Source organism: Formosa algae, assembly GCF_001439665.1.
In the GTDB taxonomy this organism is placed as follows: domain Bacteria; phylum Bacteroidota; class Bacteroidia; order Flavobacteriales; family Flavobacteriaceae; genus Formosa; species Formosa algae.
This window is the reverse complement of record NZ_LMAK01000067.1, coordinates 173,015-230,685: the sequence shown is the minus strand read 5'-3', so window position 1 is coordinate 230,685 and position 57,671 is coordinate 173,015. Positions and strand designations below refer to the sequence as shown.

Sequence of the window (57,671 nt, the reverse complement as noted above, 5' to 3'; positions counted from 1 at the left end):
TCAGTCTATCTTGGCTAAAGATAATGTTAGCGATTGGAAAGCATATTTACGTTGGTCTATACTTAATAGGTCTGCAGGTATGTTAAGCCAAGATTTAGAATATGCAAGTTGGGAGTTTTATAGCAAAACATTACGTGGTGCAAAAAAACAACGTCCTAGCGACGAGAGAGCATTACAAACTATTAACAGAACGGTAGGTGAAGCTTTAGGGAAATTATATGTAGATAAAAAATTCCCGCCAGAAGCGAAAGCGAAAGCAGAAGAAATGATCGAAAATGTAATTAAAGCATTTGAAAATAGAATCTCTGCATTGTCTTGGATGAGTGAAGACACTAAAGTAAAAGCGATTGAAAAACTTAAAGCAACTACTATAAAAATTGCTTATCCAGACAAATGGAAAGATTATTCTGCTTTAGAAATTGCTGGTCCAGAAGCAGGAGGAAGTTATATTGAAAACATGCAAAATGCAAGAGCATGGAATTTTCAAGACGATATTGATAAATTAGGAAAGCCTGTAGATAAGTCTGAGTGGGGAATGTCTCCACAAACAGTTAACGCATATTTCAACCCATCGTATAACGAGATTGTATTCCCTGCGGCTATTCTTCAACCGCCTTTTTACAACTACCAAGCAGATGATGCTGTAAACTATGGTGGAATTGGTGCTGTAATCGGACATGAAATTTCTCATAGTTTTGATGATTCAGGATCTCGATACGATAAAGATGGAAACTTAAACAATTGGTGGACAGATAAAGATTTAGAAGAGTTTACAAAACTAGGAAAAGCTTTAGCAGATCAGTACAGCAGTTTAGAAGTGTTGCCAGAAACGTTTATTAATGGTGAATTTACTTTAGGTGAAAACATCGGAGATTTAGGTGGTGTTAACGCTGCTTACGATGCTTTACAAATGAGCTTTAAAGAAAACGGTAAACCAGAGCCAATAGATGGGTATACTGCAGAACAACGTTTCTTTATGTCTTGGGCAACCGTTTGGAGAAGTTTATATAGAGATGATGCTTTAAAGAATCAAATTAAAACAGATCCGCATTCTCCAGGAATGAATCGTGCCGTACAACCGCTTTTAAATGTAGATGCATTTTACGATGCCTTTGGTATTAAAGCAGGAGATAATATGTTTATCGAACCCGAAAACAGAGTTAAAATCTGGTAACTGAAAGCATTAGAGTTAAAAATTTTTAAACCCCCGACAATCTGTTCGGGGGTTTCCTTTTACCTTTGGTTTTATAGCAGAAGTCTATCTGCAATTATCAAAACAAACGAATATGAAAACAAAGGGAATTTTATTATTTATAATAGGTGTAATGCTTTGGTCTTGCGGATCAAGTAAACAGGTTAATAAAGACGACTTAGTTAACCGTTTAGATAGTTATATGTCTAAAATAGATCAAGATAAATCTTTAGAAGAGACTTTTCAAGACGGTGCATTAACAGATGCTAATGGAGAAGAAGATTTAGGAATATTTAAATATTATGTAAATTTTGATGCGAAAACCAAAGATTTGTATCGCATTAAAAATATTGAAGAGACCGGGAATTTTAGAACTGAAAGTTATTATTTTAAAGACAATGCGTTAGTTGCTGCAACGGTAAAATCATCTGCAGCCGATGAAAAGAAAATATATCTTTACAAGGGCAAAATTATATCCAGTTCTAATATAGATTCCAAAGAGCAGGACTTGCTTTTAACAAAGGCAAAACGCTTTCAAAACGAATATAAAAACAAGTAAAAAAGTAAATTTTAAAACCGATTATTTTCAATCGGTTTTTTTGTGGTTTAACACCGCTGTTTTCTTAAAATTCATTAATTTCGCGTTCTTATAAGAAAATAGAACGCATGAGCATGAGATTTCCTGAGTACAAAGGTCTTAACTTACCAAACGTCGCAGAAGAAATTCTTGATTTTTGGGAATCGGAAAATATATTTGAAAAGAGCATTACCACAAGAGAAGGACACGAACCCTTTGTGTTTTTTGAAGGTCCTCCGTCTGCAAACGGTTTACCAGGTGTGCATCACGTTTTAGCGCGTTCTATTAAAGATATTTTTCCGCGTTATAAAACCATGAAAGGTTTTCAGGTTAAACGTAAAGCAGGTTGGGATACTCACGGTTTACCAATTGAACTTGGAGTAGAAAAAGAACTTGGGATTACCAAAGAAGATATCGGGAAAACTATTTCTGTAGAAGATTACAATGCGGCTTGCCGTACAGCTGTAATGCGTTATACAGGTATTTGGAACGATTTAACCAAAAAAATGGGATATTGGGTAAATATGGACGATCCATATATTACTTACGAACCAAAATACATGGAAAGTGTTTGGTGGTTACTAAAGCAGGTTTACGACAAAAAGTTAATCTACAAAGGGTATACAATACAGCCATATTCTCCAAAAGCTGGTACAGGTTTAAGTTCTCACGAATTAAATCAGCCAGGAACGTATCAAGATGTTACCGATACGACTATCGTTGCACAGTTTAAAGCGAATGCAGATTCGTTGCCAGACTTTTTACAAGACGAAGGTGATATCTTTTTCTTAGCTTGGACAACCACGCCTTGGACGTTACCAAGTAACACCGCCTTAACTGTTGGAAATAAAATTGACTACATTTTAGTAGAAACCTATAACCAATACACTTTCGAACCTATGAATGTGGTATTGGCAAAACCATTGCTTGCAAAACAATTTGCAGGTAAGTTTTTTCAAGTCGACGCTAAGCCTGCATTGTTAGATTACAAACATGGCGATAAGAAGATTCCGTTTTACGTTGTAAAAGAATTTAAAGGAAAAGATTTAGTAGGTATTTCGTACGAGCAATTAATGCCTTACGCTTTACCAAACGATAATCCAGAAGATGCCTTTAGAATTATTGCTGGAGATTTCGTAACGACAGAAGACGGAACAGGAATTGTACATACAGCGCCTACGTTTGGTGCAGACGATGCCTTGGTTGCTAAACAAGCCGTACCAGAAATTCCACCGATGTTGGTAAAAGATGAAAACGGAAATTTAGTGCCGTTAGTCAATTTACAAGGGAAGTTTAGACCCGAAATGGCAGAATATGCAGGTAAATATGTAAAGAACGAATATTATAAGGATGGTGAAGCGCCAGAGCGTTCTGTAGATGTTGAGATTGCTATTCAATTAAAAGAAGAAAATAAAGCCTTTAAGGTTGAAAAATATAAGCACAGTTATCCAAATTGTTGGAGAACAGACAAACCTATTTTATACTACCCATTAGATTCTTGGTTTATTAAAGTAACGGACGTTAAAGGGCGTATGGTAGAACTTAATGATACCATTAACTGGAAACCAAAATCTACAGGAACAGGTCGTTTCGGAAACTGGTTAGCAAATGCTAACGACTGGAATTTATCGCGTTCTCGTTATTGGGGAATTCCATTACCAATTTGGAGAACTGAAGATGGTAAAGAAGAAATATGTATTGGTTCTGTGGCCGAATTAAAAGCAGAAATGGCTAAAGCTGTTACTGCTGGTGTTTTAGAAAAAGATATTTTCGAAGGTTTTGAAGTCGGAAATAATTCTGAAGAAAACTATGCACAATTAGACTTACATAAAAACATTGTCGATCAAATTACATTAGTGTCTGCTTCAGGACAACCAATGAAACGCGAAAGCGACTTGATAGATGTGTGGTTCGATTCAGGTTCTATGCCATATGCACAATGGCATTACCCGTTTGAAAATAAAGAAAAAATTGATGGAAAAGAATCGTATCCAGCAGACTTTATTGCAGAAGGTGTAGATCAAACACGTGGGTGGTTTTATACGCTTCACGCGATTGCAACTATGGTGTTCGATTCTGTAGCCTATAAGAACGTAGTGTCTAACGGATTAGTGTTAGATAAAAACGGACAAAAAATGTCGAAGCGTTTAGGGAATGCGGTCGATCCTTTTGACACGCTTTCAAATTACGGTCCAGATGCTACCCGTTGGTATATGATTGCAAACGCAAACCCATGGGACAACTTAAAATTTGATTTAGAAGGAATAGAAGAAGTAAAACGTAAATTCTTCGGAACATTATATAACACCTATTCATTCTTCAGTTTATATACTAATTTAGATAAATTCACGTATAGCGAACCAGATATTCCATTAGCAGAGCGCCCGGAATTAGATCGTTGGATTTTATCAGAATTACATACACTTATTCAGCGTGTAGACGAATATTATGCAGAATACGAGCCAACAAAAGCAGCACGCGCCATTTCTGAGTTTACACAAGACTATTTAAGTAACTGGTATGTGCGTTTAAGTAGAAGACGTTTCTGGAAAGGCGATTATCAGCAAGATAAGATTTCGGCTTATCAAACACTATACACATGTATGCTGACCATTGCAAAATTAGGTTCGCCAATTGCACCATTTTTCATGGATAAACTTTACCGAGACTTAACACAAGTGACACAAAAAGAAACATTTGAAAGTGTACATTTGGCTGAGTTTCCGGTATGCGATGAAGCGATTATAGATAAATCGTTAGAACGTAAAATGGGTCGAGCACAAGTTATCTCGTCATTGGTATTATCATTACGTGCTAAAGAAAAAATTAAAGTACGCCAGCCGTTACAGAAAATCATGATTCCTATAGATACTAAGGAACAGAAAGAAGAGATTTTAGCGGTTGCCGATTTAATTAAGCATGAAGTTAATATTAAGGATATTGAGCTGTTAGAAGACGCATCAGACATCTTAGTAAAACAAATAAAACCAGATTTTAAAGTTTTAGGACCGCGCTTTGGAAAAGATATGAAGTTGATAGCTAGTGAAATAGCGAAAATGACTTCAGAAGATATTAAAAAAATAGAGCAAACAGGTACTATAAACATTGATGTTAATGGAAAAAGTATTACTTTAGGTCGTGAAGATGTTGAAATTATATCGCAAGATATTGAAGGATGGTTAGTTGCTAACGAAGGTAATTTAACTGTAGCTTTAGATATTACGATTTCTCAGGAATTAAGAAAAGAGGGAATTGCGAGAGAATTAATTAACAGAATACAAAATTTACGTAAAGATTCTGGCTTCGAAGTAACAGACCGTATTTCGGTTAAACTTCAAAAACACGATGAGATTGTAAATGCTGTAGCAACAAATTTAGAATATATTAAGGCAGAGACCCTAACCGCCGAACTTGAAATTATGGATCTTATAAACGACGGTATCGAAATTGTTTTTGATGATATTGAAACCAAGTTGTTTATTGAAAAACACTAACAATATGAGCGTAGACATAAACGTAAGATACTCCGATAAGGATTTAGCAGAATTTAAGGAGTTAATTCAGGATAAAATTGTAAAAGCTAAACATGATTTAGACTTAATAAAAAGCGCATATCAAAACGATTTAAATAACGGAACAGACGATACGTCTCCTACATTTAAAGCCTTTGAAGAAGGAAGCGAAACAATGAGTAAAGAAGCGAATTCGCAGTTAGCAATTCGTCAGGAAAAATTTATTCGCGATTTAAAAAACGCTTTAATTAGAATAGAAAATAAAACGTATGGAGTTTGCCGTGTTACAGGTAAATTAATTAACAAAGAACGTTTAAAATTAGTACCACATGCCACACTTAGTATTGAAGCTAAAAATATGCAATAAGCATACTTAAAAACTATAAATAAAACGCCTTACATCTTGATGTAAAGGCGTTTTTTACTTTTTTATGAAATCTATATTATTAATTATTATTGGCTTAAGTTGTTCCTTATTGAGCGCTCAAAAACGGGTCGATAAAATAATTGATGCTCAAAATATCTCTACACTATATATAGACGGTGCAAATTGTTTTAATATTCAAATTGTGGCTTCAACATCTAGTCAGATTAAAATACAGACTAAAATGGAAGGCGAGCATAGTGAAGAGATGTTAGTTGTAACCAGAACACAACAGGATTCTCTTTATATTGTAACTAGATTTCAGCCTTTATTTGAAGCAGATAACGATAAGTTAAGCGCACATAAAGTGATGTCTATTGAACTTGATATTCAAATTCCTGAAAATCTAAATCTTGTTGTAATAAGTGACATTGCAAGTGTTGAGGTTGAAGGTGTTTTTACTTCTGCTTTTATCGAGCTAAATCAAGGTCAGTGTAAATTGTTATCATTTCTAGGTTCTGCAACAGTTAATACTATTAATGGCGCTATTTATGTCGAAACTAATTATGCAACGGTGCATGCTACGTCTAGACATGGAGCTGTAGCGCTTCAAAATTTAATTCCAGGAGAAAATCAATTGCATTTAAAGTCTATTCAAGGCAGTATTAGTGTAATTAAAACAGAATAATATTCTTATTTTTGCTGAAAACCCAAAGCATGTCCTTAAAAAAAGCGAGTCTACTTATTGTCGTTGTACTATTCATCGATCAAATAAGTAAAATTTATATTAAAACACATTTTGTTTTAGGGGAAGATATTACCGTTTTTAACTGGTTCAGAATTTATTTTATTGAAAATGAAGGCATGGCCTGGGGAACTAAAATAAGTGATTTTACCTCGTCCATCACAGATAGAACAGCCAAAACGTCTTTAACAGTCTTTCGGATTTTTGCCATTTTCGGGATAGGATATTGGTTATATGCTACCGTAAAAAGTAAGGGACACTATTTATTAACTTTAGCCATTGCTTTAATCTTTGCAGGTGCTTTAGGGAATATTATAGACTCTGTATTCTATGGCGTTCTTTTTAACGACAGTCACGGACAAATTGCATCATTTTTACCCGCGGATGGAGGTTACGAAACGCTATTGCATGGGAAAGTGGTAGATATGTTATACTTTCCGCTTTGGAAAGGATATTTGCCAGCATGGTTGCCCTTTTGGGGAGGACGTTACTTTACGTTTTTTGAGCCCGTCTTTAATGTGGCCGATGTCGCTATTAGTACCGGATTTGTAATGTTATTGGTATTCAATAAAAAAGCATTTCCGAAGAATTAATCCTTAAGCTTAAAAAGTATTACATCGTGCATTAATCAGTATGTGATATTTAAAATAGATGTAGTTTTAGAAAATCATTGAAAGCGCATCCATAAAACACTTAATATATTATTTAAATAAAGTTTAAAACCTATGAAACAATTATCAGTGTTTGCTTTATTCGCCGTTGTAATTTTAACAACTTCATGTCAGGAAGAGACTAAAAAAGTTGAAGAAGTAAAAGACGAGTTATCAGCAACAAATCCTTTTTTTGAACCGAGTAAACTTCTTTTTCAAGCTCCAGATTTCGATAAGATAAGAAATACAGATTTTCTTCCTGCTATGGATGCCGGTATGAGAGCTCAATTAAGTGAAATGAAAGAGATTTTAGATAATCCTGGAGCTCCAACTTTTGAGAATACCTTTATTCCTTTAGAAGAGAGTGGTCAGTTATTATCTCGAGTTAGAAACGTATTTAATTTATTGTCTGGAGCAAATACAAATCCAGAATTACAAGCGATTGAAGAAGTTTTGGCACCTAAATTTGCAGAGCATAAAGATGCGATCTATTTAAATTCAAAATTGTTTAAACGCGTTAAATCTATATATGATAATAGAGAATCGCTTAGATTAGATTCGGAATCTAAACACTTGGTAGAAAATTACTACCAACGTTTTGTGTTGTCGGGTGCAAATCTGGAAGAAGCAGATCAATTAAAATTAAGAGAACTCAATGGAGAAGTAGCGACTTTAAGTGCCAAATTTACCAATCAGTTAATGGCTGCAGCAAAAGAAGGTGCTTTAGTTGTAGAAAATAAAGACGCGTTGGCAGGTTTGTCTGAAGCAGAAATAGATGCAGCAGCAAACGAAGATAAAACGGAATGGACGTTACCGTTACAAAACACCACCCAACAACCAAGTTTACAAAGTTTAACGAATCGTGAAACTCGTGAAACCTTATTTAAAAATTCTTGGAACCGTGCAGAACAAGTTGACGAAAACGACACCAGAGCCATTATAGAACGTATAGCCCAAATCCGTGCAGAACAAGCTTCAATTTTAGGGTTTGAAAACTTTGCAGCATGGAAGCTTCAGGACCAAATGGCAAAAACACCGAAAGCTGTTCAAGACTTTTTAGATCAATTAGTGCCGGCAACCACAGCTAAAGCAAAAGTTGAAGCGGCCGATATACAAAGTTTGATCGATAAACAAAACGGCGGATTTGATTTAGAAGCTTGGGATTGGAATTTTTATGCAGAACAGGTTAGAAAAGAACGTTACGATTTAGACGATAGTCAAATTAAACCGTATTTCGAGCTATGGAATGTGTTAGAAAATGGTGTGTTTTATGCAGCGAATCAATTATATGGTTTAACTTTTAAAGAGCGTAAAGATTTACCAGTATATCAGGAAGATGTTCGTGTTTACGATGTTATTGATAAAGATGGTAGCCAGATTGGATTGTTTTATGGCGATTTCTTTAAACGTGATAATAAATCTGGTGGTGCTTGGATGAGTAATATTATAGATCAATCTAAATTGTTAGGGACTAAGCCCGTGATTTACAATGTTTGTAATTTCACAAAACCTGCTGCAGAACAACCTGCCTTAGTGAGTTTTGATGATGTTATTACTATGTTTCATGAATTCGGACATGCCTTACATGGTTTCTTTGCAGATCAGGAATACGTGAGTTTGTCAGGGACAAATACACCACGAGATTTTGTAGAGTTCCCTTCGCAGTTTAATGAGAATTGGGCATTGTATCCTAGTATTTTAAATAACTACGCCAAGCATTATAAAACAGGAGAGCCTATGCCTCAAGCTTTAATAGATAAGATTAAGAAAGCTTCTACGTTTAATCAAGGTTACGCTTTAACAGAGGTGGTTTCTGCGGCTAGTTTAGATATGCAATGGCATACAATTACTACAGACAACAAGATTGAAGATGCAGATGCTTTTGAACAAGAGGCTTTAAAACGTACACATTTAGATTTAAGTGCTGTGCCACCGCGTTACCGTTCTTCGTATTTCTTACATATTTGGGGTAACGGTTATGCCGCTGGATATTATGCCTATTTATGGACAGAGATGTTAGATCATGATGCATATGAATGGTTTGAAAATAACGGCGGACTAACACCTGAAAATGGTCAGCGTTTTCGTGATATGATTTTATCTCGAGGAAATACTGAAGATTTTGAAAAACTGTACCATGAGTTTAGAGGTCAAGATCCAGATATTAAACCGATGTTGAAAAATAGAGGATTAACAGAATAAGGTAAATTTAAGACCAATAGAGAAGCTCGCAGTATTATATATTGCGGGCTTTTTTTAGGTTTAAAACGTGTATACTTGATTTGGAGTAACGCAGTAGTTTAAAGGAATATCACTGTCGTAAACATCAGAGATTTCAGCTTCAGCCTCAAAAAAAGAAACTCCAATTTTTATAACATCTGGATTGCAAGCGTCTAAAAATCGATCGTAAAAGCCTTTGCCATATCCAATTCTATTTCCTGTACTGTCGAACGCTAAAAGCGGTATAAAAACAACCTCAATACTCGAATTGGGAATAGGAATACCATCAATAGGTTCAGGGATATTATACGTGTTTTTCTTTATAGTTGTGGCATCTGTAAGTAATACATGATGCATTAATCCGGTCTTAAAATCGCTTTTAGAAATAACTATATTTTTATCTTTTCCGGAAAGGATATTCAGAATAAATTCGGTGTTTACTTCTTTTTGTTCTTCTATGGTTAAAAATACATGGTAGAACGATTTATCCCAAATAGGCAATGTTAAAAGCTGATTAGAAATATCTATACTTAAATCGTCGCAAGTCTCTAAAGATAGTGCTTCGCGTTTGGCTTTGTAATGTTTTCTTAACTCAGATTTAGTCATGAATTATTGTTTCAATTTTCTTGTAATATGAAAAAGTGCATCACCTTGATATACAATTGGCGACTCGTTTACATTAATGATGTAACCACTAATTTCTGCTTTTACAAAATCGTTAAACTTGCCGTAGGGATCGGTAATGTTTCCAATAATATCTCCTTTTTTAACTTTGGCCGACATTAAGTCTAACGCAGGTCTAAACATACCAGAATAATTAGCACGTTGCCATCTGCTTTCTAAAATGAAAACACATTCTTTTTTAGGAGGAGTTGCTTTTAATTTGGTGTTTAACATGTTTAAATATGCTAAAACACGTTTGGCTCCGTTAACGCCAGTGTTGGTTACATTTGGATCTAAATGAATCGATTTTCCGCCTTCGTAAAGCAACATGGGAATGCCTAATTTAGAACATGTAAAACGAAAAGATTTACTTAAATTTTTAGAGTACATAACAAAAGGAGCTCCAAAAGATTTAGCGAGTTCGTCTAACTCTAAATTGTTTTTTTCAATTCTAATTTGTGGTGCATTAAAACGTCCAGCGCCTCCTGTATGGAAATCGACTACATAATCTACAGAAGGAATTACTTCATGAATTAATTTATAGGCAACCTGACTTGCAAGCGAACCATTATCGTTACCCGGAAATACACGGTTTAAATCGCGACCGTCGGGGAATTCTCGTTTTAAGTTTATAAAACCAAAAATGTTAATAACAGGGATGCAAATAATGCTACCGCGTTTAGGTTTATTTATGCCTTTAGCAATAAGTTGTCTAACGATTTCTACACCATTTACTTCGTCTCCATGTATACCGGCCGTAAATAATACGGTGGGTCCAGGACGTTTAGAACGCTCGATAAAAATCGGGACATCTACACTAGAAGAGGTGTGTAAATTGGCAACATCAAAACTGATTTCTGCACTTTCTCCAGGGAGAATTTTTTGACCCAACACATGTAAAATATCCTTGTTTACCATGCTTTATCGTTTAGCGTTTCTTTCTATAAAAGTAATGATGTTTTTGGCAATATTTTTACCTGTAGCACCTTCAATACCTTCTAAACCTGGTGTAGAATTTACTTCTAATAATAAAGGTCCGCGTGCAGATTGTAACATGTCTACTCCACAAACTGGGAGTTTTAAAGCGGCAGCGGCATTTATGGCTAATTTTAACTCGGCAGCATCTAATTTTATAATATTGGCAGATCCACCACGGTGTAAATTAGATCTAAATTCGCCTTCTTTTCCTTGGCGTTTCATAGCTCCAACCACTTGCCCGTCTACTATTAAAGCACGCAAATCGGCACCATTAGCTTCCTTAATAAATTCCTGAACAATAACACGCGCTTGTAAACCATTAAAGGCTTCAAGGACAGATTCTGCAGCATTTTTAGTTTCGGCTAAAACCACACCTAAACCTTGCGTTCCTTCTAATAATTTAATAATTACAGGTGTTCCGCCAACGTGATTTATAACTTCTTCTACGTCTCTAGAATAGTTAGTAAATACCGTTTTTGGCATACCAATACCTGCTTTACTAAGGCGTTGTAAAGATCTTAGTTTGTCTCGAGAACGTTGTATCGCATCTGAAGTCACAATGGTAAATACATTCATCATTTCAAATTGGCGCACTACGGCACAACCATAAAAGGTAACCGAAGCTCCAATACGTGGGATAATAGCATCTACATAGTCTAAGTAACGATTTTTATAGTAAATCGTAGGTTTTTCTTTTTCTATGATAATGTCGCATTTTAAAGGATCAATAACCTCTATTTTGTGTCCACGCTTTTCACCTTCAACAACTAATCTGTCTGTAGAGTATAGTTCTGCGTTTCTTGATAAAATTACAATATTCATTAGCCTTTTAAATTAAATGATAAGTTTTGAAGATCTACATCGACAAGAAATTTCCGTTTTAAAAATTGTCTTCCAATAAGTACAGGGAATCGCATATCGTCTCTAGTGCTTAAAGTTAAGTTGATCTTGTAGGTTTTACCAAAAATTATTACATCAGATTTTATTTTATATCTGTTTTCTTTTATGCCGTTACTACTTTTTACGTTAGTAAACGTGTATTCTGTAAATACCACTTCTTCACTACTAAAATTAGGATGGCCTTTACTGTAAAATATACAACGTAAGGTGTTGTTTTCTTCTTTAATTTCGGAGCAATGTATCGCAGAAGTATATGCTCCTGTATCTATTTTTACATCTATATTATATAAATCTAATTTAGGAAAATCAAATTTATCTACCCGACCTATATTTCGTTTATCCATGTTGGTGTTAAAAGGGCGAAAGATATTTAATGTTGAATAAAAAGTACCATATAATATGCTAAAATTTATACAATGAAAATGGGTTTTAATATTGTTATAGTATATTTGATTTATGGATGAAACCGCTTTACAACTTAAGTTAAAAACCTTACCTAGTTCGCCAGGTGTGTACCAATATTTTGATGCGAATGGTGCCATTATTTACGTGGGAAAAGCCAAAAACTTAAAAAAGCGTGTGTCGTCTTATTTTACCAAAAATCACGATAGCGGAAAGACTAGAGTCCTTGTAAAAAAGATTGTAGAAATTAAGCATATTGTAGTCGAGACAGAAACCGATGCGTTGTTGTTGGAAAATAATCTTATTAAAAAACATCAGCCACGGTATAATGTTCTGCTTAAAGACGATAAAACATATCCGTGGATTTGTATTAAAAAAGAACGTTTTCCTAGAGTGTTTTCTACCCGAAGAGTGATAAAAGATGGCTCTGAATATTTTGGGCCATACACAAATTTTAAAACCATTCATACCCTTTTAGATTTAATAAAAGGCGTGTATCCGTTAAGAACGTGTAATTACGATTTGTCTGAAGCTAAAATAGAATCGGGTAAATATAAAGTTTGTTTAGAATATCATTTAGGAAATTGTAAAGGGCCTTGCGAAGATTTCGAATCGGTTGAAGAATACGATAAAAATATTATTGCTATTCGCGAGATTTTAAAAGGAAATTTTAAAGATTCTTTGTCTCAGTTTAAAAATCAGATGAAACACTTAGCTGCCGATTTAAATTTTGAAGCGGCTCAGAAAGTCAAAGACAAAATTGAAGTTTTAGAAAACTATCAAGCAAAATCTACAATTATTAATCCTAAAATTAGCAATGTAGATGTGTTTTCTATTATGAGCGATGAAAGCTTTGGATATATTAATTTTCTTCAGATTTCTTACGGATCTATTATTCGGTCTCATACGCTCGAGGTTAAGAAAAAACTAGATGAAACAGATAAACATTTATTAGAATTAGCAATAACAGAAATTCGTCAGCGTTTTCATTCTAATTCAAAAGAAATATATGTACCTTTTAAAGTGAATTTAGGTGAAGAAGTTCGAGTTACCGTGCCACAATTAGGCGACAAAAAACGTATTTTAGATTTGTCCCTACGTAATGCAAAGTATTACCGAATGGAGCGTTTTAAACAAATTAAAATTACCGATCCGGATAGGCATGTAACGCGTATAATGGCGCAAATGAAAACCGATTTGCGTTTGCATGTAGAACCAAGACATATAGAATGTTTTGATAATTCGAATATTCAGGGGACACATCCAGTGGCGGCTTGTGTGGTGTTTAAAGATGGAAAACCTAGTAAAAAAGATTATAGACATTTTAATATAAAAACTGTTGAAGGTCCAGATGATTTTGCTTCTATGGAAGAAGTCGTGTTTAGACGGTATAAGCGTTTGGTAGAAGAAGAGCAGCCGTTACCACAACTTATTATTATAGATGGAGGTAAAGGGCAGTTGTCTTCAGCATTAAAAGCATTACAAGATTTAGGTTTACGCGGAAAAATTGCAATAATCGGAATTGCAAAACGTTTAGAAGAACTGTTTTATCCCGACGATCCAATTCCATTGTATTTAGATAAGAAAAGCGAAACCCTGAAAATTATTCAGCAATTGCGTAACGAAGCACATAGATTTGGGATAGAGCATCATAGAAATAGACGAAGTAAAAGTGCTTTAAATACAGAGTTAGAAACCATTCCGGGGATTGGAGAAAAAACTATTGTAGAATTATTAAGTCATTTTAAATCGGTAAAACGTATATCTAATGCACCATTAAAAGATTTAGAAGCCGTAGTTGGATTTTCTAGAGCAAATAAAATATATAACCATTATCACAACTCATAATTACATGCGCGTAATTTTACTTTTAAGTATTTTTTTAATGAGTGTTTTTGTTCGGGCTCAAGAACAAAAAGACAGGCGTACTAACGACTTAAAAGTTGGACTTGTATTAAGTGGTGGTGGTGCTAAAGGTTTAGCACATATTGGAGTGCTTAAAGTTATAGATAGTTTGGGAGTGCGTATAGATTATGTCTCTGGAACAAGTATGGGAGCTATTGTTGGCTCGCTTTATGCTTCGGGTTATAGCGGGAAAGAAATAGACTCTATTTTTAAATCTGTAAATTTTGATAATATTATTATCGATAATATTCCACGCCAAGCTAAAACCTATTACGAGCGAGAGAACTCTGAACGTTATGCCTTAACCTTGCCGTTCGATGGATTTAAATTACGTTTGCCAACGGCTTTATCTCGCGGACAAAACACCTTCAACTTATTGTCTGAACTCACATTACATGTAAAAAATATATCCGATTTTAACGAATTACCCATTCCGTTTTTCTGTATGACTACAAATATGGAAACCGGACAAGCGGTACTTTTAGATAAAGGGAATTTAGCACAAGCTGTAATGGCAAGTGGTGCTTTACCAACATTATTTCAACCTGTAACTATAGACGACGGTGTGTATATTGACGGTGGCGTTGTAAATAATTATCCTTTAGATGAAATGAAAGCCAAAGGTGTCGATTTAATTATTGGTGTAGATGTTCAAGATGCATTATCTAAGAGTAAAGATTTAAAATCGGCTACAGAAATCTTATATCAAATTCAGAATTATAAGACGCTGAGTGATATGGTCAAGAAAATAGAAAAAACAGACATCTATATTAAACCAGATATTACAAATTTTAACGTTATTTCTTTCGATCAAGGCGAAGACATTATTAAAAATGGCGTTTTAGCCGCCAATAAAAATATAGAAGCTCTAGAAGATGTAGTGAGTAAACAACACACGCACCGGAAACAGCAGCCTTTAATAAAACATTTAGATTCTATTTCTATTAACGGCATTCAAATTCATGGAAATGAAACATATACACGTGCTTATATTCTAGGGAAACTGAAATTAAAAAGCAATAGTAAAGTGAAGTATAGCGATTTTTCTAGTGGTGTAAATAACTTAATTGCTACAAGTAACTTCGATAATTTTACTTACGATTTAAGACCTTCTAAAAATAAGCCAGGTTACGATTTAATTACGCATGTAAAAGAAACCACAAAGAAAACAGCCTTAAAACTAGCATTGCATTACGACGATTTATATAAAAGTGCCGCTTTGGTAAATGTAACTACAAAACGACTTTTAACGAATAACGATGTCATGTCTTTTGATCTTGTTTTAGGTGATAATTTACGTTATAATTTCGAATATTATATTGATAAAGGATTCTATTGGAGTATTGGAGTACGGTCTCGATTTAATCAATTTAACAGAAATGTTTCTGCAGATATTTTATTACGAGATGAGGATTCAGATCTTAATAAAATTGATATAGAGTTAAGAGATATTACAAATCAATTTTATATTCAAACGCAGTTTGTAAATGATATGGCACTTAGTTTTGGAGCAGAACATAAATATTTAAATATTTCTTCAGAAACCATTACAGATACTCCGGAATCTTCTGAAAGTACTTTTGAGAATCGTAGTTATTATAGTGGGTTCGCAAAAGTGAATTACGATTCTTACGACAATAAATATTTTCCTAAAAATGGAGTGTATTTTAATGCAGATTTTCATTGGTATTTTTATGCAACATCTAATACTACAGATTTTGATCAGTTTTCTATAGCAAAAGCAGATATTGGTTACGCCTTTAAATTGAGTAATAAATTTTCAGCTTCGCTTTTAGCAGAAGGCGGATTTAGTATTGGCGGAAATGAAAGTCCATTTTTAAACTTTACTTTAGGAGGGTATGGGGGGAACTTAATTAACAATTTTAAATCATTTTATGGTTACGATTGGTTGTCTGTGTCTGGAGATGCTTTTGTGAAAAGCACCTTTAAAATAGATTATGAGTTTGCTCTGAAGCATCATCTTACTGCATCTGCTAACTTAGCAAACATAGAAAATAATCTTTTTTCTTCAGGCGAATGGCTTACTTCTCCAGATTATACTGGTTACGCACTTGGCTATGGTTGGGATTCTTTTTTGGGGCCTATAGAAGCTACATATTCGTTTTCTCCAGAAACAAAAGAAAGTGTTTGGTTTTTAAATATAGGATTTTGGTTCTAATTATTTAACATCTTAATTACCAGTTAAAAGTGTAAGTTTAACATGTTCATAATAATTTAAAAACGAAAACATGATTATAAATTTTGATAGAGATTTTTTCTTTTAATACATTTGGAATAGAAATTGTTATAAAGTGGTTTAATATCAACTAAAATAATTAAATCCTTTAGTTGCAATTTAAAAAGCGTATGAAAAAAATGTTTCTCTTTTTAGTTTTAATTAGTGCTGTGTCTTTTAACCTAGAAGCGCAGAGCGAGAGTGCTTTTGATGCAGGAGAATGGTTTAAATTTGAAATGAGTTACAGCGGTTTTTTTAAAGCCGGATATGCTACAATAGAAGTAAAAGATAATAACTATAAAGGAACGCCTGTATATCATATTATAGGAAAAGGCTGGACAACAGGACCAATAAAATGGTTTTTTAAAGTTGAAGATCGTTATGAAACGTTTATAGATAAAGAGCGCTATTTGCCATATAAATTTATTAGAAAAATTGATGAAGGTGGGCATATAAAAAACATAGAAATAGAGTTCGATCAATCTCAGCGTTTAGCTCATGTACATAACAAAAAGAAGAATGCCCAAAAAACCTTAGCAACTAAGCCTGATGTTCAGGACATGGTCTCTACTTTTTATTATTTACGTAATAAATTAGATATAAAAGGCCTTAAGAAAAATGATGAGGTTCTTATCGATATGTTTTTTGATGAAGAGAACTACGCCTTCAAATTAAAATATTTGGGAGAAGATGTTATTGAAACAGAATTTGGTAAAGTAGCAACCTTAAAATTTAGACCATATGTTATGGCAGGCCGTGTGTTTAAAGAAGAAGAAAGTTTAACGCTTTGGGTCTCTAACGATAAAAATAAATTACCATTACGGGTACAAGCAGACTTAGCAGTTGGATCTTTAAGAGCAGATTTATTGGCTTTTAAAGGACTTATACATCCATTTAATATTATTATGGATTAGTAAATGCTTTTAAATTCTGTTTATCTGCAGGAAAATAAATAAGAATATTAGTTGTTTCCCTATATTTATTAACAGTTTTGGACTGTGTAACCACAACTAATTTATTAATTTAGCAGAATTCCTAAATAGGCATAATCTTTGTGCAACATTTTTGCTATTATCTGTGTTTGTTATAGGATAATTTACGTTAGGAATAGCCTGATGTTTTGATGTGTAATAGCGTCATATCAATAAAAAAAATAAAAGAAAATACTTTTCCAGATTTTATGGACCAAACAAAAATGAGAAGATTGGTGAAAGGTTGTGTCATTATGTTCACAGCAGCACTAGGTTTAACAAGTTGTAAAGATGAGTCTAAACAACAATTAGAAACAGATTTAGCTGTCGCAGAAAAAGAGATCGTTATTCCCGATGTCTATGAATTTGGTTTTAATTTAAACGAATATATTGTAAAACGTGACACCGTACAATCCGGAGATAGTTTTGGACATATTTTAGAACGAAACAATATAGGATTTTCTAAAATTTATCAAATTGCAGAAAAAGCAAAAGACAGTTTCGATATTAGAAAAATTCAAATCGGTAAACCATATACCTTATTGTGTGCTAAAGATTCTTTAGAGACTCCAAAATGTTTCATTTATCAGCCAAACAAAGAAGAATATGTTGTTGTGAATTTTCAAGATAGTATTCATGCTTATACCAGTAGAAAACCTATTAAGTATGTAGAAAAGGAATATTCTGGAATTATTAACAGTAATATTTCTCAAACTTTAGCCGATGATGGTCTAAGTTTAATTTTAGCTTATAAAATGTCAGACATTTACGCGTGGACTATAGATTTTACAAGACTTCAAAAAGGCGATCGTTTTAAAGTTATTTACACAGATAAATATATAGACGATACCATTTACGCCGGAATAGATAAAATTAAAGCCGCTTATTTTGAGCATAACACTGAACCGTTTTACGCTTTCGAATTTGAAACAGATACCGTTCTTGGTACTACAGATTTTTATAACGATCAGGCTAAAACATTACGTCGTGCCTTCTTAAAAGCACCAGTAGAGTATAAGCGTATTTCGTCTCGTTTTAATTTAAACAGGCGTATTGCTTTATATGGAAACAGAGTGCGCCCGCATAAAGGAACGGATTTCGCTGCTAATATAGGAACACCAATTGTAGCGACAGCAAACGGTAAAGTTACTAAATCAAGTTACACTGGAGGAAACGGTAATTATGTGAAAATTCGTCATAATAAAGTTTACGAAACACAGTATCTCCATATGCAAAAACGAAAAGTTAAAGTTGGAGATTTTGTAAAACAAGGAGATGTTATTGGTTGGGTTGGAATGACAGGAAATACCTCTGGTCCGCATGTGTGTTACCGTTTCTGGAAAAATGGAGAACAAGTAGATCCTTTTAAACAAAAATTACCAGCTGCAGAACCTATTTCTGAAGACTTAAAAGAGAAATATTTAAAGTATATTAAGCCTATTAAAATCCAAATGGACGCAATAAAGTTCTCTGAAGATAATAAACTACAAGAAGAGCAAAATTTAATAACACAAGCATATTAACTATGGCCTTACCAACAATTAACCCAACAACAACAAATGCATGGAAAAATCTTCAAAAACATTTTGAAGACATCCAAAATACACACATGAAAGAATTATTTGCTAACGATCCTGATCGCGCAAGTAAAAACACCATTATCTGGGACGACTTTTATGTAGACTTTTCAAAAAATAGACTGACAGAAGAAACCATGAAATATTTGCTTCAATTAGCAGATGAGGTGAAGTTAAAAGATGCTATGGTAGGTTATTTTTCTGGAGATGTTATTAATGAAACAGAAGGAAGAGAAGTATTACATACGGCTTTAAGAGCTCCAAAATCTGCCAAAGTTATGGTAGATGGCGAAGATGTAATGCCGGAAATATATCGTGTAAAAGGAGAAATAGAGGCGTTTACAAATAAAGTCGTTAGTGGCGAATTAAAAGGATTTACAGGGAAACCATTTACAGATGTTGTAAACATTGGAATTGGTGGTTCTGATCTTGGTCCAGCCATGGTGGTAGAATCTTTACAGTTTTACAAAAACCATTTAACTACACATTTTGTAAGTAATGTAGATGGAGATCATGTTAACGAAGTTATTAAAGTGTTAGATCCAGAAACAACATTGTTTGTTGTGGTCTCTAAAACCTTTACAACTCAAGAAACATTATCTAATGCAAATACATTACGCGCTTGGTTTTTAGAGCATGCAAATCAAGATGCTGTTGCGAGTCATTTTGTAGCTGTTTCTACTAATATTGAAAAAGTAAAAGAGTTCGGAATTAACGAAGCTAACATTTTTCCTATGTGGAACTGGGTTGGAGGACGTTTTTCCTTATGGAGTGCTGTAGGCTTAACCATTAGTTTAGCCGTAGGTTATAAAAACTTTGAAAGTTTATTAGAAGGAGCTCACGATATGGACGAGCATTTTAAAACTACAGATTTCGATAAAAATATCCCTGTTGTTTTAGCTTTAATTAGTGTGTGGTATAACAACTTCTTTAAAGCAGAGAGTGAAGCTGTAATAGGGTATAGCCAATATTTAACACAATTCGCTACCTATCTTCAGCAAGGGATTATGGAAAGTAATGGTAAAAGCGTAGACCGAAATGGAGATCGTGTAAATTACCAAACAGGTACCTTAATATGGGGAGAACCAGGAACAAACTCACAACACGCCTTTTTTCAGTTAATTCACCAAGGAACAAAATTAATTCCAGCAGATTTTATTGGGTATGCAGAATCTTTACATGGTAATGCAGATCATCAAGATAAATTAATGTCTAATTTCTTAGCGCAACCAGAAGCTTTGCTTAATGGAAAAACGAAAGCTGAGGTTTTAGCAGAAATGGCATCGCAAAATTTATCTGAAACAGAGCAAGCTAAATTACTTCCGTTTAAAGTATTTGAGGGGAATAAACCTACAAATACTATATTTATAAAGAAGCTTACACCAGCAAGTTTAGGGAAGTTAATTGCTATGTACGAGCATAAAATCTTTGTGCAAGGAGTGATTTGGAACATTTTTAGCTACGATCAGTGGGGTGTAGAGCTAGGAAAACAGCTTGCTAATAAAATTTTAAAAGAGTTTGATGATGTCGAAAATTACGAACATGACAGCTCTACTCTTAATCTTTTAAATTATTATAAAAAAGAGCGTCAATAAATTGTAAAGACGCAAATTTTCTTCCAAAAGTTCTTCGTTTTTTTTATTTGTTAGATTATCAGTACATTGCATTCTGTTAAAAACCTTAACATTTACGTAATAATAGATTAGTAAATAGGTCTATTTTTGCACATGTAAAATTAATCTCAAATAACAAAAATGAAGAACATTTCAAAAAACTTATTTTTTGCAATTATCATGGTCTGTAGTACTGTGTCTTTCGCTCAAAGTATTGTTACAGGAACTACAGTAGATCCTGATTCCAACTTGCCTTTACCTGGCGTTAACGTCGTGGAAAAAGGAACTAAAAATGGTGTTTCAAGTGATTTCGATGGAAAGTTTACTTTACAGACAAGTAAAACAGATGCTGTAATAGTTGTATCTTACATCGGTTATTTATCTAAAGAAATTCCTGTAAACGGGAATGTAGATTTAGGTAAAATTGTTTTAGAATCTAGCGAATTTGGGTTAGATGAAGTTCAAATTATTGCTTCTGTAGCAGTAGACAGAAAAACTCCTGTTGCTGTTTCTACAATTAGATCAGAAGAAATTGAATTAAAATTAGGAACTCAAGAATTTCCAGAAATTTTAAAATCAACGCCTGGAGTTTACGCAACTAAATCCGGAGGTGGTTTTGGTGATGGTCGTATTAACTTAAGAGGTTTTGAATCAGACAACGTAGCTGTTATGATTAATGGTGTACCTGTAAACGACATGGAAAACGGTGCTGTTTACTGGAGTAACTGGGCAGGTCTTGCTGACGTAACTAGTTCTATGCAAGTACAACGTGGTTTAGGTGCTTCTAAAGTAGCGGTTCCTTCTATTGGAGGTACAATTAACATTATCTCTAAAACTACTGATATTGAAGAAGGTGGTTCTGTAGGTACTTCTATTGGTAACGATGGATACTTAAAATTCGGAGCAACATATTCTACAGGTTTAATGGATAATGGTTTTGCTGCTACAGTTTCTGCTTATAAAACAGATGGTAATGGATATGTAGATGGTACAGAATTTAACGCCGTATCTTACTTCGTAAACATTTCTAAGCAAATTGGTGAAGATCACAAATTAGCTTTTACTGCTTTTGGAGCGACTCAACGTCACGGACAAAGACAAAACAGACAATTAATCTCTACATATAGAGCAACAGATAGCGGAAAACGTTTTAACGCGGACTGGGGTTATAAAAATGGTCAGGTAACTCACCAAGAAGATAACTTTTACCACAAACCACAAATATCTTTAAATCACTATTGGGATATTTCAGATAAAACAACATTATCTACAGTATTATACGCATCATTCGGATCTGGTGGTGGAGGTGGTTACTCTGGAACTAACAAATTCGGTCTTGGTACAGATGGTGTTAGTGACTACAGAACTGGATTATATGGTCCTATAGATTTCGATAAAATTGTAGACGAAAATGAAGCACTAGGAGCTTATGGTTCAGAAACTATTTTAAGAGCGTCTCGTAACGACCACAACTGGTACGGTTTATTATCTACCTTAGATACTCAAATTACAGAAGATATCGTATTAATTGGAGGTGTAGATTTAAGAACTTACAAAGGAATTCACTTCTCTGAAGTAACAGACTTATTAGGAGGTCAGTTTTATGCAGATGATGCAGATGTAAATAACCCTAATGCAACTTACAAAGTAGGAGATAAATGGTCTTACTATAATGATGGTTTAGTAAACTGGTTAGGTGTTTTCGGTCAATTAGAATATTCTAAAGATGATCTTTCTGCTTTCGTATCACTTTCAGGATCTAATACATCTTACAAGCGTATCGACTACTTTAACTATTTAGATAGCGATCCAGATCAAGAAACAGACTGGTACGACTTTTTTGGTTATATGGCTAAAGGGGGTGCAAATTACAACTTAACAGACAATCACAATGTTTTTGCTAACATTGGTTACTTCGAAAAAGCAGCTGGTTTTGATGGTGTATTTATTGGTTACGATAACGAAAACATTAACCCAGATGCTGAAAACCAAAAAATCTTTAGTATGGAATTAGGTTATGGTTACAGATCTCAAAAATTATCTGCTAACATTAACTTATACAGAACATCATGGAATGATAGAACTGAAACATATACATATACAGAAAGTGATGGTACAAACGCAACAGCTAACCTTTTAGGGGTAAATGCAATTCACCAAGGTATAGAAGTTGACTTCACATACAGACCAACAGATAAATTAAGACTTACAGGTATGATGTCTTTAGGAGACTGGAGATGGGATAACAACCTAGAAGGTGTTGAAATTTATAACGAAGAACAAGAATTAATTCAAACTGTAGATTTATATATTGAAGATTTACATGTTGGTGATGCTGCTCAAACAACTTTTGCTTTAGGTGCTAACTATGAAATCATGGAAAACACTAACTTAATGTTAGATTATAACTTCTACGATAACTTATACGCAAATTTTGACCCTAGTGATAGAGGTACAGAAGGTGCTCCAGATGCATGGAAAGTTCCAGCTTACTCATTATTCGATTTAGGTTTATCTCACAACTTTGATATGGGACCATTCGATGTACGTTTATTAGGAAGAATGAACAACATCTTTAATGTAGAGTACGTATCTGATGCTAACGATGGTACTGGTTCTACATCTAGCACAGCTCTTGTATATTACGGTGCAGGTAGAACGTTTAGTATTGGAGCTAAGCTTAACTTTTAAAAAAAAATAGAATGAAAAAATTAGTATTTTTATTAGTAGCTGTAGGCGCAATGTTCACGAGTTGTGATCCTATGGAAGATATTTATAACGACCTTGATAGTGTTGATAATCCAATCGTTGGGAGTGTGGAATACACTTTAGTTGATGACGATTATGACGCTTTAGGATTAACCTATGGAACATTCGATTCAGATGATCAAGCAAAAGAATTAATTCCTGGATTCTTATCAGATACTTACCCAATTTGGGGAAAAGGATCTTCAGCATTTGTAACTTATGATTTATATAAATCAAACAGCATCAAATCTACAACTGCTTACACAGTAACAGAAGATGATTACGCTACATTAGGTTTCTCTTATGGTAACTTTGATAGTGATGGAGATATGACTACATTACTTATGTACAAATACCCAGATGCAGTAAGAGGTGATTTAGTTGAATTAACTTATTTATACTATGCGTCAGGTTCTACTACTGAAGTAACAAATAGTTTTGTAATGTTAGATTCTTGGGAAATGATTCTTGAGTTTGCTTATGATGATTATATCGCAATGGATCAAAGTTATGCTAACTTCTCAAACGAGGATGTAGCAGAATTCAATATCTCTATATACTTAAAATCATTATATCCTTACGCAATGGAAGGAGATAGTGTAGTAACTATGTATGAGTTATATGTAAGCGGAGCTGATAACGAGATGAATTTAGTACCTTATACTTTTGATGGTACATCTTGGAATGCAGTTTCATCTGTTATTTCTTCAACATTACAATTTGGTCATGACGGTACAACTTGGGTTCCTGATAATACGATAACTTACACATTAGTTTCTGCAGACTATACATATATGTCATCTCAATTATCTTCTGTTTCAGGTTATGAAACTCCTGCTTCTAGTATGGGTAACTATGGTAACTTTGATAGAAGAGAAGGTAATTCTGCATATTGGAGCTTAGAAATGATTGAAACTGCAATGGGAATCTTATTAGACTATAATGATCCAACGGCTGCTGATGATCAAAAATATTTAATGACTTACGACATCTATAATGGTTCTAATACTACCGAAAGTATGTCTTTAATAAAAACAGACGGAGTTTGGGTAATTAATGAATAATCCAATTTTCAACTTATAATAAGTAAAAAACCATGTAGAAATACATGGTTTTTTTACTTAAATTCTTATTATGAAATATTCATACTTATTTTTATTCGTATTATTTTTTACTTGCAGCAGTAGCGATGATGGTTTAACTACCGAACTTCCTATTGCAGTTAATGATGCTGTAAGTACACTAGAAAATACAGCAGTAACTATTAGTGTATTAAGTAATGATACGCTATTAAATAATGCTACACTGTCAGATTTCGATTCAACGTCTAATCAAGGGGCCATAATCACGGAGTTATTTGATAAATTGACCTATACACCTGCAGATAATTTTACAGGTACAGATACATTTACATACACCATTTGTGATGGATTTAGTTCTCCAAATTGTGTGACGGGAATTGTAACCGTTACCGTCACCGATGAAGGCACAGCAATTGCTGTAGATGATGAGTTTGTCGTTATAGAGAATTCAGTGACTATACTTGATGAATTCTTAAACAATGATTCTATTATTGATGGCGCAACGTTAGAATCTGTAGACACAACTTTAACACTCGGAACGGTTGTTATAAATGAAGACAATACAATTACTTACACTGCTACAAATGGTTTTATTGGAGAAGATACCTTTACATATACTATTTGTGATGATGATGATGTACAAGAATGTGCTACAGCAACAGTAACTATAAATGTAGTAGCAACTTTAAATTTTAATATTTCTTCATCTTTAGGAGATTATTATAATGGTGTTATTTTTACAGAAGATAGTGATTTAATGTTCGAGGAAATTTCTACTCATACAATAGAGATGCATACCACTATACTTACCTACACACAAAGACATCTATACTTATATAATGCAGATGCAGATTTAACAAATCAAGATAATGTTATTTTAATGTATACTGGTGAAAGTAGATATTGGGAAGAATATACTTCTGGAACAAATAGTTATTCGCCACAAACGTTTAATACAGAGCATATTTACCCACAATCTAAATTGTCTTCAGAAACTGCTGTTACAGATTTACACCATTTAAGAACTGCAGATGCAACAGTAAACAGCCAGAGAAGTAATTACTCCTATGTAGATGGATCTGGAAGTAATCAATTAATAGATAACACGTATTATCCAGGTGATGATTGGAGAGGAGATGTTGCTAGAATGGTTATGTATTTAAATATTCGTTACGGTGAGACTTTCACTAAGGTTGGTAGTTTGGAACTGTTTTTAGCTTGGAATATCGCAGATCCAGTATCGGAGTTTGAAAAACAACGTAATAATGTTATATATGCAGCTCAAGGTAATAGAAACCCGTTTATTGATAATCCATACATTGCTACTTTAATTTGGGGAGGTGAACCCGCAGAAAATATATGGGAGTAAAAAATCTATTCTTATAAAAGTTTTAAGGCGCTTCAATTGAAGCGCTTTTTTAATGAATTAAAATCACTATTTTTGTAACCTGAAACAAAATTATAAATTCATGTATAGTACCATTCTAAATTTACATTCCTATTGGGCTTTTTTAGTATTAGCCGTTTTAACTATCGCTACAATTAATAGTATAGTTAAATTTGTTGGTAAAAAGGAATATGGGCCTAAAGATTTTAGACTGGCTTTATTTACCATAATTGTATCTCACATTCAATTATTAATCGGAATCATATTATATGTGGTTTCTCCAAGATTATCTTTGTTTAGTGAATTAGGTATGGGTGGAGTTATGAAAGATGCAACGAGTAGATTGTATTTAGTAGAACATCCGGTTATTAATATTATCGCATTAGTATTCATTACAATGGGATATTCTAAACACAAAGCGAAATTATCGTCTAATGCTAAATTTAAAACCATTTCTATATTTTATACCATTGGTTTAATTCTCTTGTTATCTAGAATTCCATGGCATATGTGGTTAGGCATATAATAATATATAAAGCGACTTTTTAGTCGCTTTTTTTATGTTTATTTCTCTCTAATTAAATAGATATAAACCGGGAAATGGTCACTAAATCCATCAGTAAATCCTTCGTATCCAAAACTTCTAAAAGGATAACCTTTATATGTTCCCGTTTGTGTAATTAAATATTGAGCATTAAAAATACCTGCTTTATAAAACCTGTACGAACTAAAATCCTTGTCTAAGAGCGCATCACTCACTATAATCTGGTCAAATAGGCTCCATTTGTCGCGATAGGCTGTTGTACCAAAGCCATTGCTATAAAGTTGCTCCATGGGATTGTATAAGCCTTTTAAACCCACTTCAGCTTTATGCTTTTTAGTTTTTAAAACCGCTTTAAAACTATCGTTTGTAGGGTCATCATTAAAATCGCCCATACTAATTATTTTAGCATAGGGATTTACCGTTTGCAAGGAATCTATAATGTGCTTATTAAGTTTAGCAGCAGCAACACGTTTAGAATTACTTTTAGTCTCTCCACCTCGTCTGGATGGCCAATGGTTTACAATAATGAATAGTAAATCGTTTTCTAAAAGTCCGCTTACAACTAATTGGTCTCTGGTATAAATTGGTTTTCCTGTTATTTCATCTTTTAAATGAAGCGTGTAATTAGATGTCGCCGTTGGCGTAAATAATTTTTTCTGATATAGCAATCCAACATCAATACCGCGACGATCTGGCGAATTAAAATGAATTATGCCATAATCTCGATCTACCAATAACGAATCGTTAATAATATCTTCTAGAACACCACGGTTTTCTACCTCACATACGCCTAAAATTACAGGTGTATTATGCGTAATTTCTAAACCAATCTCAGAAATTACTCGGGCCATGTTTCTTGTTTTTTTAGCATAAATAATTGTACGATTTTCTGCCAATTCCATTATCGGACTACTTTGGTCAAATGTTATGGGGTCATCTTCTGCATCAAACATGTTTTCAAGATTATAAAAGGCTACAGTATGTATTGTAAATTCTCGATCTTGGGCATAAATAGCTATTATCTGCATTAAACAAAGTACCCATAAAAACCTCTTAAAATATGTTTTCATAAAAATAATTTATTCTTAAATATAGGTTTTTAAAAATAAATTTTTTAATTTAAAACTCCTTAAGTTATTGATAGCTAGAAAATTGTAGATTTTAATTTTGTTCTATGAAGCGTTATATTCTAGCAATACTCTGTTTTTTATGGTTTTTCCAATGTGTTTTTTCTCAGAAACAACACATATCTGGAAGCGTTAAAGATGCCATGTCTTTACAGCCACTTCATCACGTTTCTATATCAATAGAAGGTACTAACCTAGCTGCTGAAACAGATAGTTTGGGACTATTTAAATTAATAGATATTGATTTGTTAGGCGATCAGATTTTAAAAATTTCTAAACCTGGTTATCTAGATAAACGGTACCCTATAATTATTAATACAGGCGAGTCGTTGCATATAGACGATATGTTTTTGCGGGTAGATAAGACTGCAAATAAAGATTTATACACTATTGTATTATCTGATGATGAGTTAAATGACGATACAAGTGCAGCCGATAATATTTCAGGGTTATTACAAGCCACCAAAGATGTTTTCCAGCGTACTGCTGCTTTTGAATTTAGTAGTTCATTTTTTAAAATACGTGGTTTAGACTCTAGTGAAGGTAAACTTTTAATAAACGGCATAGAAATGAACACTTTGTTTAACGGAAGAATGCAATGGAGTAATTGGGGAGGTATAAATGATGTCTTAAGAAATCAGGAGTTTAGTTATGGTTTAGCAGCTTCTACGCTTAATTTTGGAGGTGTTTTAGGCACAACTAATATCAGTACACGCGCTTCTAAATACCGCACTGGCGGAAGATTAACCTATACCTCTTCCAACAGGAGTTATGCAAACCGATTGATGGCAAGTTATGCCTCAGGCTTAATTAAGAATGGTTGGGCTTATGCCTTGTCTATTGGTAGGCGTTGGGGAAATGAAGGGTATCAAGATGCTACATTTTACGATGCTAATTCGTTTTTTGTAACTGTTGAAAAACAACTAAATGCAACTCAAAGTTTAAATTTCACAGGATTTTATACGCCTAATCGGCGCGGAAAATCGTCGCCAAATACTCAAGAAGTATTCGATTTAAGAGATATAAAGTATAATGAATATTGGGGCAATCACAATGGTGAAAAACGAAATTCTAGAATTAAAGATGTTGCCCAACCTATTTTTATACTCAGCCATTTTTGGAATATAAATTCAGACACAGAACTTCAAACAAACCTCAGTTATACTTTCGGGAAACAAGGGCATAGCCGGTTGGATTATCCTGGCGGTGGAAACCCTAGTCCAGCATACTATCAGAAACTCCCGAGTTACTATCTGGCCGATACTTCTGGTCCCGATTATGGTAACGCTTATCTTGCCGAACAAGAATTTAAGCATAATGGTCAAATGGATTGGAATCGCATGTACGATGCTAATATTACTAATGCAAACCAAGGGCTAGAAGCGGCATATGTACACTATGAAGATCGGACAGATGATAATCAAATCACTCTAAATTCCATACTAAATACAACGTTTAATGAACACGTGTTATTTAGTGGTTCACTTAATTACTCATCATTAGTATCTGATAACTTTGCCGAAATTCAAGATCTTCTAGGAGCGTCTAGTTATTTAAATGTAGATGCTTTTGATGGTTGGCAATACGATTTACAACATCCTAATAGATTAGTAGGCAAAGGTGGAAAAATAAAATATAACTATACCATGTATGCTAAAGTTATGTCAGGCTTTGCTCAAATTCAAATCAAGCATAAAATCATGGATTATTTTGTGGCACTTCATGTAAATCATACAAATTATCAACGGGACGGATTGTTTCAAAATGAAGCTTTTAAAGACAATTCTCTAGGTGAGAGTGAGGCTTTAAATTTTTTCGGATACGGTTTAAAAGGCGGTGTTACCTATAAATTTTCAGCCAAACATGTGGTCAATTTTCATACCGCATATTTAAGTAGAGCGCCTAATATTAAAAACTCCTTTTCTAATCCAAGAGAAAATAATAATACAGTTAAAGACATTTCAGAAGAACATATTTTGGCTTTAGACGCAAGTTATATTTATCGTTCACGAATAATCACTTCTAAGTTAACAGGTTTTTATATTGATAAACGTGGGAGTAATGAAATCGGTTTTTATTATGCAGATGGATTAACATCTGCGGGAATCGAATTTAACGAGACTTCTGCATTTGTACAGGAAGTGTTACACAATGTTAATACCTTACATTTTGGTCTGGAATTAGGTGTTGAGGCAAAAATAACTTCTTCGTTTAAGTTAAAAAGTGCAGCCTCTTTTGGTCAATATACCTATAACAATAATCCCAATTTGTATTTAACCTCTTCAAGTTTTGTTACTCAAGATGGCTCTATAGATTTTGGCAAAGCTCAACTTCAAAACTATAAAGTTGCAGGTGGGCCACAAGCAGCATTTTCTTTTGGTTTTGAATATAGCGATCCCGAATATTGGTGGTTTGGTGCTACCGTAAATTATATGACAAATACTTATGTAGATGTGAGTCCGTTAACAAGAACCTCTAATTTCTATTTAGACGATGATGGGCTGCCCTTTAATGATTACGATGAAGTTGTTGCAAAACAACTCTTAAAACAAGAGCGGTTTGATGATTATGTCGTAGTAAATCTTATTGGTGGTAAGTCGTGGAAGCTCGATAAATACTATCTCGGATTATTTGTAAGCATTAATAACGTCTTAGATAATATATATAAAACAGGCGGATTTGAACAAGGTCGGAATGCCAACTATAGAGAGTTAAAAGCAGATAACGAAAATCCAATTCGTGTATTCGGACCCAAATATTGGTACGGAAGAGGTGCCACATATTTTGCGAATGTGAATATTAGATTTTAGTAAACATTAAATTTTTGAAGGATGAAAAGGAGAAATTATATACATAAAATTTGGAGTGTTTTACTTGTGGCAATATTAGTGTCTTGTGTTCAAGATGACGATTTTTCGGTACCTAATCAATTAAATGAAACAGAGCAAGACAAGGTTATTCAAATTCAGGATGGTCTTAAAAACGGTACGTTTAAAGAAATCTCTATAGAAGCTTTAAAAGAACAATTTGTGGCTGGTGAAGTTGTGCAATTTGCCTCAAATAGTGTGGTGAAAGGGTATGTAACGTCGTCAGATAAAACGGGAAATTTTTATAAAGAAATCTATCTTCAAGATCAACCAAGTCAGCCAACATCAGCTATAAATATAATCTTAAATCAAGTCGATTCGTATAATCAGTTTAATTTGGGTCGTGAAGTTTATATTGTATTACAAGATTTATATTTGGGAGAAACGGCTTCAGAAATTTTAGCCATTGGTGGGGCTGAAGATGGCAGTCGGGTAGATGTGCTTACAGAACATCAGATAAAAACGCATATGTTTCGGACTTCAGAAACTTTAGAGATTGTGCCATTAGAACTCAATTTTTCAGATATTAATGAAAATTATATTGGAATGTTTGTCGAAATTCATAATGTAGAGTTTCCGGAACATTTAGTAGGGCAATCGTATTTTAATGCTATAGATGATTTTGATACACAGCGTAAAATTCAACGTTGTGAAGGTTTTAGTTACGAGGAATTTATTTTAGAAACAAGCTCGTTTGCTGCTTTTAAAAATGAAATTTTGCCTGCTGAAAATGGCATTATAAAAGGTTTAATTTCTAAAAGTTATGGCGGAGACGATTTTGTGTTGGTTTTAAATGATACAGATGATGTAGAATTTACAGATTCGCGCTGTACACCATTAAATGCAGATGATTTTACCGTGATTTTTGAAGAAACATTCAATGACGCTACTGATGATGCTATTTTAGATACCGAAGGTTGGATTAACTTTTCTGAACGCGGTCAAGTCTTGTGGACCGAACAAATTTATAGTAAAAATGGGTATGCAGAATTTGGAACTTTTGGTGCTAACGATACCTCTAATGTGGCGTGGTTAATTTCTCCAGGTATATTTGTAGATGACAATATGAACGCATTACTAAACTTTAAAATGGCTCAACATCATTTAGATTCTGTGCGAAATACTGTCGATGTTTTAATCTCTACAGATTTTAATGGTACAGATGTGCTTAATGCAACTTGGACCGAAATAGACGCAAAAGTTCCCACTAAATATGATGAATGGTATGCCTTTAAAGATTCAGGATTAATAGATTTATCTATGTATTCCGGGACACTTTATATCGCCTTTAAAGTTACAGGTTCTGGCACAAACGAAGCTCTAGATGGCTCTTACCAATTAGATGATTTTAGAGTGTTAACAGAAAAGTAAATTATACGGCTTTGGGAACGTCTCTTAACAATAAATAGACTGGAAAATGGTCACTATACCCACCTTTGTATGTTTTTCCGACGTAGGTTCTAAAGGGCTGTCCTTTATATTTTCCTTTATATTGTTTTAAGAAATCGGCATCAAAAATATCTGCGGTTTGGAAATTATGTGTGCCCGGCTTATGGTCTAGAAAATTATGTGTTAACATAAATTGATCGAACACATCCCATTTAAATCTATAATTAATACTTCCGCGATTGTAAGACGTTAAACTTTCCATCGGATTAAAAAGCGCATTATTATTTACTAAAGCCTGTACACTTTCACTGGCAGAATTATCGTTAAAATCGCCCATCACTATAATCTTTGCATCGGGATTTTCTGCTTTTAAACCTTCAATAATTTCAGTGGCTTTATTAGAGACTTCCATACGTTTAGGTGCATTGGATTCTTCATTTTTTGAAGGCCAATGGTTCACTAAAAAATGCATAGGTTCACCATTAAAAACACCGGAAACACGTAAAATATCTCTGGTATAATCTGCAAGGCCATTATCATCAAACAACATAATAGAATATGGCGCAGAATCTGTAACTTCAAATTGTGTTGTATCATAAATTAAAGCCACATCAATACCACGCTCATCTGGAGAATCGTAATGTACAAAACTGTAAGGGATGTCTTTTAAATTTTCAGAATCTAAAAGATCTTGAAGCACTTTAGCATTTTCTACTTCTGCAACACCTACTATAGCAGGATGAGTTTCTGTTTCCTGCTTTCCAATGTTAGAGATTGCAAAGCCTAATTTAAACAATTTGTTTTCGTATCGTTTTAAGTTCCAGCGCTTATCCGATGTCGATAAAAAATCATTATCGTTTATATTAGGATCGTTGGTGATGTCGAATAAATTTTCTAAATTAAAAAAGGCAATAGTTTTCATGCAAATATGTAAATTTCTATGGCAAGGTAAGACTTCAAATGTAAAAAGGAATCTTAAAAATATAAAAATTAATCAGCGTACAATTCCGTAACTTTGTGCTTTAAATCAATTTATGCTAGAAAAAAAGGATATAAACTTAGAACGAGCAGTATTAATAGGTGTTATCACTAAAGATCAAGACGAAGAACAGTCTAAAGAGTATTTAGATGAACTTGAGTTTTTAACCTTTACTGCAGGTGGTGAAGTGGTAAAACGATTTACTCAGAAAATGGAAGTGCCAAATCCTAAAACATTTATTGGGACAGGAAAAATGGCCGATGTTCAGCAATTTATTGAAGATAATGATATTGGAACAGCTATTTTTGATGATGAATTGTCTTCTGCTCAAGAACGAAATATAAGTAAAATATTAAATTGTAAAGTCTTAGATCGGACCAATTTAATCTTAGATATTTTTGCACAACGGGCACAAACTAGTTATGCAAGAACGCAGGTAGAGTTAGCCCAATGCGAATATTTATTACCACGTTTACGAGGGATGTGGACACACCTTGAACGCCAAAAAGGGGGAATAGGAATGCGTGGTCCTGGGGAAACCGAGATAGAAACAGATAGACGTATTGTAAGAGAACGTATCGCTTTATTGAAAGCCAAAATTAAAACCATAGACAAGCAAATGTCTGTACAACGCGGAAACCGTGGTGCTATGGTTCGTGTGGCTTTAGTAGGGTATACCAATGTTGGGAAATCGACGTTAATGAACGTTATTAGTAAGAGTGATGTGTTTGCAGAAAACAAATTATTCGCGACTCTAGATACTACGGTTAGAAAAGTAGTGATACATAACTTACCGTTTTTATTAAGCGATACCGTTGGATTTATTAGAAAATTACCAACGCAATTGGTAGATTCTTTTAAAAGTACGTTAGATGAAGTTCGCGAAGCAGATTTGTTACTACATGTTGTAGATATTTCGCATCCTAATTTTGAAGATCATATTGCTTCAGTAGAAAAGATTTTAGGTGAAATACAAGGTGCAGATAAACCAACGATAATGGTTTTTAACAAAATTGATGCGTATAAAGCAGAACCTTTTGATGAAACCGACTTGCAAGAAGTTAGAAATTCTACACACTATTCGTTAGACGAATGGAAGCGCACATGGATGAATAAACTTGGCGATAATGCCTTGTTTATTTCTGCATTAAATAAAGAAAATTTAGAAGATTTTAGAAAGCGTGTTTACGATGAAGTTAGAGAAATTCATGTTACACGTTTCCCTTATAATCATTTCTTATATCCGGATTACGATGATTTAGATTTGAGTGAAGAAGAATAATAAAGAATGCGCTATTTAGCGCATTTTTTTATGCCTTTTTTTGTGATGTTAAACTAACCGTTCAAAAATATATTTCTGTAACTTGTACGTAACAAAAAGAATTATCTAAAATAATATGTCAAAACTTCGCCATAGAAATGTTAGTACAGAAGGTTCCAATGCATTTACAGGAATAGAATTAAAAGCAGCCGAAGATCATGCAGCTGGATTAACTGCTGTAAAAGTAGCTTTGGGTCATGTTTTTAAGGAAATGGGTGTTGTAAGGTCTCTAAAGACCTTATCGCATATGAATCAGATTGATGGGTTCGATTGTCCGGGTTGTGCATGGCCAGATCCCGAAAAACGGTCTAAACTAGGGGAGTATTGCGAGAATGGAGCAAAAGCTTTATCTGAAGAAGCGACAAATAAAGAGGTCGATGCTAATTTTTTTAAACAACATTCTGTCGAAGATATTTCAAAATGGACCGACTATAAAATCGGCAAAAGTGGACGTATTACACAACCCATGATTTTAAAACCAGGATCGGTTTACTACGAACCCATAAGCTGGAAAGATGCCTATCAGGTGGTTGCAGAACATTTATACAAATTACAATCTCCTAACGAAGCTATTTTCTATACTTCTGGGCGTTCTAGCAATGAAGCCGCTTTTTTATATGGCTTATTTGCTAGAGCTTTTGGAACTAATAATATGCCAGATTGTTCCAATATGTGTCACGAATCTAGTGGTGTTGCACTTTCGGAAACTTTAGGCATTGGAAAAGGATCTGTGAAGCTGGAGGATTTTGATAAAGCCGATGTGGTTATAGTTATCGGACAAAATCCAGGAACTAACCACCCCAGAATGTTATCGGCTTTAGAAAAATGTAAAGCAAATGGCGGATATGTAGTAAGTATAAACCCGTTAGCGGAAGCTGGATTAGTACGGTTTAAAAATCCGCAAGAAGTCTCAGGAATTATTGGAAACGGGCACACATTAGCAGACCATCATTTACAGGTTCGAATTAATCAGGATGTTGCGTTATTGAAATTAATTCAGAAAAAATTAGCAACCTTAGATGCTGTAGATCAAATGGTTTTCGACCATCAATTTATTTCACAATATACTGAAGGTTATGAGGCTGTATTATCAGAGTTAAACACTTATTCGGAAGCAGCATTGTTAGATATATGTGGAGTAGACGAAAAAGAAGTAGATGCGGTGGTGTTACTGCTAGCCAAGTCTAAGAACATTATAATATGTTGGGCTATGGGATTAACTCAACACAAAAATGGCGTAGATAATATTAAAGAATGTGTTAATCTGTTATTGTTAAAAGGAAGTTTAGGTAAACCAGGAGCAGGAACTTGCCCGGTACGTGGCCATAGTAATGTTCAGGGCGACAGAACTGTGGGGATTATGCATTATGTATCTAAAACGTTTAATGAAGCGGTTAAAACCACTTTTGGTTTTAATCCGCCAGAAGATATGGGTTACGATGTGGTTAAGGGCATACAAGCCATGTATAACAAGAAAGCAAAAGTGTTTATGGCCTTAGGTGGTAATTTTGTTTCTGCGGCTTCAGATACAGAATACACTGCAAAAGCAATTCAAAATTGCGAGCTTACCGTTCAAATTAGTACCAAACTAAATAGAAGCCATTGCATTGTAGGGAAAACAGCTTTAATCTTACCAACATTAGGTCGCTCTGATCAAGATGTAATCAATGGAAAACAACGTCATTTTACAGTCGAAAATAGTATGGGAGTTGTGCATCAATCTAAAGGATTTTTACATCCCATTTCTGAAGATATAAAAAGCGAACCAGATATTATTGGAGGTATTGCTGATGCTTATTTTAAAGGTAATCATCCTGTTAACTGGACATTGTTAAGTAGTGATTATGATTTGCTACGCGAAAAAATGGGGCAAGTTGTTCGCGGTTTTGAAAATGTAAATACTAAATCGAAAGGTAGAGGCTATTATTTGCCTAATAATGTTCGGGATTTAGATTTTAGTCGTCTACCAAATCAGAAAGCAAAATTTACAATCACTGAATTACCAATACACGATTTAAAAGCGGATGAATTTTTATTGATGAGTATTCGTTCTCACGATCAATTTAACACCACCATTTATGGTTTAAACGACCGTTATCGCGGTGTGTATAATGAAAGACGTGTTTTGTTTATGAACGAGGCAGATATGAAACGTTACGATTATAAAAAGTTCGATGTGGTTAATTTAAAAAGTAATTATAAAGGCCAGGAGCGTAGCGTCTTTCAATTTTTAGTGATTCCTTATAATATTCCTGAAGGAAATTTAGCAGCATATTATCCAGAAACGAATCCGTTAATTCCTATTGACGAATTTGCTGTTAAAAGTAATACGCCAATAAGTAAATCTGTAAAAGTAACAGTGGAGAAAAGTATAACATTATAAAAAATAAAAAGGGCTTCAATATCATATTGAAGCCCTTTTTTGAAATAAATATTTTCTTTAAGATTAGAAACCGTAGCTAAGACCAAATGTCCAGTATGATTGTAAATCATTATCTACATCATCTAATGTAGTTGATGTTCCTTCAGAAATAGCATAGTTATATGCTTCTTGTCTGTTTCCTCTTAATCCGAATTCAAAACCAAGTCCGATACCTTTCCAAACCGTGTATGAAAGTCCGTTTGTCCAAGTCCAGTTTGAATAATTAGAATCTTCGTAAGATTGGAATAAAGATAAATTAGATTTTACTTTTAACTTTCCAAAAGCTTTATTGTAGTCTGCTACAATTTTAGCACCTAAAGAAGATTCGTATTCTGAATCACCATTACTAAATACAAAGTTGTAGTTTAAAGGATGAGCAACTACTACTAATTCTGAAATTGGTGTCCACGTAATACCAACACCTAAGTCTAAGTATCCTGGATCGTTAAAGTTGTTTAAAAGAGTTGTTCTGTACTCTGCTAAACCAGAAGCAGCTAATTTATCACTTAATTTATAACCGTAAAGTGATGTTATAGTAAATACGTCTGTTGCTTGACTGTAGTCATCATCGTCGGTATCGTCATCTTTATCATCAAATTTTACCCAGCTAAGGTTAATGTTTGCATTAGTGTACCAGAAAAAGGTGTCTCTGTTTAATTTAGCGTAAGGATTTACAGTTATTGTAATGTTTCCTGCAGAATTGTTTGGTGTTTCTTGAGGGTACCAATTACTGAATTCTGATAAGTTAGCACCAATGGTACCAAAAGCACCATAATGCCATCCTGGATAAGAATCAATTTGTGATTTTAATGCGTTTACTTCAGATTGAAGTGCATTTATAGAATCCTGTTTAACACTTTTTAGACTCTGTAATTCTTCTTTAGTTTGAGAAAAAGATACTGTAGCTACCAATAAAAGGCAAATTGTTAAAATTCTTTTCATAATTTTATTATTTTCATAATTTAAGTTGCAAACTTATAACCTAGATTTTCAAAATGAAAGTAAAATCTTATTTTCTTTTGTATAAAGGCACACTTGAACATGCTTCTCCAAACATTATGGATCGGGCAAATGGTCGTAATTTGTTAGAAATCATCACGTAAGCACTTTCTGGGACAGGTTTTTTTGAACACCCTTTTATAATAACAGGAGCATCTTTATAGTCAGAAAGATCTAAATTAGAGATGATATCTTGATAGATTGCAGTTTCTAATTGGTTTAAGTTGCCTAAAATTGTTCTTTTAGAATACGGTTCTAGCTCAAATGTAATTAACATATACGCCCAAGAGGGTACTATGGCGTCTGTACTACATGTTAAAGCCACATATGCATTTTGGTATTGCTCCCAATTATGCGCTGTAACTTGAGCTCTAAAATCTGTTTCACGAAGCACTAAACCTTCTAGAAGCCAGTCTTTAATATCTATTAAAATTCTAGCTCCTGGCGGATAATAGTCTTCAAGATCTAAAACCTTTAGTTTACTATTTGCGACTCTATTTATAATATCTTCTGCCATACATTAAAGCATGCCTAATTCTAATTTAGCTTCTTCACTCATTAAATCTTGACTCCATGGTGGATCGAATGTGATTTCTACTTCTGCATCTTTTACCATATCTAAAGACTTTACTTTTTCTTCAACCTCTAAAGGTAAAGTTTCAGCAACAGGACAATTAGGAGTTGTTAACGTCATTAATATTTTAACTTCCGCATCTTCATTTACAAATACATCGTAAATTAATCCTAACTCATATATATCTACTGGAATTTCCGGATCGAATATGGTTTTTAAAACCTTAACGATTTTTTCGCCTAAAACGGCTGTATCTAATTCTTCACTCATTTAACTAAGTTGTGTTTGGTATGCAATGGCATACATTTTTAATTGTTTAATCATACTAACTAGACCATTTGCACGCGTAGGTGATAAATGTTCTTTTAAACCAATTTTATCTATAAAATCTGTATTGGCATCTAGTATATCTTTAGGGTGCTGATTTGAAAATGAACGAATTAAAATCGCTATAATCCCTTTGGTGATTATGGCATCGCTATCTGCGGTAAAAATAACTGCATTATCTTTCATTTCTGCATGTACCCAAACTTTACTCTGGCAGCCTTTAATCAGGTTGTCGTCTGTTTTATATTCTGTCTCGATTAATGGTAAGGTTTTACCTAAATCAATCATATATTGGTAACGTTCTTCCCAATCTTCAAACATTGAGAATTCGTCTATAATATCGTTTTGTATGTCTTGTATCGTCACGGTTCTAATTTTATCAAAATTACTTATTGTAATATATTATTTTACGGTTTTGGCCAATTCTAAAATATAATCAACTAAAGGTTTAATGTTTACATTCGGGTTGTTGTGATCGAATTCTGTTGTGCTATAAACAGTGTCGTCTTCAATCACTTTTAGCTTGGCAGCTGCAGCTCCGTCATGTGCACGTTTCATGGAAGGTGCTTCTAAAGCGGGTAATGTATTTAAATCTATAGCATGCAAATCTGCCATTAAAATATCCCATTCTGCCTTAGAGATTGTTCTTGTCTTATCCGGACCTTGCTGTGCGGTTTTAACAAGAATGACTTGATCTTGTAGTTTTATTTCTAGAAAAGAACCTCTAGTAATGGCTGTGTATTCTATTAAAACATCGTTCTGAGCTGTAACAGCACTATTTTTAGTTACGCCGCAAGCTGTACATAGAATAATACTTAATACTAGTGTAATGTGTTTCATAACTTAAAATTGATACTAGAAAATTACAAAAAAGAAGTTAAACAGTATTTAAGATAACATCATTTTAGCTTTTTTAACACCTGAAACTAAAGCGTCTACTTCAGATTTTGTATTATAGAACGCAAATGAAGCTCTTACAGTACCCGGAATCTTATAGAAATCCATGATAGGTTGAGCACAATGGTGACCTGTTCTAACAGCAATTCCTAATTTGTCTAAAATAGTACCCACATCGTAAGGATGAATGCCTTCTAAATTGAAAGAAATTACAGAGGTTTTATGTTTAGATGTTCCGTAAATTTTCAAGCCTTCTATTTCTAGAAGTTTTTCCGTGGCATAATCTAAAAGTTCATGCTCATATTTGGCAATGGCATCAAAGCCTATAGCGTTCATATAATCTATGGCAGCTCCAAAAGCAATCCCGCCACAAATATTAGGTGTCCCCGCTTCAAATTTATGAGGTAGGTCTGCGTAAGTGGTTTTATCAAAAGTCACTTCAGCAATCATCTCTCCACCTCCTTGATATGGCGGTAATTTTTTTAACCAAGTTTCTTTCCCGTATAGCATACCTTCTCCTGTAGGACCACACATTTTATGTGCAGAAGTCACGTAGAAGTCGACATCTAAATCTTGCACATCTGGTTTAATATGTGGGCAAGATTGTGCACCATCTACTAAAACAGCAGCGCCTACAGCATGCGCTTTTTCAATAATATATTCTATAGGATTAATGGTTCCTAAAGCATTCGAAATATGGTTAACAAAAACCAATTTAGTGTTTTCAGAAAGCAATTTGTCATATTCAGACATGATTAACTCGCCTTCCAAATTCATAGGAATAACTTTTAGTGTTGCTCCTGTACGTTCGCATAACATTTGCCAAGGCACAATATTGCTATGATGTTCTAGGGCAGAAACAATAACCTCGTCTTCTTTTTTTAATAGGCTAGAGAAGCCATTAGCAACTAAATTAATTCCGTGAGTTGTTCCTGAAGTAAAAATAATTTCATGTGTGTGTTTAGCATTCACATGTTTCTGAATTTTTATTCTTGCCTGCTCGTAAGCATCTGTAGCTTCTTGGCTTAAAGTATGTACACCACGATGTATGTTTGCGTTGTAGTTGCTATAATAATCTACAATAACATCGATAACCTGTTTAGGGGTTTGTGATGTTGCTGCATTATCTAAATACACTAAAGGTTTACCATTAACTTCTCTGTTAAGTATTGGGAAATCTTGTCTGATGTGTTCAACGTTAAACATAATATTTGTTTTAGCCCAGATAGAGGCAGTTGTTGGAGCTCTTTTTCAAGTATGCGAGAAAAAAGCGACTGCCGAAAGCTGGAATTAGCTTCTAATTTTAAAGATCGAATCCTAGATTTACACCTAGTTTCTCTGCTATAATTTTAGTAATACGTGTTTTAATTTCAGGAATTTTAACAGATTCTAAGACGTTGTTACTAAAAGCGTACATTAATAAGGCTTTAGCTTCTTTTTCTGGAATACCACGAGAACGCATGTAGAACATCGCACTTTCGTCTAACTGACCAATAGTACATCCGTGAGAACATTTTACATCGTCTGCAAAAATTTCTAATTGTGGTTTACTATTAATAGTCGCTTTGTCGCTTAATAAAATATTATTGTTAGACTGGAATGCATTTGTTTTTTGCGCTTCTTTATTAACAACTACTCGTCCGTTAAATACACCTGTACTATTGTCTGCAAAAATACCCTTATAGTCTTGGTGACTTTCACAATTTGGTTCAATATGGTGTACTAGCGTATTATGATCTACGTGTTGTTTGTCTCCAATAATAGTAATTCCATTTAAAGTAGAATCTATACGTTCTCCGTTTTGATAAAAGTGCAAGTTATTTCTCACAAGTTTACCTCCAAAAGAAAAGGTATGTACAGATACATGACTTTCTTGCTTCTGATTAGCAAATGTATTATCTATTAATGATGCATGCTTATTATCGTTCTGTAGTTTGTAATAATCTACAATGGCACGTTTATTTGCGAAAATTTCGGTAACCGAATTGGTTAAAACCGGATTGTCTGTTAAACTTTGATGACGCTCGATAATTTGTACATGACTATTTTCGTCTACAACAATTAAGTTTCTTGGTTGAAGCATTACGGCTTCTTCAGAACCTGTAGAGAAATGTAAAATTTGAATTGGTTTATTAACCAATTTATTTTTCTTGATATGAATATATGCACCTTCTGTAGCGAAAGCCGTGTTTAATGACGTAAGGCCATCTTTTTCGGCAATTTTATTGAAATAGTTTTCAATAACTAAGCGATACTTAGGATTGTTAAGTGCGCTAGACATTAAGCATACATCAAATCCGTCGTGTGTGGTTTGAGATAAATGCGAAGAATATTTTCCATCTATAAAAATAATTTTATAGGTGTCCATTTCATGCAACATATACGACTTTACCTCACTAAATTCTAACGCATTTTCATGTTTAGGGAATACACTATAGTCTTTTTTTAAAACACTATTTAATGATGTGTATTTCCAAGCTTCGTCTTTTTTAGTAGGGAATCCGTTTGTCTCAAATATTTTGATAGCCTCATTTCGTATTTCATGCACTGGGGCATCGACATCGATTCTATTTTCGAATGCCATAAACGAAGACACTAATTTTTCTTTTAAATCCATTTGTCTTGTGTTGTTAGTGTATTGCATTTAAGTTATGGTGTAACACCGTAACTATTTACTAAATACAGTTCACTACTATTTAAGCGTTCACTTCTTCTTTAATCCAATCGTAACCTTTTTCTTCTAATTCGTGTGCTAATTCTTTACCACCCGATTTTACAATACGACCGTTGTACAATACGTGTACAAAATCTGGAACGATATAGTCTAATAAACGTTGATAGTGTGTAATTAAAACAACAGCATTATCCTTGCTTTTTAATTTGTTAACACCACTAGCAACAATACGAAGTGCATCGATATCTAAACCAGAATCTGTTTCGTCAAGAATAGCTAATTTAGGTTCTAACATAGCCATTTGGAAAATTTCGTTACGTTTCTTTTCTCCTCCAGAAAATCCTTGGTTAAGAGAACGTGATAAAAATTTTCTGTCGATTTCTAATAATTCAGATTTTTCACGAATTAACTTCAACATTTCGTTAGCTGGCATATCTGGTAAACCTTTAGCTTTACGAGTTTCGTTAATTGCAGTTTTTATAAAATTAGTTACAGAAACGCCAGGAATTTCTACTGGATATTGAAACGATAGAAATATACCTTTGTGTGCGCGTTCTTCAGCAGATAACTCTTCAATATTTTCTTCGTCAAAGAAAATCTCACCATCAGTTACTTCATATTCTTCTTTTCCTGCGATTACTGATGATAATGTACTTTTACCAGATCCGTTAGGTCCCATAATAGCATGAACTTCTCCAGGTTTAACCTCTAGGTTAATACCTTTTAAGATGGCTTTATCTTCTACGCTTGCGTGTAAATTATTAATCTTTAACATTACTCTATATCTTAGTTATTGATGTTCTAAATTTTTATTGTGTTTTCGTCTTGTGCTTTGGGCTGACTAACAGTTATAATATCTGTTATTTCAATTTGCAATGGCCAACCTTCTTCACCTTCTGGTTTTATTGTTATGATGCCTTTAATTTGCACAGGAACCATATCTGTATCTTCTTTTTTAAACACATTTACTTTGGTGTTTAATTCGTGCATTTTGGCATTAATAATAACGCCATAAATATCGTCTTTAGTTTGTAACACCGCAGCATCTGCATAATACACAAAATCACCTTGAATTAGCTGAGCAGTATGTTGTTCTGCTAACGCTGATTCTGAAGCTGATTTGCTTTCACTTTTACAGCTTACAAAAAGTAAAATACAAAGTAGTAAAACAAGTGTTTTTTTCATATTTAAGACGTGTGTTGTATTAACCTACAGATCCTTCTAAACTAATTTCTAATAGTTTTTGAGCCTCGACAGCAAATTCCATTGGTAATTTATTCAAGACGTCTTTACTAAATCCATTTACAATTAAAGCAATGGCTTTTTCTGTATCGATACCACGTTGGTTACAATAGAAAATTTGATCTTCACCAATTTTACTTGTTGTAGCTTCGTGTTCTATCTGTGCGGTTTTATTTTTAGCTTCAATGTAAGGAAATGTATGTGCACCACATGCGTTACCCATTAGTAAACTATCACATTGCGAGAAGTTACGTGCATTGTCTGCGCGTGAACCAATTTGAACTAATCCTCTGTACGAATTCTGAGATTTACCTGCAGAAATACCTTTACTAATAATAGTCGATTTAGTGTTTTTACCTAAATGGATCATTTTAGTACCCGTATCTGCTTGTTGGTAGTTATTTGTTACTGCTATCGAGTAAAATTCACCAACAGAGTTATCTCCTTTTAAAATACAACTTGGATATTTCCATGTTACTGCACTACCTGTTTCTACTTGTGTCCAAGAGATTTTAGCATTTTTCTCGCATAAACCACGTTTGGTTACAAAGTTGTAAACACCACCCTTCCCTTCAGCATTTCCTGGGAACCAGTTTTGTACTGTAGAATACTTAATTTCTGCATCGTCCATAGCAATTAGCTCTACAACGGCAGCATGTAATTGATTTTCGTCACGACTAGGCGCAGTACAACCTTCAAGGTAACTTACATAACTTCCTTCGTCTGCAACTAAGAGGGTGCGTTCAAACTGACCTGTACCACCTTGATTGATTCTGAAATATGTAGACAATTCCATCGGACAACGAACGCCTTTAGGAATGTAACAGAAAGAACCATCACTAAATACAGCTGAGTTTAAAGCAGCGTAATAATTATCTTTCTGAGGAACAATTGTTCCTAAATATTTCTTTACTAATTCTGGATGTTCTTTGATCGCTTCTGAAATAGACATAAATATAATTCCTTTCTCAGACAATGTTTTTTTGAATGTTGTTGCAACAGAAACAGAATCTACAACAATATCCATAGCCACGTTATTCATCTTCTTCTGTTCGTCTACAGAAATTCCTAGCTTTTTATACATAGCTAGTAAGTCTGGATCTACATCGTCTAAAGTTTTATTAGGGTCTACCGATTTTGGTGCAGAATAGTATGCAATAGATTGAAAATCTGGTTTAGCATAATTCACATTAGCCCAATCTGGTTCTTCCATCTCTTGCCATGCACGAAAAGCTTCAAGTCGCCATTCGGTCATCCATACGGGCTCTTCCTTTTTAAGGGAAATAGCTTTTACTATGTCTTCATTTAGACCAATAGGAAAAGTGTCTGATTCAATATCAGTATAAAAACCATATTCGTATTCTTTGGTTTTTAATTCTTCTCTTAAGTCGTCCTCTGTATACTTACTCATGTTTGTTTAATATTATAAAGTGTAAAAGTTAGAAGTCATAACGCGTATGCCTTTTAGTAACTTTAAAACTTATTTTGTTATAGTGAAAAACTTTCTCCGCAACCGCAAGTTCTGTTTGCGTTAGGGTTGTTAAACACAAAGCCTGTACCGTTTAAACCTCCGGAATATTCTAGAGTTGTTCCTATTAAGTACAAAAAGCTTTTCTTGTCTACAATAATTTTTACACCATTGTCTGTAAAGACTTTATCTTCTTCTAGTTGTTCTTTGTCAAACTTTAAATCGTAAGACAATCCAGAACAACCACCGCTTTTTACACCTACACGTACATAGTCGTTAGTTGCGTCATAACCATCATCTGTCATTAGTTCAATGACTTTCTTTTTGGCTGTATCTGATACTTTTATCATAAATTAAATATATTAATTCTAAAGTGATTGCAAATATACAATTTAAGTAGGGTTTTACCATACAACCTTACATTATATTAACTAATACTAAGATTGATTTTAGTTATTGCATTTTTAATTGGTGTATAGAACGAAATTTACTTTTATTTCACAACCAATAAACTTTTATGTATTCATTATAAAGAGCAAGCTGTATGCTTGCTTATCTTTAAATTTATATGCTTAAAATTCTGTAAACGTGGTTTTTATGTTTTTTTTAATTTTTGAATGCAAGTATTTTATTGGGTTTTATCTTAACAATTTTTAGTCTAAATTCATTTTGTTATAGTGTGTTTTTTTATTCAAATTTCCTTTATTTAGGGATGAAATCTTACGGTTTTATGGTGTAATGTTTGTAGTTGTATTTGGTTAAGTGGTAATCTGATGATAAAAAACATGACTTTTGTCATAAGTTTATAACTTTTATCTTTTTATGTAAAGTTCTGTTTGAGTTTAAGACTGGTTGTGTAATAATATTTTTCTAAAGCCATAAATTATAAAATCAAGTGGTTCATGTAGGTGTATTTATAAATAAGCTTCTTATTTTTGCAGCATGATAGAAGATAAAAATCAAGAACGTACAGATTTAAGTCAATTAGGTGAATTTGGACTTATAGATCATTTAACTAAGCATTTTGAAATTAAGCAAGAGTCTACAATTAAAGGTATTGGTGACGATGCTGCTGTCTTGGAGTTTAAAGATAAGCAAGTGGTTGTAACTACAGATTTATTGGTAGAAGGTGTGCATTTTGATTTGAGTTATATGCCGTTAAAACATTTAGGTTATAAGGCTGTAATTGTAAATTTATCTGATGTGTTTGCTATGAATGCAGATGCAACCCAGATTACAGTATCTATAGCCATGTCTAATCGTTTTCCGTTAGAAGCTATTGAAGAATTGTATGCGGGTATTGAAACTGCTGCTAAGCTATACGGTGTAGATGTTATTGGCGGAGACACCACCTCGTCTACAACTGGATTATTAATTTCTGTGACGGCAATAGGAACCGTGTCTAAGGAAGATGTTGTGTTACGTAATGGAGCAAAACCTAACGATTTGTTAGTGGTTACTGGAGATATAGGTAGTGCATATATGGGGCTTCAAGTCTTAGAGCGCGAAAAAGAAGTGTTTAAAGTGAACCCGAATAGCCAGCCAGATTTAGAGCCGTATACTTATATTATAGAGCGTCAGTTAAAACCTGAAGCACGTCAAGATATTGTTAAATTACTGAAAGAATTAGAAGTTAAACCCACGTCTATGATTGATATAAGTGATGGGTTGTCTTCAGAAATTATACACTTGTGTAAGCAAAGTAAAGTGGGTTGCGATTTATACGAAAACAAAATTCCGTTAGACCCGCAATTAATTAGTACGTGTGAAGAATTTGATATTGATGCTACTACTGTCGCTTTAAGCGGAGGGGAGGATTATGAATTGCTGTTTACAATATCTCAAGACGATTTTCCAAAAATAAAAGCCAATCCTAATTTAACAGTCATTGGTTTTATGACCGAAGAACATGCCGGAATGCATTTGGTTACTCGTGCAGAAACCAAAATTCCTTTAAAAGCACAAGGTTGGAATGCTTTAAATGATCAGACTAATCAAGAATCTTAATAATTAGTGAAATGATGGCTCAGAATACGTTCGATTTTTTAATCGTGCTTGTTTTGAGCTATGTATTCTGTTTAAGATAGTATTGATTTCTTTAAATTTGGGAGTCAATTCAACTAAGTTGCCGTTGCTGTAAGTTGTTAATTCGCGATTACAGTGTTTGCACTTGTATTCCTTAACATGATGTGTAACTTGTTTGGTTACTTCGTAACTATGACCAAAAATATTACAATACAGTTTAGGTAGTGATCCTTTTTTTTGAGTCGGATTTTCCATAAGTTAATCTTTTAGAGTAATTAAACTTATAAAAAAAAATCATATAATCGATAAAAAGCATATTTATTCGATGAAATTTGTTAAATTTTGTAGGGTTTCACTTTCATTTTCTATGTAACTCATGTGTCCTCCCGGTAATGCTACCAATTCTACATCTGTATTAAGGGTTTGCTTAATAATGGTTTCTGGATCTAAAACAGGATCGTTATTACCGTAAATAATCATTTTTTTATAAGGAGAAAAATGGAATAAAACTTCTAAGTCTTGTCTTACCTTCATGCCTTCTTGTGCGGCAATGTAACCTTGTAGTGGTGTTCTTAATGCTTCACTTTTTAGCCAATCAATATCTTTGGCAAATGTTTTAGTGTTTTCTGGTTTAAATAAATTAGCGATAGACATTTTTACCATGGATTTGTAATTGCGTTTTACAACTTCAATCGCTCTATTTCGTAAATCTAATCGTTCTGGAGAATCTGTTTTAGCGGTCGAATTCATTAGTACCAAGCCTTTAATATTATCGGGTAAGCGTTCAGCTAAAACTAATGATACATAACCACCCATAGAGTGGCCCACAATATAATAGCGTCTTATTTTTAAATGATTCAAAACAGTTTGTACAGCATCGGCCATCATATCCATGGTGTGAATGTAACCAATGCATGCTGTATCTCCGTGTCCTAGTAAGTCAATGCAAATTACACGATGTTTTTTTGCCAGTTCAGGAGCTATCCGTTTCCACATGCTGCTGTTTTCTAAAAAGCCATGAAGTAGAATAATTGCAGTGCCCTTGCCTTGGTCGCTAAAATATATAGGAGAACCTTTATGTTGTAAAATCATATGTAATAAATGTTAAAACAAAGGTAGTAATCATTGCCTAATTTTCATCTAATAATATAAAGTAGGTGGTCTTTTACATAATAATTAGTTTTTATTGGATTACGAAATCGCTTGAGTGACTAACGTTACATTTTATTAAAAGAATTTGGTTCAAATTTGTGTAGAAACTAAGAGGTACAATGAAAAGAATTATAGTAATTGGTGGGCTGTCTGCAGGACCATCTGCAGCAGCGAAAGCAAGAAGAGAAAATGAACAAGCCGAAATTATTTTGTTCGAAAAAGGGGCTAATATAAGTTATGCGACTTGTGGTATGCCTTATGTTTTTTCTGGAGTTATAGAGAGCAGAGATAATTTATTAGTCGTAAAACCAGCGTTGCTTAAAACACGATTTAATATTGATGTCCGTTTAAACGAAGAAATCATAAGAATAAATACCAAAGAGAAAATTGTTTACACCGAAACCGATGGTTACAGATACGATACGCTTGTTTTTGCGACAGGAGCAAGTTCTGTGGTGCCACCAATAGATAATGTGAAATTGGCACAAGGTTGGTCTACGTGCCGCTCTATGGTCGATTTTGATAAGATTACAAACGAAGGACTTACTAGTAATTCAAAACACATTACAGTTGTTGGAGGAGGATTGATAGGTGTTGAAGTTGCTGAAAATTTAAAAGAAGCCGGGAAAAATGTCACTTTAATAGAAGGTGCTCCGTTTATTTTAAATATGTGGGAGAAAAAGTTTGCGAAATTTGGAGAGGCGGTTCTTGTTTCAAAAGGGATAGAAGTCTTGTCTAACACTTTTGTGTCTAAATTTGATATCGATAAAGATGGTAAAATTTTAGCAGTGATTACAAGCGATGGAAAACGTATTCCAACCGACTTTGTGGTTCTAAGTGCTGGAATTAAGCCCAACACCCAGTTACTTTTAGATGAAGGAGCAGAAGCAATTGGTAATGGCGCTTTAAAAGTAAATGCCTTTATGGAAACCTCTATTAAAGATGTGTTTGCCGCTGGCGATAATATTTCAATTAAAAACGTACAAACTAACGAAGATGATTATTTCCCATTAGGAACGCATTCCAATAAGGCAGGTCGTGCAGCAGGATCGAATGCTGTTAATGGAAATATAGCGTTTAAAGGTGCTTATAAAACAGCAATAGTTAAGGTGTTTGATTATACTTTAGCAAGAACAGGTATGAACGCTTCGGCCTTAAAGAAAAAAGGTATAGATTTTAAATCTGTTTTAGTGCTTGCAGGTTCTACGCCTAGTTATTACCCAAATCCGAAAGATTTAATTATAGAATTGTATTATAGTCCGAAAACAGATGAGATTTTAGGCGCAGAGCTTTTTGGTGAATATGGAGTAGATAAACGCGTTGATGTGTTGAGTACAGCAATCTATGCCAAGTTAAAAGTTTCCGATTTACCGCTATTAGATTTAGCGTATGCACCACCTTTTTCGCCGGCTAAAGATCCTGTAGTTGTTGCGGGATACGTTGTTGAAAATATCTTAAACAATAAAACTGAACAAATTTCGGTTGAAGATTTAGATGTTTTTATGGACAACACGCTTAAAAACGAGTATGTGTTATTGGATGTTAGAAATGAGAATGAATATGAAAAAGGAACCATTCCTGGAGCGGTTAATTATCCGCTAGATAGTTTAAGACAAAATATTGATAGCGTGCTTGCGCAAGAGAAAAAAGTGATTGTGTTTTGTCAAAAAGGCTTACGGGGATATTTAGCGGAGTCTATTCTTAGACATAACGGTGTAACGGATATCTTTAATATTGGAGGTGGCTTTAAAGTCTGGGAAATGTATAGTGATAAAATTGAAGTTCCAAACATGCAAATACAGCATGCATCAGTCTGAAATAATTTAGAAGTATATAATAATAAAAAAAACCGTTGCTTTGAAATGTTTCAGAACAACGGTTTTTTTTATTAATAATTATAAGTTTCTAATATCTGATTAATCTTTAACTGTGTAGGCGTTTTATGGCTGAAAACGCTTTGTTCACAAATTGATCTTCTACCAATACTGTAAATTCGTTGGTTGTCGAAACCACTTCGTAAAGTGTAATCCCTTCCCAAGCTAAACGTTTAAATATCTGATAGTATAATCCAGCGATTTTAGTATTGTCTGCCGGCAGACTAATACTAATAGCAGATAAATGGTTTTGAAGTCCGATTTGGTTTTCGTTAGTAAATAAATCTTCAATGTGTTTTTGTTCAGAACTTGATATTACAATGTTGCTTTCGTGAATTCCTCTAGTAAATGCATAAAATATATTCGATTTATCGCCTATTTTTTGAATGACTTTCGCATGGCTCTCAAACAAAGTCGTTGAGTTTTTGTAGGTATAATTAGATAGGTTGGAGCGTACGGTAATATCTCCCAAACTATTTAATACGCGTTTTAGTCGTACCGAATTTCCTAAATCTTTAGGAGGCGAGTATCGGCGTAAAGCCATCATAATGGCTCCGGATTTTACAGGTTTTCTTAGCATTTCAGAAATGGGTTCAACTAATTCAGTGGCAAGAGCTGAATAGTTTACAATGTTTCTAGAAATGGCTTCTTCTAAAAAAGGTTGGGCGAGTAGAATTTCTTCAACACAAGAGGCGATGGTTCTCATTTGTTAATTATTTAACATTTTGTGTAAATTTAGAACAAATTTTTCATTTTTATTTTAATTCATTCAACTCTATTTATATTTGAACTTTAAAATTTAGAAATTATGCTAGTATTAAAATTTGGAGGAACTTCTGTTGGATCTGTTAAAAACATGGCCAACGTTAAGCGTATCGTATCGCAAGGTGGAAGAAAAGTGGTGGTGTTGTCTGCGATGTCAGGAACTACAAATGCTTTAGTAGAAATATCTAACACTATTTTAGGAGGGAAATCTCAGGAAGCTTTAACTTTAATTGAAGCTTTGAATGATAAATATATAGACGTTGTAAACGATTTGTTTTCTAAGCAAGAGTTTGTAGATGAATCTTTAGAGTATGTTACTGCTGTGTTTAACGAATTAAGAGCGTTTGCATTATTACCACATTCTACTTTATTATATAATAAAATTGTGGCTAAAGGAGAATTATTGTCTACGTTTATGTTTAGTCGTTTTTTGCAACAAGACGGTTTAAAAGCGACATTAATTTCTGCTTTCGATTTTATGCGTACAGATAGATTGCAAGAACCAGATGCTTTCTATATCAAGAAAAATTTAAACACTATTTTAAAAGAAAATACAGAAACAGAGGTGTTTATTACGCAAGGTTTTGTGTGTTTAGATGCCGACGGAAACATTTCTAATTTAGAACGCGGAGGAAGTGATTTTACTGCAAGTATTATAGGAGCTGCAGTCGAGGCTGAAGAAGTTCAGATTTGGACAGATATTGATGGTTTTCATAATAACGATCCGAGATATGTGCACGACACAGATGCGATTTCTCATTTATCGTTTGATGAAGCTGCTGAATTAGCGTATTTCGGTGCAAAAATTTTACATCCGCAAACAGTAATGCCTGTACGTGATTTAAAAATTCCAGTGCGTATTAAAAATACTATGGATCCGTCTGCTCATGGAACTTTAATAGACGATTCTGCAGAAGGAGAAGGTATAAAGGCAATTGCAGCTATAGACGGCATTACAGCGATAAAAATTAAATCGGCACGTATGCTTCAGGCATCAGGATTCTTGAAGAAAGTATTCGAGATTTTTGAAAAATATCATACCTCTATAGATATGATTACAACGTCCGAAATTGCCGTGTCTTTAACAATAGATGATGCCACATTTTTAAAAGATATTGTTGCAGAATTAGAGGAGTTCTCTAAGGTTAGTGTAGATACTCACAGAACAATTGTGTGTTTGGTTGGGAATAATATTGTACACCATCCAGATACGCATAAATTATTCCAAATATTACAAGATATAAACATAAGAATGATCTCTTATGGAGGTAGTAATAATAACATTTCATTATTAATAAACACCAGTGATAAATTAGAAACGTTACAAAAATTACACCGTTACGTTTTTGAAATGTCAATAGCTTAACACGCCGATTTAAAAAGATAATATGATCTATAGAAAAGCTATTGAAAAAGATGTAAAATCTGTTGCCGAATTATTTAATGCGTATCGCGTTTTTTATAAAAAAGAAGCAGATTTAAAACAAGCAGAACACTTTATTTTAGAAAGGCTACAAAATAACGACTCAGAGATTTTTATAGCAGAAAAAGAGAACGATACTATTGTTGGTTTTGTTCAGTTATTTCCTTTGTTTTCTTCTACGAGAATGGAGAAATTATGGTTGTTAAACGATTTGTTTGTAAACCCAGATTATAGAGGTTTAGGTGTGTCTGTTAATTTAATTGAAGAAGCGAAAAAATTAGTGATACACACAAAAGCTTGCGGGATGTTTTTGGAGACAAGCAAATCAAATACAGTAGGAAATAATCTATATCCAAAAACCGGATTTGAGTTAAACAACGATTCTAATTATTACGAGTGGAATGCCAGTTAAATACTACAGTTTAAAAGTTATTCCAATGCTTTTTTAGGTTTTGGTCTTAATCAATGTTCTTAATAATTATAATAGGGTTAAACGGCACCATTTTGGTGTCGTTTTTCTTTGGTTTAGATCTTGAGTAGTTTAAAATAAATATCCCATACGCAAATGTAAATTTACAGCGACTACATCTCTGTCGCCATAATAATAGTCGTCTGTACTTATAAGGTAGCGTCCGTAACCAATTCCAATTCCTGTTTCGTAATTAAAACGCGTACCAATATTTCTGCGAATACCCCAAGTTGGTATTATGGTAAGGTCGCTAATGACGTTAATGTTGTTTTGGTTAGAAATTGTGAACCAATCTGGGTGATAACTGGTTTTTATAGATATAAAATTTCCGCTGTTATGGTCTATGCGTTTGTTTTTATTAGCGCGTTTCTTCAAATTGTAGTACCATCTTGGTTCTGCTGTTAAAACTGGAGTGAGAAGAAATCCTGATGTATCATAAAAATCATTCTCCCATATTCCTGCATCTAATCCAATTTCGCTTCTTAAAATAATACTACTAGTTAGTCGCGCTTCGTTGTTAATGTATATGCCTAAAAAGCCTGTTTGTATATTAAATAGCGACGATTCTACAGTTGCTGTTTGTGCTTGTACAAAGTGTGAAACAGAAAAAAGAGTAACTGCTAAAACAATATTTTTCATACAGGTGTGGGTTTGAAGGGTTAAGCACTTTGGAACAAAAAAAATCAGACCTAAAAAAAGATCTGATTTTTAATATAAAAATATATTTTAATTTTGAATTAACTATTCATAAGTGATTCAATTTCATCGGTTTCTAACGGAATGTTTCTCATTAAATTGAAAGGGTCTCCAGACTCTTGGATAACGACGTCGTCTTCTAAACGGATACCGAATTTTTCATCAGGTATGTAAATTCCTGGTTCAACAGTAAACACCATGTTTGCTTTCATAGGCTCTGTTAAAATTCCGTAATCATGCGTGTCTAATCCCATATGGTGAGAGGTTCCGTGCATAAAATATTTTTTATAAGCAGGCCAATCTGGATTTTCGTTTTGTACGTCGGCCTTATCTAATAATCCTAAGCCAAGTAATTCTGATGTCATTAGTTTGCCAACTTCTACATGATAATCGGCCCAGATAGTTCCTGGACGTAGCATTTTTGTAGCTTCTGTTTTAACACGATTTACCGCATTGTAAACTTGTTTTTGTCTATCTGTAAAAGTTCCAGAAACAGGAATTGTTCTGGTCATGTCTGAGGAGTAATTAGCATATTCTGCACCAACATCTAGTAAGATTAGATCTCCAGCTTTACATTCTTGATTGTTCTCTATATAGTGTAATACATTGGCATTGTTTCCAGAGGCCACAATTGGTGTGTAAGCAAATCCTTTAGAGCGATTGTTTAAAAACTCGTGCATAAATTCGGCTTCAATATTGTATTCCATAACGCCTGGCTTTACAAAATCTAATATGCGACGGAATCCTTTTTCTGTAATGTTACAAGCTTCTTGAATAATGTCTAATTCAATTTGGTGTTTTACAGATCGTAAACGCTGTAAAATAGGATTGCTTTTGGCAACACTATGTGCAGGATATGTTTTTCTTAACCAAGTATTAAATCGGTCTTCTCGTGTCTCTGTTTCTACATTGGCTCTGTAATGTTCGTTTGTGTTAATGTAAACGGTGTCACATTGCGTCATGATTTCTTTAAAAACACGTTCAAAATCTTGTAGCCAATACACTGTTTTAATACCAGAAGTTTTAAAGGCTGCGTCTTTATCTAATTTAGCTCCTTCCCAAACGGCAATATGTTCGTTTGTTTCTGTTAAAAATAAAATTTCTCTATGTTTTGGGTTCGGGCAATTTGGGAATAAAACAAGAATACTACTGTCTTGATCTACGCCGCTTAAATAGAATATATTGCGATCTTGTTGAAATGGTAATGCGCTATCTGCTCCGATAGGGTAGATGTCGTTTGAGTTGAAAACAGCTAAGCTGCTAGGTTTCATTTGAGCAGAAAAATGAGCTCTATTTTGTATGAATAAATCTGAATTAATGTGGTGATATTTCATTTGAATTGAAGTTTAAATGAGAAATTTTTCCAAAATTACGGATATAAAAAGTATTGATATAAATAGAATCCTTAAAAAGATGTTAAAGCTTTTTTTTGAAAAAATGATACAATTAAAAAGTAGTGTTGGGTAAGCGTTTTAAAAGATTATCCGGATTTGATCAAATTGTGCTAAAATTTGAGTTTCTTGAAGTTTCAAATTAAGATCTTTTTGGTTCAACGTTTGAATACTTTTAAAATTAATTGTAAACACTTGTTTTTAAGTGTATTATTTGTTTCTTTAAAATGATTCTAAATATAAATTAAAATGTCTGAGTTTTTGCCTATAAAACTATTCTAAGCTAAATTTGTTGGGAATAAAACTAATTATAAAAAAATGAGCGGATTTTTAAATTCATCAATAGGAAGAAAAGTCGCTATGGCGCTTTCAGCCTTCTTTCTTATGTTTTTCTTGCTTCAGCATTTTGCCATCAACATTTTATCGGTATTTAGTCCTGAGCTTTTTAACGAAGTATCCCATTTTATGGGAACAAATCCTTTAATTCAGTTTGCGTTGCAGCCGGTTTTAATATTTGGAGTTGTATTTCACTTTGTAATGGGGTTTGTATTAGAAATTAGAAACAGAAAAGCAAATGGTGTAAAGTATGCACAAAACAACGGTGCAGCAAATTCTACTTGGATGAGTAGAAATATGATTTGGAGTGGTGTTGCTATTTTAGCATTCATCATCTTACATTTTATCGATTTTTGGTTTCCAGAAATTAATACAAAGTTTGTTAATGGCGATTGGTCTGGTACTATGGAAGGTGTAGAAGGTTACCGTTATTACGAAGAATTAGTTCATAAATTTGCAAGTCCTATTCGTGTGGGTGCTTATGTTATTGCCTTTGTGTTTTTAGCATTACACTTATTACACGGTTTTACATCTGCATTCCAATCTATGGGAGGAACAGCCGGAAGAAAAAAGACATTGCAAACTATAGGTAAAGCATACTCAATAATAATCCCTTTAGGATTTATCTTTATTGCACTTTATCATTTTTTTAACCATTAATCTTAAATACAAATGGCTTTAGATTCAAAAGTACCAGAAGGTCCAATTAAAGATAAATGGACAGATTATAAAAATCATATAGATCTTGTAAACCCAGCGAACAAACGTAATATAGATATTATTGTTGTTGGTACAGGTTTAGCAGGAGGTTCTGCTGCGGCAACGTTAGCAGAATTAGGATATAACGTAAAAGCATTTGCTTATCAAGATTCTCCAAGACGTGCGCACTCTATTGCAGCACAAGGAGGAATAAATGCAGCGAAGAACTATCAAGGAGATGGGGATTCAAATTACAGATTATTTTACGATACCGTAAAAGGTGGAGATTACCGTTCTCGTGAGGCAAACGTACACCGTTTAGCTGAGGTTTCTGGTAATATTATCGACCAGTGTGTGGCTCAAGGAGTTCCTTTTGCACGTGATTACGGTGGATTATTAGATAACCGTTCGTTTGGTGGTGTATTAGTGTCAAGAACATTTTATGCTAAAGGACAAACAGGACAACAATTATTATTAGGAGCATATTCAGCAATGAACCGTCAGATTGCTCGTGGAAAGATTGAAATGTTCAATCGTCACGAAATGTTAGATGTTGTAAAAGTTGGAGGAAAAGCTAGAGGTATTATCGCTCGTAATTTAATTACAGGTGAAATAGAACGTCATTCGGCTCACGCAGTTGTTATTGCAACAGGAGGTTACGGAAATGTATATTTCTTATCTACCAACGCTATGGGTTCTAATGCTACTGCAGCTTGGAAAATTCATAAAAAAGGAGCGTATTTCGCAAATCCGTGTTATACACAAATTCACCCAACATGTATTCCACGTTCGGGAGATTATCAGTCTAAATTAACATTGATGTCTGAGTCTTTACGTAACGATGGTCGTATTTGGGTTCCTGCTAAATTAGAAGATGCTAAAGCGATTCAACAAGGGAAATTAAAACCTACAGATATTGCTGAAGCAGATAGAGATTATTACTTAGAAAGACGTTATCCTGCCTTTGGTAACTTAGTGCCTCGAGATGTGGCTTCTAGAGCTGCTAAAGAACGTTGTGATGCTGGTTACGGTGTTAACGCAACAGGCGAAGCGGTATATTTAGATTTCGCATTTGCAATTGACCGTTACGGAAAAGAGCAAGCTAAAATTCATGGTATTAAAGATGCTTCTGCAGCTAAAATATACGAATTAGGACAAGCTATTGTTGAAGCTAAATACGGAAACTTATTCCAAATGTATGAGAAAATCGTTGATGAGAATCCATACAAAACACCGATGATGATTTATCCAGCAACACACTATACAATGGGTGGTGTTTGGGTTGATTATAACTTAATGACGACTGTAGAAGGTCTTTACTGTATAGGTGAAGCTAACTTCTCAGATCACGGTGCAAATAGACTTGGTGCTTCTGCTTTAATGCAAGGTTTAGCTGATGGTTATTTTGTATTACCATATACTATTGGAGATTATTTATCTCACGATATTAGAACAGGGAAAATCCCAACAGACACTCCAGAATTTGACGCTGTTGAAAAAGAAGTTAAAGATCGTATCGATTTCTTCATTAACAATAAGGGAACAAAATCTGTAGATTATTTCCACAAACGTCTTGGAAAAGTAATGTGGGATAAAGTAGGAATGTCTAGAAACGCAAAAGGTTTAACAGAGGCTATGGCCGAAATTAAAGCGATTCGTGAAGAGTTCTGGAAAGAAGTAAAAGTTCCTGGTACTGCAAATGAAATGAACCCTGAATTAGAAAAAGCTGGACGTGTTGCAGATTTCTTAGAGTTGGGAGAATTGTTCGCTAAAGATGCTTTAAACAGAGAAGAATCTTGTGGAGGTCACTTTAGAGAGGAATCTGTAGAATTAGATGGAGAGCAAAAAGGTGAAGCAAAACGTGACGATGTTAACTATGCTTACGTTGCAGCTTGGGAATACAAAGGAGAACCTGCAGATGCGGTTCTACATAAAGAAGAATTAGAATTTAAAGATATTGAACTGAAACAACGTTCATACAAATAAGATTGACATTATGGATAATATGAATCTAACGCTTAAGATTTGGAGACAAAAAGACCAGAGTTCAAAGGGTCAAATGGTCGATTATAAAGTAACTGATATCTCAGAACATATGTCTTTCTTAGAAATGATGGATGTTCTTAACGAACAATTAGTAAACTCTGGTGAAGAGCCAGTAGCTTTCGATCATGATTGTCGTGAAGGAATTTGTGGTATGTGTTCTTTATATATTAATGGTGAAGCTCATGGTCCTGACCGTGGCATCACAACCTGTCAATTACACATGAGAATGTTTAATGATGGCGA

Annotated in this window: 49 protein-coding genes (2 of these 49 running past the window's edge); 27 read left to right on the top strand and 22 right to left on the bottom strand. The window is 33.9% G+C overall.

Translation table 11 applies throughout. The annotated features are described in order from the left end of the window. From AST99_RS14990 to dcp, 7 genes are all read left to right on the top strand, one after another. Positions 1 to 1,174: the 3' portion of a M13 family metallopeptidase gene (locus AST99_RS14990; protein ID WP_057783070.1), read on the top strand. 932 nt of this gene lie to the left of the window's left edge; only the last 1,174 of its 2,106 coding nucleotides appear in the window; its start codon lies off the left edge, out of view; the stop codon is at positions 1,172 to 1,174. 112 nt (positions 1,175 to 1,286) lie between these two features. After that, positions 1,287 to 1,751, top strand: a complete 465-nt coding sequence (locus AST99_RS14985) for a hypothetical protein (protein ID WP_057783068.1) — start codon at positions 1,287 to 1,289, stop codon at positions 1,749 to 1,751. 107 nt (positions 1,752 to 1,858) lie between these two features. Next, a complete protein-coding gene (gene ileS / locus AST99_RS14980) occupies positions 1,859 to 5,263 on the top strand; it encodes an isoleucine--tRNA ligase (RefSeq protein ID WP_057783066.1) in 3,405 nt (1,134 codons plus the stop codon). Positions 5,264 to 5,267: 4 nt separating this feature from the next. After that, the gene (locus AST99_RS14975) at positions 5,268 to 5,648 is read left to right on the top strand and encodes a TraR/DksA family transcriptional regulator (RefSeq protein WP_057783097.1); all 381 of its coding nucleotides are present in this window, start codon (positions 5,268 to 5,270) and stop codon (positions 5,646 to 5,648) included. A gap of 64 nt (positions 5,649 to 5,712) precedes the next feature. Further along, a complete protein-coding gene (locus AST99_RS14970; protein ID WP_057783064.1) occupies positions 5,713 to 6,333 on the top strand; it encodes a hypothetical protein in 621 nt (206 codons plus the stop codon). Positions 6,334 to 6,362: 29 nt separating this feature from the next. Next, positions 6,363 to 6,983 carry a lipoprotein signal peptidase gene (locus AST99_RS14965; protein WP_057783062.1) on the top strand — a complete coding sequence of 207 codons (621 nt, stop codon included), beginning with the start codon at positions 6,363 to 6,365 and terminating at the stop codon, positions 6,981 to 6,983. Positions 6,984 to 7,115: 132 nt separating this feature from the next. Then, positions 7,116 to 9,242, top strand: coding sequence for a peptidyl-dipeptidase Dcp (gene dcp, locus AST99_RS14960; protein ID WP_057783060.1), 2,127 nt, complete (start codon positions 7,116 to 7,118; stop codon positions 9,240 to 9,242). A gap of 60 nt (positions 9,243 to 9,302) precedes the next feature. On the opposite strand, the gene AST99_RS14955 is transcribed toward dcp, so the two are convergent. Genes AST99_RS14955 through AST99_RS14940 form a run of 4 tightly spaced genes read right to left on the bottom strand, consistent with a single transcriptional unit; the run spans position 9,303 to position 12,145 of the window. Next, complete coding sequence (locus AST99_RS14955; protein ID WP_057783058.1) at positions 9,303 to 9,866, bottom strand: 5-formyltetrahydrofolate cyclo-ligase; 564 nt, start codon at positions 9,864 to 9,866, stop codon at positions 9,303 to 9,305. 3 nt (positions 9,867 to 9,869) lie between these two features. Beyond that, positions 9,870 to 10,841, bottom strand: a complete 972-nt coding sequence (locus tag AST99_RS14950) for a succinylglutamate desuccinylase/aspartoacylase family protein (RefSeq protein ID WP_057783056.1) — start codon at positions 10,839 to 10,841, stop codon at positions 9,870 to 9,872. 3 nt (positions 10,842 to 10,844) lie between these two features. Next, positions 10,845 to 11,723, bottom strand: a complete 879-nt coding sequence (gene rimK, locus AST99_RS14945; RefSeq protein ID WP_057783054.1) for a 30S ribosomal protein S6--L-glutamate ligase — start codon at positions 11,721 to 11,723, stop codon at positions 10,845 to 10,847. After that, complete coding sequence (locus tag AST99_RS14940) at positions 11,723 to 12,145, bottom strand: ATP-dependent zinc protease family protein (RefSeq protein ID WP_057783052.1); 423 nt, start codon at positions 12,143 to 12,145, stop codon at positions 11,723 to 11,725. The genes rimK and AST99_RS14940 overlap by 1 nt, the downstream gene beginning before the upstream one ends. 112 nt (positions 12,146 to 12,257) lie before the next feature. Here AST99_RS14940 and uvrC point away from each other — a divergent pair, with 112 nt between their 5' ends. The 9 genes from uvrC to AST99_RS14895 all read left to right on the top strand — a co-directional run bounded on the left by uvrC (position 12,258) and on the right by AST99_RS14895 (position 26,248). Then, positions 12,258 to 14,051, top strand: a complete 1,794-nt coding sequence (gene uvrC / locus AST99_RS14935; protein WP_057783050.1) for an excinuclease ABC subunit UvrC — start codon at positions 12,258 to 12,260, stop codon at positions 14,049 to 14,051. A 4-nt stretch (positions 14,052 to 14,055) separates the two neighbouring features. Beyond that, the gene (locus AST99_RS14930) at positions 14,056 to 16,287 is read left to right on the top strand and encodes a patatin-like phospholipase family protein (RefSeq protein WP_057783095.1); all 2,232 of its coding nucleotides are present in this window, start codon (positions 14,056 to 14,058) and stop codon (positions 16,285 to 16,287) included. Positions 16,288 to 16,475: 188 nt separating this feature from the next. Then, the gene (locus AST99_RS14925) at positions 16,476 to 17,258 is read left to right on the top strand and encodes a DUF3108 domain-containing protein (RefSeq protein WP_057783048.1); all 783 of its coding nucleotides are present in this window, start codon (positions 16,476 to 16,478) and stop codon (positions 17,256 to 17,258) included. A gap of 266 nt (positions 17,259 to 17,524) precedes the next feature. Then, on the top strand, positions 17,525 to 18,838 hold the full coding sequence (locus AST99_RS14920) for a M23 family metallopeptidase (protein ID WP_103190920.1): 1,314 nt from the start codon (positions 17,525 to 17,527) through the stop codon (positions 18,836 to 18,838). Positions 18,839 to 18,840: 2 nt separating this feature from the next. Continuing rightward, the gene (gene pgi / locus AST99_RS14915; RefSeq protein ID WP_057783046.1) at positions 18,841 to 20,487 is read left to right on the top strand and encodes a glucose-6-phosphate isomerase; all 1,647 of its coding nucleotides are present in this window, start codon (positions 18,841 to 18,843) and stop codon (positions 20,485 to 20,487) included. Between the two features lie 159 nt (positions 20,488 to 20,646). Beyond that, complete coding sequence (locus tag AST99_RS14910) at positions 20,647 to 23,196, top strand: TonB-dependent receptor (RefSeq protein WP_057783045.1); 2,550 nt, start codon at positions 20,647 to 20,649, stop codon at positions 23,194 to 23,196. Between the two features lie 11 nt (positions 23,197 to 23,207). Next, on the top strand, positions 23,208 to 24,317 hold the full coding sequence (locus AST99_RS14905) for a hypothetical protein (RefSeq protein WP_057783043.1): 1,110 nt from the start codon (positions 23,208 to 23,210) through the stop codon (positions 24,315 to 24,317). A gap of 70 nt (positions 24,318 to 24,387) precedes the next feature. Beyond that, the gene (locus AST99_RS14900; RefSeq protein ID WP_057783041.1) at positions 24,388 to 25,704 is read left to right on the top strand and encodes an endonuclease; all 1,317 of its coding nucleotides are present in this window, start codon (positions 24,388 to 24,390) and stop codon (positions 25,702 to 25,704) included. Between the two features lie 100 nt (positions 25,705 to 25,804). Next, the gene (locus AST99_RS14895; RefSeq protein ID WP_057783039.1) at positions 25,805 to 26,248 is read left to right on the top strand and encodes a hypothetical protein; all 444 of its coding nucleotides are present in this window, start codon (positions 25,805 to 25,807) and stop codon (positions 26,246 to 26,248) included. A 38-nt stretch (positions 26,249 to 26,286) separates the two neighbouring features. Here the strand turns inward: AST99_RS14895 and AST99_RS14890 are convergent, their stop codons facing one another. Next, the gene (locus tag AST99_RS14890; RefSeq protein WP_057783037.1) at positions 26,287 to 27,336 is read right to left on the bottom strand and encodes an endonuclease/exonuclease/phosphatase family protein; all 1,050 of its coding nucleotides are present in this window, start codon (positions 27,334 to 27,336) and stop codon (positions 26,287 to 26,289) included. A 104-nt stretch (positions 27,337 to 27,440) separates the two neighbouring features. Here AST99_RS14890 and AST99_RS14885 point away from each other — a divergent pair, with 104 nt between their 5' ends. Both AST99_RS14885 and AST99_RS14880 read left to right on the top strand, forming a co-directional pair. Next, positions 27,441 to 30,203: a peptidase associated domain and porin domain-containing protein gene (locus AST99_RS14885; RefSeq protein WP_057783035.1), complete on the top strand. Its 2,763-nt coding sequence runs from the start codon at positions 27,441 to 27,443 to the stop codon at positions 30,201 to 30,203. A 21-nt stretch (positions 30,204 to 30,224) separates the two neighbouring features. Continuing rightward, positions 30,225 to 31,631, top strand: a complete 1,407-nt coding sequence (locus AST99_RS14880; RefSeq protein WP_057783033.1) for a DUF5689 domain-containing protein — start codon at positions 30,225 to 30,227, stop codon at positions 31,629 to 31,631. Position 31,632: 1 nt separating this feature from the next. Here the strand turns inward: AST99_RS14880 and AST99_RS14875 are convergent, their stop codons facing one another. Further along, the gene (locus AST99_RS14875; protein ID WP_057783031.1) at positions 31,633 to 32,571 is read right to left on the bottom strand and encodes an endonuclease/exonuclease/phosphatase family protein; all 939 of its coding nucleotides are present in this window, start codon (positions 32,569 to 32,571) and stop codon (positions 31,633 to 31,635) included. Between the two features lie 112 nt (positions 32,572 to 32,683). On the opposite strand from AST99_RS14875, the gene hflX reads away from it, so the two are divergent. Together hflX and AST99_RS14865 are read left to right on the top strand one after the other, a co-directional pair. Next, a complete protein-coding gene (gene hflX / locus AST99_RS14870) occupies positions 32,684 to 33,910 on the top strand; it encodes a GTPase HflX (RefSeq protein WP_057783029.1) in 1,227 nt (408 codons plus the stop codon). Positions 33,911 to 34,025: 115 nt separating this feature from the next. Then, on the top strand, positions 34,026 to 36,332 hold the full coding sequence (locus tag AST99_RS14865; protein ID WP_057783027.1) for an FdhF/YdeP family oxidoreductase: 2,307 nt from the start codon (positions 34,026 to 34,028) through the stop codon (positions 36,330 to 36,332). 63 nt (positions 36,333 to 36,395) lie between these two features. Here AST99_RS14865 and AST99_RS14860 read toward each other — a convergent pair whose 3' ends face one another. From AST99_RS14860 to AST99_RS14810, 11 genes are all read right to left on the bottom strand, one after another. Then, positions 36,396 to 37,313 (bottom strand): DUF3078 domain-containing protein, encoded by a 918-nt coding sequence (locus tag AST99_RS14860; protein ID WP_057783025.1) that lies wholly within the window; start codon positions 37,311 to 37,313, stop codon positions 36,396 to 36,398. Positions 37,314 to 37,380: 67 nt separating this feature from the next. Further along, positions 37,381 to 37,887: a DUF2480 family protein gene (locus AST99_RS14855; protein ID WP_057783024.1), complete on the bottom strand. Its 507-nt coding sequence runs from the start codon at positions 37,885 to 37,887 to the stop codon at positions 37,381 to 37,383. Between the two features lie 3 nt (positions 37,888 to 37,890). Further along, a complete protein-coding gene (locus tag AST99_RS14850; RefSeq protein ID WP_057783022.1) occupies positions 37,891 to 38,214 on the bottom strand; it encodes an iron-sulfur cluster assembly protein in 324 nt (107 codons plus the stop codon). Beyond that, entirely contained in the window at positions 38,215 to 38,637 is a 423-nt protein-coding gene (locus AST99_RS14845; protein ID WP_057783019.1) for a SufE family protein, read from the bottom strand. It abuts the gene before it with no gap. Positions 38,638 to 38,673: 36 nt separating this feature from the next. After that, positions 38,674 to 39,111, bottom strand: a complete 438-nt coding sequence (locus AST99_RS14840; RefSeq protein WP_057783017.1) for a hypothetical protein — start codon at positions 39,109 to 39,111, stop codon at positions 38,674 to 38,676. Positions 39,112 to 39,159: 48 nt separating this feature from the next. Beyond that, positions 39,160 to 40,374, bottom strand: a complete 1,215-nt coding sequence (locus tag AST99_RS14835) for an aminotransferase class V-fold PLP-dependent enzyme (RefSeq protein WP_057783016.1) — start codon at positions 40,372 to 40,374, stop codon at positions 39,160 to 39,162. A gap of 97 nt (positions 40,375 to 40,471) precedes the next feature. Beyond that, the gene (sufD, locus tag AST99_RS14830; RefSeq protein WP_057783090.1) at positions 40,472 to 41,785 is read right to left on the bottom strand and encodes a Fe-S cluster assembly protein SufD; all 1,314 of its coding nucleotides are present in this window, start codon (positions 41,783 to 41,785) and stop codon (positions 40,472 to 40,474) included. 79 nt (positions 41,786 to 41,864) lie between these two features. Beyond that, positions 41,865 to 42,617, bottom strand: coding sequence for a Fe-S cluster assembly ATPase SufC (sufC, locus tag AST99_RS14825; protein WP_057783014.1), 753 nt, complete (start codon positions 42,615 to 42,617; stop codon positions 41,865 to 41,867). A 26-nt stretch (positions 42,618 to 42,643) separates the two neighbouring features. Further along, the gene (locus AST99_RS14820; protein ID WP_057783012.1) at positions 42,644 to 43,027 is read right to left on the bottom strand and encodes a hypothetical protein; all 384 of its coding nucleotides are present in this window, start codon (positions 43,025 to 43,027) and stop codon (positions 42,644 to 42,646) included. A gap of 19 nt (positions 43,028 to 43,046) precedes the next feature. Further along, positions 43,047 to 44,495, bottom strand: a complete 1,449-nt coding sequence (gene sufB, locus AST99_RS14815) for a Fe-S cluster assembly protein SufB (RefSeq protein ID WP_057783010.1) — start codon at positions 44,493 to 44,495, stop codon at positions 43,047 to 43,049. Between the two features lie 77 nt (positions 44,496 to 44,572). Next, positions 44,573 to 44,902, bottom strand: coding sequence for a HesB/IscA family protein (locus AST99_RS14810; protein ID WP_057783008.1), 330 nt, complete (start codon positions 44,900 to 44,902; stop codon positions 44,573 to 44,575). Positions 44,903 to 45,494: 592 nt separating this feature from the next. On the opposite strand from AST99_RS14810, the gene thiL reads away from it, so the two are divergent. Then, positions 45,495 to 46,559: a thiamine-phosphate kinase gene (thiL, locus tag AST99_RS14805; RefSeq protein ID WP_057783006.1), complete on the top strand. Its 1,065-nt coding sequence runs from the start codon at positions 45,495 to 45,497 to the stop codon at positions 46,557 to 46,559. Positions 46,560 to 46,562: 3 nt separating this feature from the next. Here the strand turns inward: thiL and AST99_RS18485 are convergent, their stop codons facing one another. Both AST99_RS18485 and AST99_RS14800 read right to left on the bottom strand, forming a co-directional pair. Next, positions 46,563 to 46,832 (bottom strand): hypothetical protein, encoded by a 270-nt coding sequence (locus tag AST99_RS18485; protein ID WP_083495702.1) that lies wholly within the window; start codon positions 46,830 to 46,832, stop codon positions 46,563 to 46,565. Positions 46,833 to 46,895: 63 nt separating this feature from the next. Beyond that, positions 46,896 to 47,669, bottom strand: a complete 774-nt coding sequence (locus AST99_RS14800; RefSeq protein ID WP_057783004.1) for an alpha/beta fold hydrolase — start codon at positions 47,667 to 47,669, stop codon at positions 46,896 to 46,898. A 179-nt stretch (positions 47,670 to 47,848) separates the two neighbouring features. Between AST99_RS14800 and AST99_RS14795 the strand changes: the two genes are divergently transcribed. Beyond that, positions 47,849 to 49,546: an FAD-dependent oxidoreductase gene (locus AST99_RS14795; RefSeq protein WP_057783002.1), complete on the top strand. Its 1,698-nt coding sequence runs from the start codon at positions 47,849 to 47,851 to the stop codon at positions 49,544 to 49,546. Positions 49,547 to 49,652: 106 nt separating this feature from the next. On the opposite strand, the gene AST99_RS14790 is transcribed toward AST99_RS14795, so the two are convergent. After that, positions 49,653 to 50,309, bottom strand: coding sequence for a hypothetical protein (locus tag AST99_RS14790; protein ID WP_057783000.1), 657 nt, complete (start codon positions 50,307 to 50,309; stop codon positions 49,653 to 49,655). 102 nt (positions 50,310 to 50,411) lie between these two features. Here AST99_RS14790 and AST99_RS14785 point away from each other — a divergent pair, with 102 nt between their 5' ends. Continuing rightward, the gene (locus AST99_RS14785) at positions 50,412 to 51,734 is read left to right on the top strand and encodes an aspartate kinase (protein WP_057782998.1); all 1,323 of its coding nucleotides are present in this window, start codon (positions 50,412 to 50,414) and stop codon (positions 51,732 to 51,734) included. A 22-nt stretch (positions 51,735 to 51,756) separates the two neighbouring features. Next, positions 51,757 to 52,203: a GNAT family N-acetyltransferase gene (locus AST99_RS14780; protein ID WP_057782996.1), complete on the top strand. Its 447-nt coding sequence runs from the start codon at positions 51,757 to 51,759 to the stop codon at positions 52,201 to 52,203. Positions 52,204 to 52,332: 129 nt separating this feature from the next. Here AST99_RS14780 and AST99_RS14775 read toward each other — a convergent pair whose 3' ends face one another. Further along, entirely contained in the window at positions 52,333 to 52,899 is a 567-nt protein-coding gene (locus tag AST99_RS14775) for a hypothetical protein (protein WP_057782994.1), read from the bottom strand. Positions 52,900 to 52,997: 98 nt separating this feature from the next. Further along, a complete protein-coding gene (locus tag AST99_RS14770; protein ID WP_057782992.1) occupies positions 52,998 to 54,290 on the bottom strand; it encodes an aminopeptidase P family protein in 1,293 nt (430 codons plus the stop codon). A gap of 375 nt (positions 54,291 to 54,665) precedes the next feature. On the opposite strand from AST99_RS14770, the gene AST99_RS14765 reads away from it, so the two are divergent. The 3 genes in view from AST99_RS14765 to AST99_RS14755 are tightly spaced (at most 12 nt apart) and all read left to right on the top strand, a layout consistent with a single transcriptional unit that may run on beyond the window. After that, positions 54,666 to 55,343, top strand: a complete 678-nt coding sequence (locus AST99_RS14765; protein ID WP_057782990.1) for a succinate dehydrogenase cytochrome b subunit — start codon at positions 54,666 to 54,668, stop codon at positions 55,341 to 55,343. Positions 55,344 to 55,355: 12 nt separating this feature from the next. Further along, on the top strand, positions 55,356 to 57,368 hold the full coding sequence (locus AST99_RS14760) for a fumarate reductase/succinate dehydrogenase flavoprotein subunit (RefSeq protein WP_057782988.1): 2,013 nt from the start codon (positions 55,356 to 55,358) through the stop codon (positions 57,366 to 57,368). Positions 57,369 to 57,378: 10 nt separating this feature from the next. Beyond that, positions 57,379 to 57,671: the 5' end (the start) of a succinate dehydrogenase/fumarate reductase iron-sulfur subunit gene (locus tag AST99_RS14755; RefSeq protein ID WP_057782986.1), read on the top strand. It continues 463 nt past the right edge of the window; only the first 293 of its 756 coding nucleotides appear in the window; the start codon lies at positions 57,379 to 57,381; the stop codon falls past the right edge of the window.

What these genes read in the sequence shown, in the direction of transcription:
- AST99_RS14925 (WP_057783048.1), top strand. Translation starts at nt 16,476, where the DNA reads ATGAAAAAAATGTTTCTCTTTTTAGTTTTAATTAGTGCTGTGTCTTTT.
- AST99_RS14795 (WP_057783002.1), top strand. Translation starts at nt 47,849, where the DNA reads ATGAAAAGAATTATAGTAATTGGTGGGCTGTCTGCAGGACCATCTGCA.
- thiL (WP_057783006.1), top strand. Translation starts at nt 45,495, where the DNA reads ATGATAGAAGATAAAAATCAAGAACGTACAGATTTAAGTCAATTAGGT.
- AST99_RS14765 (WP_057782990.1), top strand. Translation starts at nt 54,666, where the DNA reads ATGAGCGGATTTTTAAATTCATCAATAGGAAGAAAAGTCGCTATGGCG.
- AST99_RS14840 (WP_057783017.1), bottom strand. Translation starts at nt 39,111, where the DNA reads ATGAAACACATTACACTAGTATTAAGTATTATTCTATGTACAGCTTGC.
- AST99_RS14770 (WP_057782992.1), bottom strand. Translation starts at nt 54,290, where the DNA reads ATGAAATATCACCACATTAATTCAGATTTATTCATACAAAATAGAGCT.
- AST99_RS14905 (WP_057783043.1), top strand. Translation starts at nt 23,208, where the DNA reads ATGAAAAAATTAGTATTTTTATTAGTAGCTGTAGGCGCAATGTTCACG.
- AST99_RS14975 (WP_057783097.1), top strand. Translation starts at nt 5,268, where the DNA reads ATGAGCGTAGACATAAACGTAAGATACTCCGATAAGGATTTAGCAGAA.
- AST99_RS14930 (WP_057783095.1), top strand. Translation starts at nt 14,056, where the DNA reads ATGCGCGTAATTTTACTTTTAAGTATTTTTTTAATGAGTGTTTTTGTT.
- dcp (WP_057783060.1), top strand. Translation starts at nt 7,116, where the DNA reads ATGAAACAATTATCAGTGTTTGCTTTATTCGCCGTTGTAATTTTAACA.
- AST99_RS14965 (WP_057783062.1), top strand. Translation starts at nt 6,363, where the DNA reads ATGTCCTTAAAAAAAGCGAGTCTACTTATTGTCGTTGTACTATTCATC.
- AST99_RS14890 (WP_057783037.1), bottom strand. Translation starts at nt 27,336, where the DNA reads ATGAAAACATATTTTAAGAGGTTTTTATGGGTACTTTGTTTAATGCAG.
- AST99_RS14955 (WP_057783058.1), bottom strand. Translation starts at nt 9,866, where the DNA reads ATGACTAAATCTGAGTTAAGAAAACATTACAAAGCCAAACGCGAAGCA.
- AST99_RS14920 (WP_103190920.1), top strand. Translation starts at nt 17,525, where the DNA reads ATGGACCAAACAAAAATGAGAAGATTGGTGAAAGGTTGTGTCATTATG.
- AST99_RS14785 (WP_057782998.1), top strand. Translation starts at nt 50,412, where the DNA reads ATGCTAGTATTAAAATTTGGAGGAACTTCTGTTGGATCTGTTAAAAAC.
- pgi (WP_057783046.1), top strand. Translation starts at nt 18,841, where the DNA reads ATGGCCTTACCAACAATTAACCCAACAACAACAAATGCATGGAAAAAT.
- AST99_RS14900 (WP_057783041.1), top strand. Translation starts at nt 24,388, where the DNA reads ATGAAATATTCATACTTATTTTTATTCGTATTATTTTTTACTTGCAGC.
- ileS (WP_057783066.1), top strand. Translation starts at nt 1,859, where the DNA reads ATGAGCATGAGATTTCCTGAGTACAAAGGTCTTAACTTACCAAACGTC.
- AST99_RS14950 (WP_057783056.1), bottom strand. Translation starts at nt 10,841, where the DNA reads ATGGTAAACAAGGATATTTTACATGTGTTGGGTCAAAAAATTCTCCCT.
- AST99_RS14880 (WP_057783033.1), top strand. Translation starts at nt 30,225, where the DNA reads ATGAAAAGGAGAAATTATATACATAAAATTTGGAGTGTTTTACTTGTG.
- AST99_RS14895 (WP_057783039.1), top strand. Translation starts at nt 25,805, where the DNA reads ATGTATAGTACCATTCTAAATTTACATTCCTATTGGGCTTTTTTAGTA.
- sufD (WP_057783090.1), bottom strand. Translation starts at nt 41,785, where the DNA reads ATGGATTTAAAAGAAAAATTAGTGTCTTCGTTTATGGCATTCGAAAAT.
- hflX (WP_057783029.1), top strand. Translation starts at nt 32,684, where the DNA reads ATGCTAGAAAAAAAGGATATAAACTTAGAACGAGCAGTATTAATAGGT.
- AST99_RS14820 (WP_057783012.1), bottom strand. Translation starts at nt 43,027, where the DNA reads ATGAAAAAAACACTTGTTTTACTACTTTGTATTTTACTTTTTGTAAGC.
- AST99_RS14885 (WP_057783035.1), top strand. Translation starts at nt 27,441, where the DNA reads ATGAAGCGTTATATTCTAGCAATACTCTGTTTTTTATGGTTTTTCCAA.
- AST99_RS14850 (WP_057783022.1), bottom strand. Translation starts at nt 38,214, where the DNA reads ATGAGTGAAGAATTAGATACAGCCGTTTTAGGCGAAAAAATCGTTAAG.
- AST99_RS14860 (WP_057783025.1), bottom strand. Translation starts at nt 37,313, where the DNA reads ATGAAAAGAATTTTAACAATTTGCCTTTTATTGGTAGCTACAGTATCT.
- AST99_RS14775 (WP_057782994.1), bottom strand. Translation starts at nt 52,899, where the DNA reads ATGAAAAATATTGTTTTAGCAGTTACTCTTTTTTCTGTTTCACACTTT.
- uvrC (WP_057783050.1), top strand. Translation starts at nt 12,258, where the DNA reads ATGGATGAAACCGCTTTACAACTTAAGTTAAAAACCTTACCTAGTTCG.
- AST99_RS14910 (WP_057783045.1), top strand. Translation starts at nt 20,647, where the DNA reads ATGAAGAACATTTCAAAAAACTTATTTTTTGCAATTATCATGGTCTGT.
- AST99_RS14800 (WP_057783004.1), bottom strand. Translation starts at nt 47,669, where the DNA reads ATGATTTTACAACATAAAGGTTCTCCTATATATTTTAGCGACCAAGGC.
- AST99_RS14940 (WP_057783052.1), bottom strand. Translation starts at nt 12,145, where the DNA reads ATGGATAAACGAAATATAGGTCGGGTAGATAAATTTGATTTTCCTAAA.
- AST99_RS14970 (WP_057783064.1), top strand. Translation starts at nt 5,713, where the DNA reads ATGAAATCTATATTATTAATTATTATTGGCTTAAGTTGTTCCTTATTG.
- AST99_RS18485 (WP_083495702.1), bottom strand. Translation starts at nt 46,832, where the DNA reads ATGGAAAATCCGACTCAAAAAAAAGGATCACTACCTAAACTGTATTGT.
- sufC (WP_057783014.1), bottom strand. Translation starts at nt 42,617, where the DNA reads ATGTTAAAGATTAATAATTTACACGCAAGCGTAGAAGATAAAGCCATC.
- AST99_RS14875 (WP_057783031.1), bottom strand. Translation starts at nt 32,571, where the DNA reads ATGAAAACTATTGCCTTTTTTAATTTAGAAAATTTATTCGACATCACC.
- sufB (WP_057783010.1), bottom strand. Translation starts at nt 44,495, where the DNA reads ATGAGTAAGTATACAGAGGACGACTTAAGAGAAGAATTAAAAACCAAA.
- AST99_RS14790 (WP_057783000.1), bottom strand. Translation starts at nt 50,309, where the DNA reads ATGAGAACCATCGCCTCTTGTGTTGAAGAAATTCTACTCGCCCAACCT.
- AST99_RS14780 (WP_057782996.1), top strand. Translation starts at nt 51,757, where the DNA reads ATGATCTATAGAAAAGCTATTGAAAAAGATGTAAAATCTGTTGCCGAA.
- AST99_RS14985 (WP_057783068.1), top strand. Translation starts at nt 1,287, where the DNA reads ATGAAAACAAAGGGAATTTTATTATTTATAATAGGTGTAATGCTTTGG.
- AST99_RS14835 (WP_057783016.1), bottom strand. Translation starts at nt 40,374, where the DNA reads ATGTTTAACGTTGAACACATCAGACAAGATTTCCCAATACTTAACAGA.
- AST99_RS14865 (WP_057783027.1), top strand. Translation starts at nt 34,026, where the DNA reads ATGTCAAAACTTCGCCATAGAAATGTTAGTACAGAAGGTTCCAATGCA.
- AST99_RS14855 (WP_057783024.1), bottom strand. Translation starts at nt 37,887, where the DNA reads ATGGCAGAAGATATTATAAATAGAGTCGCAAATAGTAAACTAAAGGTT.
- AST99_RS14810 (WP_057783008.1), bottom strand. Translation starts at nt 44,902, where the DNA reads ATGATAAAAGTATCAGATACAGCCAAAAAGAAAGTCATTGAACTAATG.
- AST99_RS14760 (WP_057782988.1), top strand. Translation starts at nt 55,356, where the DNA reads ATGGCTTTAGATTCAAAAGTACCAGAAGGTCCAATTAAAGATAAATGG.
- rimK (WP_057783054.1), bottom strand. Translation starts at nt 11,723, where the DNA reads ATGAATATTGTAATTTTATCAAGAAACGCAGAACTATACTCTACAGAC.